General features: G+C 60.4%; 48 protein-coding genes (1 of these 48 running past the window's edge). 24 read left to right on the forward strand and 24 right to left on the reverse strand.

Annotated features, from left to right (window positions below; genetic code table 11):
* Both arcA and arcD (BFP92_RS17625) read right to left on the reverse strand, forming a co-directional pair.
* Positions 1-1160, reverse strand: partial view of an arginine deiminase gene (arcA, locus tag BFP92_RS17620; RefSeq protein WP_058422253.1) — the 5' portion only. The gene continues 97 nt to the left of window position 1, outside the view; 1160 of the gene's 1257 nt are visible here — the first part of the coding sequence; the start codon lies at positions 1158-1160; its stop codon lies off the left edge, out of view.
* Between the two features lie 20 nt (positions 1161-1180).
* Entirely contained in the window at positions 1181-2608 is a 1428-nt protein-coding gene (gene arcD / locus BFP92_RS17625) for an arginine-ornithine antiporter (RefSeq protein ID WP_065930454.1), read from the reverse strand.
* A gap of 446 nt (positions 2609-3054) precedes the next feature.
* Between arcD (BFP92_RS17625) and arcD (BFP92_RS17630) the strand changes: the two genes are divergently transcribed.
* Both arcD (BFP92_RS17630) and BFP92_RS17635 read left to right on the forward strand, forming a co-directional pair.
* Positions 3055-4482, forward strand: coding sequence for an arginine-ornithine antiporter (gene arcD, locus BFP92_RS17630; protein WP_065930455.1), 1428 nt, complete (start codon positions 3055-3057; stop codon positions 4480-4482).
* Positions 4479-5342, forward strand: a complete 864-nt coding sequence (locus BFP92_RS17635) for a DNA-3-methyladenine glycosylase family protein (RefSeq protein WP_065930456.1) — start codon at positions 4479-4481, stop codon at positions 5340-5342. Before arcD (BFP92_RS17630) ends, BFP92_RS17635 begins: the two co-directional genes overlap by 4 nt.
* 117 nt (positions 5343-5459) lie before the next feature.
* Here BFP92_RS17635 and BFP92_RS17640 read toward each other — a convergent pair whose 3' ends face one another.
* The 7 genes from BFP92_RS17640 to BFP92_RS17670 all read right to left on the reverse strand — a co-directional run bounded on the left by BFP92_RS17640 (position 5460) and on the right by BFP92_RS17670 (position 11060).
* The gene (locus tag BFP92_RS17640) at positions 5460-6809 is read right to left on the reverse strand and encodes a CoA transferase (RefSeq protein WP_065930457.1); all 1350 of its coding nucleotides are present in this window, start codon (positions 6807-6809) and stop codon (positions 5460-5462) included.
* Positions 6810-6849: 40 nt separating this feature from the next.
* The gene (locus BFP92_RS17645) at positions 6850-8193 is read right to left on the reverse strand and encodes a sensor histidine kinase (protein WP_065930458.1); all 1344 of its coding nucleotides are present in this window, start codon (positions 8191-8193) and stop codon (positions 6850-6852) included.
* A gap of 67 nt (positions 8194-8260) precedes the next feature.
* Complete coding sequence (locus BFP92_RS17650; RefSeq protein ID WP_056858600.1) at positions 8261-8725, reverse strand: LTXXQ domain protein; 465 nt, start codon at positions 8723-8725, stop codon at positions 8261-8263.
* A gap of 237 nt (positions 8726-8962) precedes the next feature.
* A complete protein-coding gene (locus BFP92_RS17655) occupies positions 8963-9640 on the reverse strand; it encodes a response regulator transcription factor (RefSeq protein ID WP_056858601.1) in 678 nt (225 codons plus the stop codon).
* 7 nt (positions 9641-9647) lie between these two features.
* Positions 9648-10055, reverse strand: coding sequence for an SH3 domain-containing protein (locus BFP92_RS17660; RefSeq protein ID WP_065930459.1), 408 nt, complete (start codon positions 10053-10055; stop codon positions 9648-9650).
* A gap of 107 nt (positions 10056-10162) precedes the next feature.
* Positions 10163-10462, reverse strand: a complete 300-nt coding sequence (locus BFP92_RS17665) for a YciI family protein (protein WP_065930460.1) — start codon at positions 10460-10462, stop codon at positions 10163-10165.
* Position 10463: 1 nt separating this feature from the next.
* Positions 10464-11060, reverse strand: a complete 597-nt coding sequence (locus BFP92_RS17670) for a septation protein A (protein WP_065930461.1) — start codon at positions 11058-11060, stop codon at positions 10464-10466.
* Positions 11061-11147: 87 nt separating this feature from the next.
* Here BFP92_RS17670 and BFP92_RS17675 point away from each other — a divergent pair, with 87 nt between their 5' ends.
* From BFP92_RS17675 to rluB, 6 genes are all read left to right on the forward strand, one after another.
* Entirely contained in the window at positions 11148-12011 is an 864-nt protein-coding gene (locus tag BFP92_RS17675; protein WP_065930462.1) for a PHP domain-containing protein, read from the forward strand.
* 13 nt (positions 12012-12024) lie between these two features.
* Complete coding sequence (locus BFP92_RS17680) at positions 12025-12654, forward strand: L-threonylcarbamoyladenylate synthase (protein WP_065930463.1); 630 nt, start codon at positions 12025-12027, stop codon at positions 12652-12654.
* A gap of 120 nt (positions 12655-12774) precedes the next feature.
* Positions 12775-13473: a segregation and condensation protein A gene (locus BFP92_RS17685; protein ID WP_170875849.1), complete on the forward strand. Its 699-nt coding sequence runs from the start codon at positions 12775-12777 to the stop codon at positions 13471-13473.
* Positions 13474-13485: 12 nt separating this feature from the next.
* Entirely contained in the window at positions 13486-14424 is a 939-nt protein-coding gene (scpB, locus tag BFP92_RS17690) for an SMC-Scp complex subunit ScpB (protein ID WP_065930464.1), read from the forward strand.
* A 134-nt stretch (positions 14425-14558) separates the two neighbouring features.
* On the forward strand, positions 14559-14750 hold the full coding sequence (locus BFP92_RS17695) for a DUF1289 domain-containing protein (protein ID WP_016973229.1): 192 nt from the start codon (positions 14559-14561) through the stop codon (positions 14748-14750).
* A gap of 144 nt (positions 14751-14894) precedes the next feature.
* On the forward strand, positions 14895-16118 hold the full coding sequence (gene rluB, locus BFP92_RS17700; protein ID WP_065930465.1) for a 23S rRNA pseudouridine(2605) synthase RluB: 1224 nt from the start codon (positions 14895-14897) through the stop codon (positions 16116-16118).
* A 190-nt stretch (positions 16119-16308) separates the two neighbouring features.
* On the opposite strand, the gene BFP92_RS17705 is transcribed toward rluB, so the two are convergent.
* Positions 16309-17268 carry a CgnE/CgnB domain-containing protein gene (locus BFP92_RS17705; RefSeq protein WP_065930466.1) on the reverse strand — a complete coding sequence of 320 codons (960 nt, stop codon included), beginning with the start codon at positions 17266-17268 and terminating at the stop codon, positions 16309-16311.
* Positions 17269-17341: 73 nt separating this feature from the next.
* Entirely contained in the window at positions 17342-17479 is a 138-nt protein-coding gene (locus BFP92_RS31760; RefSeq protein WP_003175756.1) for a hypothetical protein, read from the reverse strand.
* 649 nt (positions 17480-18128) lie between these two features.
* On the opposite strand from BFP92_RS31760, the gene BFP92_RS17710 reads away from it, so the two are divergent.
* Positions 18129-19550 carry an amino acid permease gene (locus tag BFP92_RS17710; protein ID WP_065930467.1) on the forward strand — a complete coding sequence of 474 codons (1422 nt, stop codon included), beginning with the start codon at positions 18129-18131 and terminating at the stop codon, positions 19548-19550.
* A gap of 59 nt (positions 19551-19609) precedes the next feature.
* On the opposite strand, the gene BFP92_RS17715 is transcribed toward BFP92_RS17710, so the two are convergent.
* Positions 19610-19987 carry a cytochrome c gene (locus BFP92_RS17715; protein ID WP_058422262.1) on the reverse strand — a complete coding sequence of 126 codons (378 nt, stop codon included), beginning with the start codon at positions 19985-19987 and terminating at the stop codon, positions 19610-19612.
* Positions 19988-20044: 57 nt separating this feature from the next.
* Between BFP92_RS17715 and arfB the strand changes: the two genes are divergently transcribed.
* Positions 20045-20458: an alternative ribosome rescue aminoacyl-tRNA hydrolase ArfB gene (gene arfB, locus BFP92_RS17720; RefSeq protein ID WP_016975416.1), complete on the forward strand. Its 414-nt coding sequence runs from the start codon at positions 20045-20047 to the stop codon at positions 20456-20458.
* On the opposite strand, the gene BFP92_RS17725 is transcribed toward arfB, so the two are convergent.
* The 3 genes from BFP92_RS17725 to BFP92_RS17735 form a co-directional block, all read right to left on the reverse strand.
* The gene (locus BFP92_RS17725; RefSeq protein ID WP_065930468.1) at positions 20455-21651 is read right to left on the reverse strand and encodes an MFS transporter; all 1197 of its coding nucleotides are present in this window, start codon (positions 21649-21651) and stop codon (positions 20455-20457) included. The two genes, arfB and BFP92_RS17725, sit on opposite strands and share 4 nt — an antisense overlap.
* Before the next feature lie 104 nt (positions 21652-21755).
* Positions 21756-21938 carry a hypothetical protein gene (locus BFP92_RS17730; protein ID WP_065930469.1) on the reverse strand — a complete coding sequence of 61 codons (183 nt, stop codon included), beginning with the start codon at positions 21936-21938 and terminating at the stop codon, positions 21756-21758.
* 487 nt (positions 21939-22425) lie between these two features.
* Positions 22426-22737: an Mpo1-like protein gene (locus BFP92_RS17735; protein WP_058421416.1), complete on the reverse strand. Its 312-nt coding sequence runs from the start codon at positions 22735-22737 to the stop codon at positions 22426-22428.
* A gap of 161 nt (positions 22738-22898) precedes the next feature.
* Between BFP92_RS17735 and BFP92_RS17740 the strand changes: the two genes are divergently transcribed.
* Positions 22899-23957: an AraC family transcriptional regulator gene (locus BFP92_RS17740; RefSeq protein WP_065930470.1), complete on the forward strand. Its 1059-nt coding sequence runs from the start codon at positions 22899-22901 to the stop codon at positions 23955-23957.
* On the opposite strand, the gene BFP92_RS17745 is transcribed toward BFP92_RS17740, so the two are convergent.
* The 7 genes from BFP92_RS17745 to BFP92_RS17775 all read right to left on the reverse strand — a co-directional run bounded on the left by BFP92_RS17745 (position 23914) and on the right by BFP92_RS17775 (position 31588).
* Entirely contained in the window at positions 23914-25368 is a 1455-nt protein-coding gene (locus tag BFP92_RS17745) for a TrkH family potassium uptake protein (RefSeq protein ID WP_065930471.1), read from the reverse strand. The genes BFP92_RS17740 and BFP92_RS17745 overlap by 44 nt on opposite strands.
* Before the next feature lie 249 nt (positions 25369-25617).
* Positions 25618-26961 carry an imelysin family protein gene (locus BFP92_RS17750; protein WP_058421418.1) on the reverse strand — a complete coding sequence of 448 codons (1344 nt, stop codon included), beginning with the start codon at positions 26959-26961 and terminating at the stop codon, positions 25618-25620.
* A gap of 127 nt (positions 26962-27088) precedes the next feature.
* Positions 27089-29140, reverse strand: a complete 2052-nt coding sequence (locus tag BFP92_RS17755; protein ID WP_065930472.1) for a putative bifunctional diguanylate cyclase/phosphodiesterase — start codon at positions 29138-29140, stop codon at positions 27089-27091.
* 218 nt (positions 29141-29358) lie between these two features.
* A complete protein-coding gene (locus tag BFP92_RS17760) occupies positions 29359-29619 on the reverse strand; it encodes a hypothetical protein (RefSeq protein ID WP_139114082.1) in 261 nt (86 codons plus the stop codon).
* Positions 29620-29806: 187 nt separating this feature from the next.
* Complete coding sequence (locus BFP92_RS17765; RefSeq protein WP_043049045.1) at positions 29807-30403, reverse strand: superoxide dismutase; 597 nt, start codon at positions 30401-30403, stop codon at positions 29807-29809.
* Between the two features lie 175 nt (positions 30404-30578).
* On the reverse strand, positions 30579-31181 hold the full coding sequence (locus tag BFP92_RS17770) for a LysE/ArgO family amino acid transporter (protein WP_056858652.1): 603 nt from the start codon (positions 31179-31181) through the stop codon (positions 30579-30581).
* A 5-nt stretch (positions 31182-31186) separates the two neighbouring features.
* Positions 31187-31588, reverse strand: coding sequence for an ACT domain-containing protein (locus BFP92_RS17775; RefSeq protein ID WP_065930474.1), 402 nt, complete (start codon positions 31586-31588; stop codon positions 31187-31189).
* Positions 31589-31687: 99 nt separating this feature from the next.
* On the opposite strand from BFP92_RS17775, the gene BFP92_RS17780 reads away from it, so the two are divergent.
* The 10 genes from BFP92_RS17780 to BFP92_RS17825 all read left to right on the forward strand — a co-directional run bounded on the left by BFP92_RS17780 (position 31688) and on the right by BFP92_RS17825 (position 42939).
* Positions 31688-32581: a LysR family transcriptional regulator ArgP gene (locus BFP92_RS17780; protein ID WP_065930475.1), complete on the forward strand. Its 894-nt coding sequence runs from the start codon at positions 31688-31690 to the stop codon at positions 32579-32581.
* Between the two features lie 52 nt (positions 32582-32633).
* Positions 32634-33632 carry an NAD-dependent epimerase/dehydratase family protein gene (locus BFP92_RS17785; RefSeq protein ID WP_065930476.1) on the forward strand — a complete coding sequence of 333 codons (999 nt, stop codon included), beginning with the start codon at positions 32634-32636 and terminating at the stop codon, positions 33630-33632.
* A gap of 127 nt (positions 33633-33759) precedes the next feature.
* Entirely contained in the window at positions 33760-34584 is an 825-nt protein-coding gene (locus tag BFP92_RS17790; RefSeq protein ID WP_065930477.1) for an ATPase, read from the forward strand.
* Between the two features lie 205 nt (positions 34585-34789).
* The gene (locus tag BFP92_RS17795; protein WP_065930478.1) at positions 34790-36049 is read left to right on the forward strand and encodes a D-mannose isomerase; all 1260 of its coding nucleotides are present in this window, start codon (positions 34790-34792) and stop codon (positions 36047-36049) included.
* A 104-nt stretch (positions 36050-36153) separates the two neighbouring features.
* Positions 36154-37440 (forward strand): ABC transporter substrate-binding protein, encoded by a 1287-nt coding sequence (locus BFP92_RS17800; protein WP_056858626.1) that lies wholly within the window; start codon positions 36154-36156, stop codon positions 37438-37440.
* Positions 37441-37532: 92 nt separating this feature from the next.
* Positions 37533-38441 (forward strand): carbohydrate ABC transporter permease, encoded by a 909-nt coding sequence (locus BFP92_RS17805; RefSeq protein WP_017139183.1) that lies wholly within the window; start codon positions 37533-37535, stop codon positions 38439-38441.
* Positions 38434-39279, forward strand: a complete 846-nt coding sequence (locus BFP92_RS17810) for a carbohydrate ABC transporter permease (RefSeq protein WP_058421424.1) — start codon at positions 38434-38436, stop codon at positions 39277-39279. The genes BFP92_RS17805 and BFP92_RS17810 overlap by 8 nt, the downstream gene beginning before the upstream one ends.
* A 2-nt stretch (positions 39280-39281) precedes the next feature.
* Complete coding sequence (gene ugpC / locus BFP92_RS17815; RefSeq protein ID WP_065930479.1) at positions 39282-40442, forward strand: ABC transporter ATP-binding protein; 1161 nt, start codon at positions 39282-39284, stop codon at positions 40440-40442.
* An 84-nt stretch (positions 40443-40526) separates the two neighbouring features.
* The gene (locus BFP92_RS17820; RefSeq protein ID WP_065930480.1) at positions 40527-41873 is read left to right on the forward strand and encodes a carbohydrate porin; all 1347 of its coding nucleotides are present in this window, start codon (positions 40527-40529) and stop codon (positions 41871-41873) included.
* Between the two features lie 220 nt (positions 41874-42093).
* Positions 42094-42939, forward strand: a complete 846-nt coding sequence (locus BFP92_RS17825; RefSeq protein WP_065930481.1) for a D-hexose-6-phosphate mutarotase — start codon at positions 42094-42096, stop codon at positions 42937-42939.
* Between the two features lie 130 nt (positions 42940-43069).
* Here the strand turns inward: BFP92_RS17825 and BFP92_RS17830 are convergent, their stop codons facing one another.
* The gene (locus tag BFP92_RS17830; protein ID WP_169985276.1) at positions 43070-43930 is read right to left on the reverse strand and encodes a MurR/RpiR family transcriptional regulator; all 861 of its coding nucleotides are present in this window, start codon (positions 43928-43930) and stop codon (positions 43070-43072) included.
* A 219-nt stretch (positions 43931-44149) separates the two neighbouring features.
* Between BFP92_RS17830 and zwf the strand changes: the two genes are divergently transcribed.
* Genes zwf through BFP92_RS17845 form a run of 3 tightly spaced genes read left to right on the forward strand, consistent with a single transcriptional unit; the run spans position 44150 to position 46999 of the window.
* On the forward strand, positions 44150-45616 hold the full coding sequence (zwf, locus tag BFP92_RS17835) for a glucose-6-phosphate dehydrogenase (protein ID WP_065930482.1): 1467 nt from the start codon (positions 44150-44152) through the stop codon (positions 45614-45616).
* Positions 45603-46316: a 6-phosphogluconolactonase gene (gene pgl / locus BFP92_RS17840; protein ID WP_065930483.1), complete on the forward strand. Its 714-nt coding sequence runs from the start codon at positions 45603-45605 to the stop codon at positions 46314-46316. Before zwf ends, pgl begins: the two co-directional genes overlap by 14 nt.
* A gap of 17 nt (positions 46317-46333) precedes the next feature.
* Positions 46334-46999, forward strand: a complete 666-nt coding sequence (locus BFP92_RS17845; protein WP_065930484.1) for a bifunctional 4-hydroxy-2-oxoglutarate aldolase/2-dehydro-3-deoxy-phosphogluconate aldolase — start codon at positions 46334-46336, stop codon at positions 46997-46999.
* 174 nt (positions 47000-47173) lie between these two features.
* On the opposite strand, the gene BFP92_RS17850 is transcribed toward BFP92_RS17845, so the two are convergent.
* Positions 47174-48505 (reverse strand): IS110 family RNA-guided transposase, encoded by a 1332-nt coding sequence (locus BFP92_RS17850; protein WP_065911656.1) that lies wholly within the window; start codon positions 48503-48505, stop codon positions 47174-47176.
* Positions 48506-48757 lie beyond the last annotated feature (252 nt).

Genomic DNA, 48757 nt, shown 5'->3' on the forward strand with positions numbered 1-48757 from the left:
ACACCGGCCTTGCGCAGCAGGGTGTTGGTGTAGGTGTTGCGGTCGTAACCGATCACCACGCCAGGCTCCACGGCCACCACGTTGTTGCCGTCATCCCATTGCTCGCGCTCGGCGGCGAAGCTGTTGCCGCCGGTCTCGACCACACGCAGTGCCTTGAGGTTGAGCGCTGCGGCCACGGTTTCGAGGAAATTGGTTTTCTCCCGCTGGATGTCGATGCCGTGCGGCTTGCTTTCATCCGGGCGCAGGGTGAAGGGCACGATCTGGTTGACCACTTCGGGGAAGATGGTCACCAGGTCGCGGTCGCAGAAGCTGAACACGGTGTCCAGGTGCATCGCCGCGCGGGACTTCGGCAGACCGGCAACGATCACGCGTTCCACGGCTTTGTTTTTGAACAGGTTGCGCGCCAGTTGGCCAATCGCCTGGTGCGAAGAACGCTCGCCCATGCCGATCAACACCACGCCATTGCCAATCGGCATCACGTCGCCGCCTTCCAGCGTGGCGGCACCGTGTTCCTGGTCGGGGTCGCCGTACCAGATCTGGAAGTCGGCGTTGGTGAACTCGGGGTGGAATTTATAGATGGCGCTGGCCAACAGGGTTTCCTGACGTCGCGCCGGCCAGTACATCGGGTTGAGCGTCACACCGCCGTAGATCCAGCAGGTGGTATCGCGGGTGAACTGAGTGTTGGGCAGCGGCGGCAGGATGAAGCTTGAGTGGCCGAGGAAGTCGCGGAACATCTCGATGGTTCGGCCACCAAAGCTGCTCGGCAGGTCATCGGCCGACACGCCGCCAATCAGGAACTCGCTGATCTTGCGCGGCTCCAGGCTGCGCAGCCACGAGCCGACTTCATCGACCAGGCCCAGGCCAACGGTATTGGCGGTGATCTTGCGCTCCAGAATCCAGTCCAGCGCTTCGGGGATGGCGACGATATCGGTCAGCAGGTTGTGCATTTCCAGCACATCAATGTCCCGCTCGCGCATCTTGGTTACGAAGTCGAAGTGGTCGCGCTTGGCCTGGGCCACCCACAGCACGTCATCGAACAGCAGTTCGTCGCAGTTGTTGGGGGTCAGCCGCTGATGGGCCAAACCTGGGGAGCACACCATGACTTTGCGCAGTTTGCCGGCTTCGGAATGTACGCCGTACTTCACTTTTTCCGTGGTCATTACAGATCCTCCAGTCAGAATTACAGAGTCAGGAAGCCGTCGTAGAGGCCATAGGCAGCCACCAGGGCGCCAATGACGACTGCGGCAAAAATCAGCTTCTCGACGTTGGTGAAAATCGGTTTGCCCAGTTCATGCTTGGCCTTGGCGAACAGGATCGCGCCGGGGGCGTAGAGCAGGGCGGACAGCAGCAGGTATTTGGTGCCACCGGCGTAGAGCAGCCAGACCGCGTAGATCAGGGCGATGGCGCCGATGAACAGGTCTTTCCTGCGCTCGCGCAGGGCGTTTTCGTAGGTCTCGCCACGCACCGCCAGCAGCAGCGCATAGGCCGCCGACCACAGGTAAGGCACCAGGATCATCGAGGTGGCGAGGTAGATCAGCGACAGGTAAGTGCTGGCCGAGAACAACGTGATCACCAGGAAAACCTGAACCATCGCATTGGTCAGCCACAGGGCGTTGACCGGCACGTGGTTGGCGTTTTCGCGGCGCAAAAACTCCGGCATGGTGTGGTCCTTGGCGGCGGCGAACATGATCTCCGCACACAGCAGCACCCATGACAGCAGTGCACCCAACAGCGAGACGATCAAGCCGACGCTGATCAACACCGCGCCCCAGTGGCCCACCACATGCTCCAGCACGGCAGCCATCGATGGGTTCTGCAGTTTGGCCAGTTCCGGTTGGGTCATGATGCCCAGGGACAGCACGTTCACCAGCATCAGAAACAGCAGCACGGTGATAAAGCCGATCACGGTGGCCTTGCCGACGTCGCTGCGTTTTTCTGCACGGGACGAGAAGATGCTCGCGCCTTCGATGCCGATAAACACCCACACGGTGACCAGCATCATGTTGCGCACCTGGTTCATCACGCTGCCCAGGTCTGGGTTTTTCACGCCCCAGATGTCAGCGGTAAAGATATCCAGCTTGAACGCGAACAGCGCGATCAATACAAACAGCACCAGCGGCACCACCTTGGCGACGGTGGTCACCAGGTTGATGAAGGCTGCTTCCTTGATGCCGCGCAGTACCAGGAAATGCACGGCCCACAGCAGCACTGACGCGCCAATCACGGCAGCAGGCGTGTTGCCTTCGCCGAAGATGGGGAAAAAATAACCGAGGGTGCTGAACAGCAACACGAAGTAACCGACGTTGCCCAGCCAGGCGCTGATCCAGTAGCCCCAGGCCGATGAGAAGCCCATGTAGTCGCCAAACCCGGCCTTGGCATAGGCGTACACGCCGCCGTCGAGGTCAGGCTTGCGGTTGGCCAGGGTCTGGAATACGAAAGCGAGGGTGAGCATGCCGATGGCGGTAATGACCCAGCCGATCAACACCGCGCCGACATCGGCGCTGGCGGCCATGTTTTGCGGGAGTGAGAAGATCCCGCCGCCAATCATTGAGCCCACGACCAGCGCAACCAGGGCGCCGAGTCGAAGTTTTCCGGGAGTTTCAGACATTGCATGACTCCAATGCAGGAGAAGAGAGACCACAGAATAATTCCGTGCGCTAATCAAACAGCTGACTCAGATCACTTCATTGGCACATTCCATTGTGAATTAATGACTTAAGGGTAAAATCCGGAGGCAATAGTTTCCCCCGTAGAGGCGCTTTCCAGAGCGGCTCCTGCGTTTTTATTAATCATTTAGTTCGAGGTGTGGACGTTTGACCCTAGCCCGTTTTGTCGAATGTGCAAACTTTTCTCAATTAAGTGCCTAAGCCAGCACGAACTGGCAAAGTGCCTGCTCTATTTAAATTATAAATAAGCCTAAACTTTATAAACTGTCATGCCATTGCGTTATGAGCGTGACGGTTTTATCGCGGTCTTTAATAAACGCTACACTCGCTGAGTTAATTAGTTGAGTGCGCGCGTGTTCTCTCAAACTATTTTATTTCAGGAGTTTTCATGTCCCAACCGGCCGAGAAACTACGCCTCAGCGCGTTGATTGCTCTGGTGGTGGGTTCGATGATCGGCGGCGGTATTTTCTCTTTGCCGCAGAACATGGCCGCACGCGCCGAAGTGGGCGCCGTGCTGATCGGCTGGGCGATCACCGCCGTCGGCATGCTCACCCTGGCGTTTGTGTTCCAGACCCTGGCCAATCGCAAACCTGAACTCGACTCCGGCGTGTATGCCTACGCCAAGGCCGGGTTCGGTGACTACATGGGGTTTTCGTCGGCCTGGGGCTACTGGATCAGTGCGTGGATGGGCAACGTCGGTTACTTCGTGTTGCTGTTCAGCACCCTCGGCTACTTTTTCCCGGTGTTCGGCCAGGGCAATACGCCGGTCGCGATCGGCTGTGCCTCGCTGCTGCTGTGGGCGGTGCATTTTCTGGTGCTGCGTGGCATCAAGGAGGCGGCGTTCATCAACCAGATCACTACGGTGGCGAAGATCGTGCCGTTGCTGATGTTTATCGTGATCGCCGCCGTGGCGTTCAAGGCGGATATCTTTACCCGCGATATCTGGGGCCTGGGCAACCCGCAATTTGGCAGCGTGGTCGATCAGGTACGCAACATGATGCTGGTCACCGTGTTCGTGTTTATCGGTATCGAGGGCGCCAGCGTGTATTCGGCGCGCGCCGAGAAGCGCTCGGACGTGGGCCGCGCCACCGTGATCGGCTTTCTGGGTGTGCTGGCACTGCTGGTGCTGGTGAATGTGCTGTCCCTGGGCATCATGAGCCAGCCGGAGCTGGCGCAATTGCAAAACCCTTCACTGGCAGGTGTGCTGGAACATATCGTCGGGCCGTGGGGCGCGATGGCGATCAGCATCGGGTTGGCCGTGTCGCTGCTCGGCGCCTTGCTGTCATGGGCGCTGCTGTGTGCGGAAATCCTCTACGCCACTGCTCATGACAAGACCATGCCGGCCTTCCTGAAAAAGGAAAACCCCAACCGGGTGCCGGTCAATGCGCTGTGGCTGACCAACGTGATGATCCAGGTGTTCCTGGTGATCACGCTGTTTTCCCACAGCACCTACACCACCCTGATTTACCTGGCCTCGTCGATGATCCTGGTGCCGTACCTGTGGTCGGCGGCCTACGCGGTGCTGCTGAGCGGGCGCGGCGAAACCTATGCCGGTGCCCAGCGCCAGCGTTATAAGGATTTGCTGGTCGGCCTGATCGCCCTCGGCTATGCCGTCTGGCTGCTGTATGCCGGTGGCTTGAAGTACCTGCTGCTCTCGGCGTTGCTGTATGCGCCCGGCGTGATCCTGTTTGCCCTGGCCAAGCGCGAACAGGGCCAGCCCTTGTTTACGCACATGGAAAAAGGCATTTTCAGTTGCGTGATCGCGGGCGCGGGGCTGGCGGCTTATGGGCTGTATAGCGGGGTGTTGTCGTTGTGAGATTGGCGTATGAGCCGCCCTATGACTGGGCGGCAATGCTGGGTTTTCTATCGGCGCGGGCCATCACCGGGTTGGAGACCGTGGAGGCCGGCGTGTATCGGCGCAGCATCAGCATTGGCGGGCAACACGGCTGCATCAGCGTGGCGCCGGGCGCGGGCGATTGGCTGGAAGTGGGCGTTGAGTTTCCCGACATGGCGGCGTTGCCCGAGATCGAGCGGCGCCTGCGGGCGATGTTCGATCTGGATGCGCGGCCTGGTTTGATCAATGCGCAACTGGCCGCCGACCCGTTGATGGCGCAGTTGGTGGCTGCCCGCCCTGGCCTGCGGGTGCCGGGGACGTGGGATGGTTTGGAGCTGGCGATTCGTGCAGTGCTGGGCCAGCAGATCACGGTGGTCGCGGCCATTCGCCTGGCGGGTAAATTGGTGGCGCAGCATGGCCAGCCGCTGCAAACGCCCCATACCGGTATTACCCATGTATTTCCTGCTCCTGAAGTCTTGGCGGCGGCGGACCTGGCGACCTTGGGCATGCCCAGGGCGCGGGGCCGTACCTTGTCGGGTGTGGCTCGGGCGTTGCTGGATGATCCGCAATTATTTGCAGCCAAGGCCAATCTCAAGGACGGCGTGGCGCGCCTGGTAGCCTTGCCGGGAATTGGCGACTGGACCGCGCAGTACATCGCCATGCGTCAGTTGCGTGAGCCGGATGCGTTTGCGTCGGGGGATATTGGCTTGATCAATGCGCTGGCGGCGCTGGAAGGCGGGCCGGTATCGGCGCGGCAGTTGTTGGCCCGTGCGGAGGCGTGGCGGCCGTTGCGGGCGTATGCGGCGCAGCATTTGTGGACGTCGTTGAGTCGGGTGGATTGAGGGCGGCTGTCAGGGCCTCATCGCAGCGGTGCGACGATTCGACAAGCCAGCTCCCACATTCGATGTGTGAACACAGTCAAATGTGGGAGCTGGCTTGCCTGCGATAGCGATCTCAATTCACCACTGAGCTCGATGTGAGCCCAATTCCCCAGCGGGCAAATCCCACTGCAACGGCGTGCCACTGATGGTCACCGGCGCCAGCAAACGATGGGCCTGGCCCCAGGCCGTCTGCTCCACCACCAAGCCCTGATCGCCCGGTTCTTCGGCCCGCAACGCCGGCTGCTCCGGCACTTGCCCGGCCTCCACCAGCAACTTTGCGGTGCGCGCCAATGACAAGCGCGCCGAACCACCGCGGCCGGTTTTCAGCCGCTCGCTCAAGGCTTGAATGGCACTGGCCGCCATCAAATACCCGGTCGCGTGATCCAGCGCCTGCAACGGCAGCGGCACCGGTTTATCCGCCTGTTTCCACGTCATGCCAGCATCGGCAATGCCGCTGCTCATCTGCACCAGGCTGTCGAAGCCACGACGGTTGCTCCACGGGCCGCTCCAGCCGTAGGCGTTGAGGCTTACGTCGATCAGGCCGGGGGCGAGGCGTTGTAATTCTGTGGCGGTGTAGCCCAACTGTTCGAGCGCGTCGGCGCGGTAGCCGTGGAACAGGATGTCGGCGTCCTTGAGCAGGTTTTCGAACACCTGGCGGTCTTCGGCACTTTTAAGGTTCAGGCGTGCGCAGCGTTTGCCCAGGGTCATTTCCGGCACTACGCCCGGTTCGTTCCAGGTCGGCGAGTCGATGCGCAGTACATCGGCGCCCAGGCCTGCGAGAAAACGACTGGCCACAGGACCGGCCAACACACGGGTCAAGTCCAGCACCTTGATGCCGGCCAGCGGGCGTGCCACCGAGCCGAGCCACGGTTTGTCGCCAGTGGTGTCGAAGGTCTGGCGCTGCACCAATGCCTCGGCGTTCACTGCCAACCCTTGCGGATGGGTTTGCCAGGCCTGCCAGGTACGCATCTGCGCCGCGCAACCGCCGGCATCGACGATCGCCTGTTCCAGTTCGGCGGCGTTCCAGGCGGCGACTTTACTGGCCATCTCGGCGCGGTCATTGACCTTGCCCAGGACGCGCTCGGCGGCAGCCCGGTGGTGGGGCGCATTGGTGTGCAAACGGATCCAGCCGTCGGCGCTGGCGTAGTCGCCGGCCACCGGGTCCCACAGCGGCGGTACTTGCCAGCCCACCGGGCGAATCGAGGAGGAGAACCAGAAGCAAGCGAGGCGTCGGTCCACGCTCACGCTGGGCAAGCGCCCGGTTTGTTGCTGGATAAGTTGAGCAACCGCCTGGCCGGCAGCGCCGAGGCTGGCGCTGGCCAGTTCGGTCACGGCAAAGGTCGAGGGCAGGGCGCCGGCCTCGGTGAACGTCAGTGGGGTTTGCGGTAAATCGAGTGCGGCTTGGATGGGTGTCAGCAGGTCAGTCATCAAAGGCCCTCCGTTAGAGAAGAGCCACTATAGAAGATCCTCACACGGCTGTGACCACTCCCGGCACCAACGGCAAGTCGATGCTGGCGATAAAACCACCGTCCGGGTGATTGGCCAGAATCAGGCTGCCGCCATGGCGTTCGGCGGCGCGGCGGGCAATCGCCAGGCCCAGCCCGTGGCCTTGGGCGGCTTGGCCGGGCGCGCGATAAAACGGCTCGCCCAGTTGGCTCAAGTGTTCGGCTTCAACGCCGGGGCCGTGGTCGCGCACGCTGATCAGGATGCGCTCGCCCTGGTGCTGGGCGCCTAGCTCGATCGGCTGGCCAACGGGGTTAAAGCGCTGGGCGTTACGCAGCAGGTTGTCCACCGCGCGCTCGATCATGGTCGGCCAGCCCTTGAGGTGCAGCTCGGGTTCGGCGCTCAGTTGCACCACCTGTTCCGGCGCACTGAGTTGGGCATCCTTTTGTAAGGTTCTGAGCAGTGGGGTGAGGTCGACCTCTTCGGCGCTGGCGTTGTCGGCGTCCACGCGGGCCAGCACCAGAATCTCGCTGATGAGTGCTTCCAGACGGTCGCACTCACGGGTCAGGCGCGGCCACAGGCGTTCGCGTTCTTCGGGGCCGGCGCGTTCTGCCAGGGCCAGGGCGATGCGCAAGCGGGCCAGCGGCGAGCGCAGTTCGTGGGACACATCGCGCAGCAACTGGCGCTGGCTGCCGATCAGGCTTTGCAGGCGTGCGCCCATGCGGTTGAAGTCCGTGGCCAGCACGCCGAATTCATCGCGGCGGTTGGCCAGTTGCGCCAGGCTGTTTTGCTGATAGGTGGTCTGGCCCAGGTCATGAACTGCGCCGCGCAGGCGGCTGAGTGGGCGGGTAATGGACAAGGTCACCAGCAGGCTGAACAGCGTCAGCACCACCAGGGCAATGGCCAGTGCGCTCAACGGCCACATCAGGCTGCTGCGGTGCCAGGCGTCCAGTTCCGGGTTGGGGATGCGATAGATCAGCAGGTACGTGTCACCGGTTTTTTCACTGGTGTACTCGGCGGTCAGGCGGCGCCAGGGCAGATGGCTGTCCTGGTTGTCATTCTGGCGGGCTTCGAAGGCGGCGGCACGGCGCGGGAAAGTGCCGCGTACCACCGGGTCGCCGCTTTCGTTGAGGACCTGCACGTCGATGTGGTACTGGCGTTTGCGTTGTTGCAGCAACTCCTGGGCGGCGTCCTCACCCTGGGCTTCGTAGAGTTGCGTCCACTCTTGCGCCAGGTTGTTGAGGCCGGGATGGCGGCTCAGAATCCAGGTGTCCTGGTTGAGCATATGCCCAAGCAGGATCGACAGCCCGGCAACCAAGGCGATGGCCAGCCAGAAACTGGCCAGGATGCGCCAGAACAATGAACGCACAGGAAACCCTCAAACAGGAAAAGCCCAGCGGCGCGAGCCACTGGGCTGGGGAGGTAACGCTAGCGCATTATTGCGCTTTTTGCGGCTGTTGCGCTTTCCAGGCCTGGAATTCCTTCCACTCGGCGCGGCGCTCGGCTTGCTTCTTGACGATCTCGTCGAACTTCTTCTGTTGATCGGGTTTGAGCACGGCACGGATATCAGCCTGGGTTTTCTGCTTGGCGGCGGCCATGTCGTTTTTCATGGCTTGCTGGTCAGCGGCCGGCAGCTTGTCGAGGTACTTGCGCACGATTTCTTTGCGGCCGTGCCATTGTTCGCCCATCAGCTTGCCGATTTGCTCGCGCTGTTCGCGGCTCAGGTCGAGCTGGCTGAAGGGGCCGCCTTTGCCACGCGGACCGTGTTCGCCGCCGTGGCCTGGGCCGCCCATCATATGGCCTTCAGGGCCGCCCATCGGGCCTGGGCCTTCTGGCGCTGCGGCCATGGCGATGGTTGGCAGGGCAGCGGCGAACATCAGAGCGATAAGGGTCTTGCGCATGGTGTTTCTCCTGTCTCTATTCCGGTGAGTCCGGATGTGAGTAGGTTACCCAGCGCAAGGTCAGCGGCGGTCAGGGGAGGGTAAAGCTTGGGTAAAGAGGGTTTGTTGCGAGGTTTACATTGATCGTTCCCACGCTCTGCGTGGGAATGCATACCGTGACGCTCTGCGTCACCGGCGTACACAGCGGAACGCAGAGCGTCCCCGGCGGCATTACCACGCGGAGCGTGGGAACGATCTTTAGAGGCTGTAGTAATAGCCACGGCTGCGCAGCGCCACGATCCGCGGCCGGCCATCCGGGTGTGGGCCGATCTTTTTGCGCAGGTTGCTCACGTGCATGTCCAGGCTGCGATCGTACAGAGTGAGCTTGCGGCCCAGGGCGATCTGCGCCAGTTCCTGCTTGTCCAGCGGTTCGCCGGGCTGGCGCAGCAAGGCTTCGAGCAGGCGGCTTTCGGACACCGTGAGGGTGAATTCCTGCTCGTCGATGCTGACCACGCCGCGCACCGGGCTGAAGCACAAATCGCCCAGCTCCATCTGCGTCGACACCGCCGCCGGGTGGCTGCGGCGCAGCACGGCGCGCAGGCGCGCAGTCAGCTCGCGTGGGTCGCAGGGCTTGGCCAGGTAATCGTCGGCACCCAGTTCCAGGCCGAGGATACGGTCCAGCGGTTCGCCACGGGCCGAGAGCATCACCACCGGCAACTCCGGGTGGTCATTGCGCAGTTGCTTGAGCAACTCCAGGCCGCTGCCATCCGGCAGCATCACGTCAAGCACCACGGCGGCGGGTGCGGCTTCGGCCAGGGCTTTGCGCGCGCTCAAGCCGTCGTGGCAGGCGCGCACCTGGAAACCTTCCTGGCTCAGCCAACTGGTCAGCAGCTCACAGAGCTCCTGGTCATCATCTATCAGTAACAGCTCGCTCATGACTCACTCAATTTAGCCATTGTCGACGGCGACGGTGCCCACCGCTGGCGAAGATCCCGCACAGCAAGGCGATCAGTGCGACGGCCCCGCCGGTAACAAACCACTGTTGTTGTTCGGTCAGCCAGCGGTTCAAGGCGCCGCCTTGTGTCTCTTTGAGTTGCTGGACCAGGCGTTGGTTCTCCTGGCGCAAGCGATTCAGTTGAGCGCTTTCACGGGCATTCTCTGTGCTTTGCAGTTGTTTGCTCAATTCTTCACGCAGTCGTTCGCTTTCTTTCAAACGTTGCTGCAACTCGGTGATCTGGCTGCCGACACTCAGGGACAAGGGCGTGGAGCTGCCGGTGTTTGAGGTTTCTTCCGCGTGGGCGGTCGCCCCGATCATTAACACTGCCAACAGACACAACGGACGTAAGCGCATCGGAACTCCTGATTCCACACGAATATTCAGAACGTTGTCGGCAGGTTACCGAGAATAATGAGCAATTAGGAGCGCGCCGAACCTATCAGGTTCAGCGCAGCCGGGCTTTAAGGCAGGACTTGCTTGAACGGCTTGACCACCACATCAACGTAGACGCCCGCAGCAATGTAGGGATCGGCTTTGGCCCAGGCCTGGGCATCGGCCAGCGAGGCGAACTCGGCAATGATCAGGCTGCCGGTGAAGCCGGCGGCGCCTGGGTCATTGCTGTCGACGGCCGGGTGCGGGCCTGCGATCACCAGACGGCCTTCGGCTTGCAGGGTTTTGAGGCGCTCAACGTGCGCCGGGCGTACGCTCAGGCGTTTTTCCAGCGAATCGGCAACGTCGGTGGCAATGATGGCGTAGAGCATGTCAGTCCTCGGTTTTCGGCGTGGTGGGGGCGGTGTCATGCAGATGGCGCGACAGGTAGATACCTTGGCCGATCAGGAACAATACGGTCATGCCCAGGCTGCCGAAGACTTTGAAGTCCACCCAGTAATCCTGGAAGGTAAAGGCCACGAACAGGTTGGCGGCGCCGCAGAACAGGAAAAACACGATCCAGGCCACGTTCAACCGCACCCATACGGGCTCCGGCAGGGTCAACGCGTGGCCCATGATGCGCTTGATCAACAGGCGGTCACCGATAAAGTGGCTGCCGATAAACACCAGCGCGAACAGCCAGTTCACCACCGGGGCTTTCCATTTAAGGAAGGTTTCGCTGTGAAAGGCCAGGGTCAGGCCGCCGAACACCAGGCAGGCGATCAGGGTGAGCCATTGGCTTTTTTCCAGTTTGCGCTGGGAAATGAAAATGGCGCCGTAGACTACGATAGAACTGACGATCAGCACGGCAGTGGCGCTGTAGATGCCCCCGAACGAGAGCTGATGACCGGCGATATCGATGACCCTGGGGTCGAGTTTGGTAACGATGAAAAACAGCAACAGCGGGATGAAGTCGATGAATTGTTTCACAGTAAGAGCCAGAAGCTGGATGTGGCGGCATAATAACAAACATCCTTGGTAGCGAAAGCGCCAGCTGACTTGAGGTTACACACGCCCGTGAATGTTGATTTGCACTGCCACAGCACAGCCTCCGACGGCGCCCTGGCGCCCGCGGTACTGGTTGCGCGTGCGTTTGAAAAAGGCGTGCGAGTCCTGTCGTTGACCGACCACGACACCCTCGAAGGCCTCGACGAGGCGCGCACGGCGGCCCATGCGCTGGGCATGCAACTGGTCAACGGCGTGGAATTGTCCTGCACCTGGGGCGGCGCCACCATTCATGTGCTCGGTTACGGTTTTGATCAAAACGCTGCGCCTTTGGTGGCGGCCATTGCCCAATTGCACGATGGCCGTTGGCTGCGGTCCGAAGAAATAAGCCGCAAGCTCAGCCTTAAAGGCATGCCCAATGCGCTCGACGGCGCCCGCGCCATCCAGCAGGAGCTGGGCGACAGCGGCAACGCACCGGCCCGGCCGCACTTTGCCGACTGGATGGTGCGTGAAGGGTTCGTCAGGGACCGCGCCGAAGCGTTTCGCAAATGGCTGGGCGCCGGCAAGTTGGGTGATGTGAAGCAACACTGGCCGACCCTGGAAGATACGGTCGGCACATTGCGCGCTTCCGGAGCCTGGGTGAGCCTGGCGCATCCCTGGCATTACGATTTCACCCGCAGCAAACGCCGCAAGCTGATTGCCGACTATATTGGAGCGGGCGGCCACGCAATCGAGGTGGTCAACGGGCATCAACCCGCTGACCAAGTGGGCAGCCTGGCGATTCTTGCCCGCGAATTTGGTCTGCTGGTCAGCGCCGGCAGTGATTTTCATGGCCCAGGCGGCTGGTCCGAGATCGGCGAGTACCGCCAGGTCCCGGAAGACTTGCCGCTGCTGTGGGGGCGATTCAAGCATGACCCCATTATTGCCACCGTCTGAACAGGTAGAACACGTGAGTCAATTCTTCCAGATTCATCCGGAAAACCCTCAAGCGCGCCTGATAAAACAGGCCGTGGAGATCATTCGCGCCGGTGGCGTGGTGATCTACCCGACTGATTCGTCCTACGCCATTGGTTGCCAGATCGGCGACAAAAGCGCGGTCGAACGGGTCAGACGCCTGCGTGACCTGGACAAAAACCACAACTTTGCGCTGATCTGCAGCGATTTGTCGCAACTGGGGTTGTTCGCCAAGGTCGACACCGGCACCTTCCGCCTGCTCAAGGCCCACACGCCGGGGCCATACACCTTTATTCTCAATGCTACCCGTGAAGTGCCGCGCCTGTTGCTGCACCCCAAAAAACGCACCATCGGCCTGCGTGTGCCCGAGCACCCGATTGCCCTGGCGTTGCTGGCCGAACTGGGTGAGCCGTTGATGAGCGTGTCGCTGATTTTGCCCGGTGAAGAAGAGCCGCTGTACGACCCTTACGAAATGCGCCGACTGCTGGAAAAACACGTCGACCTGATCATCGACGGCGGCTACGGCGGCAACAAGGCGTCCACCGTGATCAACCTAGCCGACGGCGAGCCGCAAGTGGTGCGCGTGGGCTGCGGCGACCCGACACCGTTTATGGTTGAGGCCTGAATGTCGGCCGTGGAAACCGCTGATCCCCAGGCCGGCGCCCAGCAGGAACTGCCGTTTGCCATGGTCTATGGCCAGGCGGTCATGGAAATGCCGCTGGACCTGTATATTCCGCCGGATGCGCTGGAAGTTTTCCTTGAAGCCTTCGAAGGCCCGCTGGACCTGCTGCTGTACCTGATCCGTAAACAGAACATCAATATCCTCGACATCCCGGTGGCGGAAATCACTCGCCAGTACATGGGGTATGTCGAGTTGATGCAGTCGGTGCGCCTGGAACTGGCCGCCGAGTACCTGGTGATGGCCGCCATGCTCGCCGAGATCAAGTCGCGCATGCTGTTGCCGCGCGCCGAGACCATTGAGGCCGAAGAAGACGACCCGCGTGCCGAACTGATCCGTCGCCTGCAGGAATACGAACGCTTCAAGGCCGCCGCCGAAGGCATCGACGGCTTGAGCCGCGTGGGTCGTGATGTGCTGGTGCCCAAGCTCGACGCCCCGGAAGCTCGGGCGCGCAAGCTGTTGCCGGATGTGAGCCTGGAAGAATTGCTGATGTCCATGGCCGAGGTATTGCGCCGTGGTGACATGTTCGAAAGCCACCAGGTCAGCCGCGAAGCGCTGTCGACCCGCGAGCGCATGAGCGATGTGCTGGAGCGCCTCAAGGGCGGCGGCTTTGTGCCGTTTGTCGAGCTGTTTACCAAAGAGGAAGGGCGCCTGGGGGTGGTGGTGACCTTTATGGCCATCCTCGAACTGGTCAAGGAATCCTTGGTCGAGCTGGTCCAGAATGAGCCTTTTGCGGCTATCCACGTGCGGGCGCGAGCCGAATAAAGAGCTGAATCGATGAATCTGACTGAACCCCGCGAACTGGCACCCTTGCTGGAAGCCTTTCTCCTGGCCTCGGGTAAACCGCAATCGCTGGAACGCCTGTTCGAGTTGTTCGAAGAGGCCGAGCGCCCTGAACCGCCGGTGTTCAAGAAGGCGCTGGAGATTCTGCGCAAGTCCTGCGACGGTCGCGCCTTTGAATTGCGCGAGGTGGCGTCAGGTTATCGCTTGCAGATCCGTGAGAAATTTTCCCCGTGGGTCGGCCGGTTGTGGGAAGAACGCCCGCAGCGTTATTCCCGGGCGATGCTGGAGACCATGGCGCTGATTGCCTATCGCCAGCCGATCACCCGGGGCGAAATTGAGGATGTGCGGGGAGTTGCGGTCAACAGCCATATCGTCAAGACGCTGCTGGAGCGCGAGTGGATCCGCATCGTCGGCTACCGCGACGTGCCCGGCAAACCGGCGATGTTCGCCACCACCAAGGTGTTCCTCGATCACTTCAACCTGAAAAACCTCGACGACCTGCCACCGCTTGCCGAATTGCGCGAGATGGAAGCCGAGCCGGTGCTCGACTTCGACGACGCGCCGGTGCCGGCCAGCCTGCAGGAACTGGCCGACGCCACCGCCGAGCCGGAAGAGCCGAAGGACGAAACCAGTTTCCATACCTTGCTGCTTGAGCTGGATGATATGGAGCAGGGCATCAAAACTGACTTTGATGACTTGCTGCGTGATGGCGCGGCTGAGCCGCTAACCCAGGTGAACGTTGAGGGTGAGGCGCAAGTCGAACCGGAACCGGAGCCTGAACCCGAAGAAGACATCCTCGGCGTGGCCGAAGCCCGTGAAAAGCTCCTGGCCGCTGTTGCCGCCCTTGAACAGCCGCCTTTGAGCGACGAAGAAGACGAAGCCCGGGCGCTGGCTGAAGCCATCGAGGCCGAACGCCGCCAGTTCGAGGACTGACCCGCTTTGCCAGACCCATAGATCGTTCCCACGCTCTGCGTGGGAATGCCGCCTCGGACGCTCCGCGTCCGCTTGTGACGCGGAGCGTCACGGGATGCATTACCACGCGGAGCGTGGGAACGAGAGCCGTAATGATGAGTTCCACCAAAGACCCTTGCATCAGCATCTGTAAATTCACCGATGACATCTGTGTCGGCTGTGGCCGCAGCAAACGCGAAATCCGCGCCTGGAAGAAACTCGACAAAGCCGACAAACGTACCGTTCTGGCCGAAGCCGAGCTGCGCCTGCTGGCCCTGGGCGCCACCGGTCGGCGGAAAAGCAAATGACTGGGGCCTTATCGACTAGTCTGTGATGCGAAACCTGCGCCATGCGCGTATGATTCGCGACCCTTTGCCGAGCTATTCGGCCAAAGCCCCGCTTTCAATACTCTTCAGGCCACGCCTGAATCGACCCACCGGGAGGTGCTTAAGATGAACGACCAAGACCAGAACGACAGCCAGGAAATCGGCCCAGCAGGCGAAAAACTGCAAAAGGTGCTGGCGCGTATCGGCGTGGGCTCACGCCGCGACGTCGAAGCCTGGATCACCCAGAAGCGCATCAAGGTCAATGGCGTCGAGGCTACCCTCGGCCAGCGCGTCGACCTGCACGATGCAATCACCATTGATGGCAAGGTCATCAAGCGTGAAGAGGCCGCCGAATCGGTGCGCCGCGTGATCATGTACAACAAGCCGGACGGCGAGATCTGCACCCGTGACGACCCGGAAGGCCGTCCGACCGTGTTCGACAAGATGCCCAAGCCCAAAGAAGGCCGTTGGATCAACATCGGCCGCCTGGACATCAACACCACCGGCTTGCTGATGTTCACCACCGACGGCGAACTGGCCAACCGCTTGATGCACCCGTCTTACGAGATGGACCGTGAGTACGCTGTGCGTGTACGCGGCGAAGTCGATGACGAGATGATCGAACGCCTCAAGGCTGGCGTGGTGCTGGAAGACGGCCCGGCCAAGTTCACCGACATCAAGCAGGCGCCCGGTGGCGAAGGTTTCAACCACTGGTACCACTGCGTGGTGATGGAAGGCCGTAACCGTGAAGTCCGTCGCCTGTGGGAATCCCAGGGCCTGGTGGTCAGCCGCCTGAAGCGCGTGCGTTTCGGCCCGGTGTTCCTTAACTCCGACCTGCCGATGGGCCGCTGGCGTGAAATGAGCCAGTACGAAGTCGACATCCTCAGTGCCGAAGTCGGCCTGACGCCGGTGGCCATGCCGCAGATGAACGCCAAGAGCAAAGACAAGCTTGAGCGTATGCAGCGTAAATCCTCGCGTCCTGTGGCGCGTACCGAACGTGTTGCCCGCACCTTGCGCCCGGCGCTGAATGCTCCGGCAACTGGTGGGCGTATCTCCCGTGAGCCGCACATTGAAGGCGAGCGCCGCCCAACCGCGCCATCGCGTCAGGAAGGCGAGCGTGGACCGCGCACGCCGCGTCCAGCCCGTGGTGAAGCGCCAAGCGGTGGCCGTAGCAACCGTGGTGAAGCGGACCGCCCGGCGGACAACGCCAGCACCAAGCGCCCGGCCAAGCCAGCGGCGAACAAGCGCCCTGGCCCGAAACTGGTCGCCGACGAGCCGTCGGGCAAGCGCCGTGGCGCGCCAGCCGGTTCCGGTCAGCGTCCGGGGTTTGGTCGCAAGAAGCCGCAGTGATTTAACCGCGGCATAAAAAAACGCCAACCCTAGGGTTGGCGTTTTTTTTTGCCCGTGATTTGAAATGCTTTCAAGTGTGGGCGCTGGCTTGCCTGCGATGCAGACACCTCGGTTTACCAGGCAAACCGCAGTGATGCTATCGCAGGCAAGCCAGCTCCCACAGGGATCGGTTTCGTTTCAACGAGGTGTGTTAGAACGCAAATCTGCCATCAAACACCGGCTTGTCATCCAATGCCAACACGCCACTCTCAAAGATCAGGTCAAGGTGATGGCTGCCTTTCTGCCCGCCACCCAAGCCCAGGTGCAGGCCGCAATGGCGCTCCTCGAAGCCGGCATTGCGCGCATACAAGTCTTTCACGCCTTCATTGGTGCCAATCCCCAATTCCTCCACGCGCCGGTTGGACGGGTTGGCATTCAGGTACTTGTTGAAATCATCCGCCAGCCCCGGCACGTCGCTGGCCACGCTGCAAACCGTCGAGTTCTCGATCCACAGTTCCAACGGTGATTGCAGCACGCCGTATTTGCGCGCAAACGGAATGGTGCTGAGGAAGGTGCCGACAAACCGCACCTGGCCATTGATGGCCTCGCTGTGGGTGGCGATTTCGCCCGGTGCCAGGTCGTGGTTGCCGACCCCGTTGATATTGGTCCACTTCTTGATGCTGCTCAGCGGCGCCTCAAGGCGCGAGCCATGTTTGTCGGTAAAACTCAGCACGTTGGCCTGGGACATGCGCCGGATCAGCGTAGCGTTGAGGTCGGCGATGCGCTGCGGCTCGACGCTGAAGGTGTCGTAGAAATAGTCGCCATAATCCTTGAACAGCAGGGATTTCTTCCAGTGTTCGGCCATTACGCCTTGCAGGGCGCGAATAAAGTCCGGACCTTCGGCCCGTGGGTTGGGCAGGGTCGAAGAGTCATACAGAAACAGGTACAGGTCACAGGCTTCGATGGCGTGGGCCAGGGTGTCGCTGGGCGTCAGGTCCAGGCGCTGGCATTGGAAGTTGAAGCGTGCGGCGCTGCTGTGGGTGATTGCTTCGGCGATGGCGTCGTAGCGCTCGGTATGGCCCAGCAACACCGTAGGGCGGCTCAGGCCGCTGAGTGCCGGGTGGTGTGCGAGGTAGTAGAGGAAGTGTTCGACGGCGCGGGCCTTGTCCATGACGGGTGTCCTTCTATGCCTTGGGTAAGGGGGCAGGTGCCGTGCACAGCACCTGCCGGATGCCTGCCGGGTGTTAGAAAGGCCACATCGCAGTGCCAAAGGGCACAACGGCATCGGCTTGCATCATTTCAACGGCGGCCTCATGGGTCGGCGCTTCAAACCAATCGTCAAGTTGCAGTTCGGTTTCCAGGTCGTTTTCCAGTGCTTGCATGGTGTATCTCCTAGAGGACGTTGTTTGAGAACGACTTGCCAGCGGGCTTCGCTGGCAAGTGAAAGAACCTAGGAGAGAGTGTTTGAAAATGCAAAATATTTATTGACACGGTTTCATTTGCATTTTTTCTTCTGTTTTTTCGGTGTAATTCTTTATCGAGAAAAAACAGCCAATTGGCTGAACCGATTCTTCAGACGCGTCCCACTGACAGTTTTCCGTTAACCGACGAAAAAGTCTGGCTGTAACGCTGGCTTTCCGGGGTGTAACGATAGTTTTACGAGTTTGCCCAGGCATTGCGCAGTGCCGTCCCGCTGTAAGGATTAGCTGACAGTTTGTCCCGTGCACCCCGTTGGGGCGTGCTGAAGCTGTCGAGCGGTGTACAATGCGCCGCGTTTTACTGTGACCCCCCCTTGCGTATCCACGCATAAGGCCAAGACCTCAGGGTTTCCTAACCCTGATCACTCCGTCCGGCCACGAGTCGGACGGGTTCGATTTCGTCACAGATAAAAACAAACAGGTGACGCATGACCGTTAGAAACACGCTGTACTCCTGGTGCCTGCGCTGGGGTTTGAGCGGCGCTGCTTGAGTCGGTAATTCAAGGCAGCAACCTGCATTCGACATTCTCAAACCTTGCGTGAGACCCTTTTCATGAGTGGACCCCAATCTTCTTCAGGCGAGCTGAAACGCGGCCTGAAAAATCGGCATATCCAGTTGATCGCCCTCGGTGGCGCCATCGGCACCGGCCTGTTCCTGGGCTCGGCCGGTGTGCTCAAATCCGCCGGCCCGTCGATGATCCTGGGTTATGCCATCTGCGGCTTCATCGCCTTCATGATCATGCGCCAGCTCGGCGAAATGATCGTCGAGGAGCCGGTCGCCGGTTCCTTCAGCCACTTTGCCCACAAGTACTGGGGCGGTTTCGCCGGCTTCCTGTCGGGCTGGAACTGCTGGATCCTGTACATTCTGGTGGGCATGTCGGAGCTGACTGCGGTCGGCAAGTACGTGCACTACTGGTGGCCGGAGATCCCGACCTGGGTTTCGGCGGCGGCGTTCTTCGTATTGATCAACCTGATCAACCTGGCCAACGTCAAAGTCTTCGGTGAGGCCGAATTCTGGTTCGCGATCATCAAGGTCGTCGCCATCGTCGGCATGATCGCCCTGGGCAGCTATTTGCTGGTCAGCGGCAGCGGCGGCCCGCAAGCGTCGGTGAGCAACCTGTGGGACCACGGTGGGTTCTTCCCCCATGGCGTCGGCGGTTTGGTGATGGCCATGGCGATCATCATGTTCTCGTTCGGCGGCCTGGAAATGCTTGGCTTTACTGCCGCCGAGGCCGACCAGCCCCGTACGGTGATCCCCAAGGCGATCAATCAGGTGATCTACCGCATCCTGATTTTCTACATCGGCGCCCTGGTGGTGCTGTTGTCGCTGACGCCGTGGGACAGCCTGCTGGCGACCCTTAACGCGTCCGGCGATGCCTACAGCGGCAGCCCGTTCGTGCAGGTGTTCTCGATGCTGGGCAGCAACACCGCCGCGCATATCCTCAACTTTGTGGTGCTGACGGCGGCCTTGTCGGTGTACAACAGCGGCACCTACTGCAACAGCCGCATGCTGCTGGGGATGGCCGAGCAGGGCGACGCGCCCAAGGCACTCGCCAAAATCGACAAACGCGGCGTGCCGGTGCGCTCGATCCTCGCATCGGCGGCGGTCACCCTGGTGGCAGTGTTGATGAACTACTTCATCCCGCAACACGCGCTGGAGTTGCTGATGTCGCTGGTGGTGGCCACCCTGGTCATCAACTGGGCGATGATCAGCTTTTCGCACTTCAAGTTTCGCCAGCACATGAATCGCACCGGTCAGGTGCCGTTGTTCAAGGCGCTGTGGTATCCGTATGGCAATTACATCTGCCTGGCGTTCGTGGTGTTTATCCTGGTGATCATGCTGATGATTCCGGGGATTCAGGTGTCGGTGTTCGCCATCCCGGTGTGGGTAGCGTTCATGGCGGTGTGTTACTGGATCAAGAACAAGCGCAGTGCCGACGCTGCGTTGACCACGGCGAGTGCAGCGCTGAAGTAAGCGGCGCTCCATCCGTGATTAATACCCCTCCATTGAGGGGTATTTTTTTGCGCTGAGATTTATCGGCTGTTTGCAATAACGCCACTCATGTAGTCGTTCAAGTCGCGAAAATCCTTGACGCTCCAGGCATGCGGCGCAACCTTCACACCATTGTCTTGCAGGGTTTTGGGGATCAGGTTGCCATTGGGGCGAAGGATCACCGAAGACACAATCACGCCCGGATAATCCGCCAGCCGTTTTTTGAAAGCCGGTGTGGTGAGGTCCGGCGTGGGCGGGCTGCTTTTCCTGGCCAATGGCCCGCTGGCCTTGAGGTCTGGGCCGTGGCACATGGCGCATCGCTGTGAATACAGGTTTTTGCCGTTGGCAGTGTCCGCAAAGGACAGTGACGTTTGAATGAGTGATAAAGTGCCGAGCACAGTGATGAATAGCCTTTTCATGTTCCTGCGTCCTTGTTGTTTCTGTGGTTGTCGCCCGTTGCCTAAGGTTTTTGATTGATGCTGGTAATTTCCAACAACGTGCACCTGCCCGATGCCGAGATCGAGTTGACCGCCATTCGCGCCCAGGGCGCCGGTGGGCAGAACGTCAACAAGGTGTCGAGCGCGGTGCACCTGCGGTTTGATATCCCGGCTTCATCGCTGCCGGAGTTCTACAAGGAGCGTTTGCTGGCACTGCGTGACAGTCGTATCACCAGTGAAGGCGTGCTGGTGCTCAAGGCTCAGCAGTACCGCACTCAGGAACAGAACCGTGCCGATGCGCTGGAGCGCCTGGTGGAGTTGATCCTCAGCGCCACCAAGGTCGAAAAAAAGCGCCGCCCGACCAAACCCACCCTGGGTTCGAAAAAGCGTCGCCTGGAATCCAAGACCAAGCGCGGCAGCATCAAGGCCGGGCGCGGCAAGGTCGACTTCTAGGCGTCTCTGGCCTCGCGGGCCTTGGGTGCTTGCCGGTACAAATACACACTCAACAGTAAGCCGCCGACGGCAGCCAGGGCAGCAAACAGGAAGATCGACGCAAAGCCGAAGCCTGCCGCCACCGCCCCGGCCAGTGGGCCGGTGATACCCAACGACAAGTCGATAAACAGCGAATAAGCCCCCACCGCCGCGCCCCGGCTGGAGGCCGGCACCAGGTTGACGGCTTCTACGCCGAGAGCTGGAAACACCAGCGAAAAGCCAAACCCGCTCAACGCCGCACCGGCCAGCGCCCATTGCGCGTCGGGTGCCAGCCACAGCAGCAGCAGGCCGAGGGCTTCTACCGACAGGCAGGCAATTGCTACACGAAAGCCGCCAATCCGGTTGATCAAATTGCCGAATAGCAGGCGTGCGCCGATAAAACTTGCGCCGAACAGGCTCAAGGCCCACACCGCGTTGTCCCAACCCTGGGTGGTGTAATACAGCGTGATAAACGTCGCGATAGTGCCAAAGCCGATCGAACCCAATGCCAGGGCGCAGCCGTGTGGCAGCACGCGGCCCAGCACATTCATGAAGGGCAGGCGCACGCCGGCCACAATGGGCGCGGCTTCCTTGTTCCAGGCCAGCAGCACGCCGAGCACCGCCAGCAGGATGATGCTGACGCCCATGCTCCACAGCCCCAAGTGGCTGACCAGCAGCACACCCAGCGGCGCACCGATGGCCAGCGCACCATAGCTGGCGATGCCATTCCACGAGATAACCTTGGCCGTGTTGGCGGCGCCGACCCGGCCGATGCCCCAGCCGATGGCGCCGGAGCCCACCAGGCTTTCCGCGCTGCCCAGCACCAGCCGGCCAATCAGCAGGCTGATCAGGCTGACGCCCGGCAGGCTGGAAAACCACGCCGCCAGCAACATGAATACGCCGCTCAGGCCGCAACCGACCAGGCCGATCAGCACCGCGCGCTTGCTGCCCAGGTTATCGATGATTTTGCCGGCATACGGACGGCTCAGCAGGGTGGCCAGGTATTGCACGCTGATCACCAAGCCCGCGATGACCGCGCCATAGCCCAGTTGGCTGTGCACGTAACCTGGCAATACGGCCAGGGGAATGCCGATGTTGAGGTAGCCGATGAAGGTAAACAGCACGATGGAAACGACTTGCAGCGTGACCGCCATGGGGCGCTGGGTATCTGGCATGGGAGAGGTCCACTGTCGCAGCAGGTAAAGATAGGCTGCTAATGATACCGGCGCTGGGGCCGGGCGGGGCGGCAAAACTGCAAAAACTTCAGATCAAAAACACCTCAGGCTTGAGGCGTTGCCAGCATTTGCGTGGTCACCAGGGCGGCCAGGGCGTTTTCCTGGGTACCGAAACGCTTGAGCAACAGGGCTTGTTTGTCGGCGCTGAGGCGGTTCCAGACTTCGATCATCTGCAAGGCAGCGTCCAGTACTGCGGCGTCCGGGGTGTCGGGGAGGGTGTCGGTCATGGCGGGGTCTCGGTGATTCAGGCAGTGTGGAAAGCGCTTGAAGTGCGCTTTCCACACGGTCTGGTACGGCGTCAGTCCTGGCGCTTGCTGTCGACTGGTTTTGCTTCTTTGGCCTCAGGCTGTTTATCACTGGCCTGCTGCGGTGTTGGCTGCTCAGTTGGGTGCAGGCTTGGGAAGGGGAGATTAGGTATCTCGTGCATCGTCGTCGCTCCTCGCAAGATCTGTTTTATCAATCGCAGGTGATTCCGCGCTCTCAAAAAGCCTTGGCAGGATACAGCACTGAAAATGACAAAAAGAATTTTATGTGGGTGGATGCACGAATTTTAATTATCGTACGCAAGTGGCATGGGGTCGCAGGCTGGGTAAGGGCCGGCGCAACAGCGAAGCCAGCTCCCACAGAAAAGCACATCTTCAGTGGATACAAATCCGCTTTTCGCTTTAGATCCAACCACTCAGGTCGGCTACCAGGCCGCGGTAAAGAGACACCTCAAAAAGGCACCTTCCCCAAAATCATGTCGCGATACATCACAAAATCCCCCAGCAAACTGTAAAACGGATGTTGAAACGTCGCCGGCCGGTTCTTTTCGAAGAAGAAGTGCCCGATCCAGGCAAAGGTGTACCCGGCGACCGGCAGGGCCAGCAACAAACCCAATGAGCCACGGCCAATGGCATAAGCCAGAATCCCAATCACCAGGGTGGTGCCGATAAAGTGCAGTCGCCGGCAGGTGCTGTCGGCGTGCTCACTCAGGTAATAAGGGTAAAACTCAGCGAAGCTGTTGAATTTCTTGACGTTTTCCACAGTGATCGGCCCTGGGCTGGTGATGCCGCCCAACAGGTGTTCGGCGGGGAGCTTATTTGAGTCTAGAGTGATCAGTGGTAACAGCCAGTGACAATAGATGCCACTTTAGTATCCTTGGCTTCCTGGCTGCCGTTTAAGCCTGCCTTTTTCAAGAAGACGCCATGAGCGAACGAACAACTTCTGCAAGCTGGGCAATGGGTATCGTCAAAGCGTTGGAAATGGACGGCCTGGATTGCCGTGTCCTGTTCAAGCAGTTGGGCCTGGACTACGCCGCCCTCAGTGACCCTGACGCACGTTTTGCGCAAGACTCCATGACCCGGCTGTGGCAGCGCGCCGTCGAGTTGTCAGGCAACCCCGCGATCGGCTTGAACATGGGCAAGGTGGTGCGCCCGGCGTCGTTTCATGTGGCTGGTTACGCCTTGATGTCCAGCAACACCCTGGCCGAAGGTTTTATGCGCCTGGTGCGTTACCAGCGCATCATCGCCGAAAGCGCCGACTTGAGTTTTCGCCTGTTACCTGAAGGCTATGCGCTGATTCTGACGGTGCATGGCGATCACCTGCCGCCTACCCGGCAAAGCGCCGAAGCCTCGTTGGCCAGTGCCCTGGCCTTGTGCGGCTGGCTGACCGGCCGCACCCTGCAGCCGCGCAAGGTGGTGCTGCAAGGCGATCAACCGGCTGACCTTGCGCCCTATAAGCAGGCCTTCCACGCGCCGATGGAGTTCAATGCGCCTTACGATGCGCTGATTTTCGAGCAGGCCGACATGGATGCGCCGCTGCCCACCGCCAATGAAGCCATGGCGTTGCTGCATGATCGATTTGCCGGCGAATACCTGGCACGGTTTTCCGAGAGCCGCGTGACCCACAAGGCGCGCCAGGTGCTGTGCCGCCTGCTGCCCCAGGGCGAGCCCAAGCGTGAAGTGGTGGCGCAAACCCTGCACCTGTCCCAGCGCACGTTGCAGCGGCGTTTGCAGGAGGAGGGCACCAGTTTCCAGACGTTGCTCGACGATACGCGCCGCGAGCTTGCCGAGCAGTACCTGGCGCAGCCGAGCATGACCTTGCTGGAAATCGCCTACCTGTTGGGCTTTGCCGACCCGAGCAATTTCTTCCGCGCGTTCCGCCGCTGGTTCGACGTCACGCCCGGCGAATACCGGGCGCGGTTGCTGCAGGCATCGACGGTCAGTGGCGCCAAAACGCCGGAATGCACAGAACAAACACGGTAATAATCTCCAACCTGCCCAGCAACATGCCCAATGACAAGATCCACTTGGCCGCATCCGGCAGGCTGGCGAAGTTACCGGCCGGGCCGATGGTTTCGCCAAGGCCGGGGCCGACGCCGGACACGGTGCTGGCGGCACCGGTCAGTGCGGTCATCCAGTCCAGCCCCAGCAGCGACAGGGCCAGGGCGATGGCGCAGATGGTGATAGCGAAGAAAAACGAAAAGGTCAGGATCGAGCGCACGATCTCTTCGTCGAGACGGTGGCCGTTGTACTTCTGCTTGATCACCGCGCGTGGATGGATCAACTGATTCAAGTTGGCCTTGAGCAGGATATAGGCGACCTGGAAGCGGAAGATCTTGATCCCGCCCGCCGTCGAGCCCGAACAGCCGCCGATAAAACCCAGGTAGAAGAACAACATCAGCGAGAAGTTGCCCCACAGGCTGTAGTCCCCCAGCGCAAAGCCGGTCGTGGTCACCACCGAGGTCACGTTCAGGGCGACATGGCGCAGGGCATCCAGCCAGTGCAGGTTGGTCGTCCACCAGTACCAGGTGCCGAGTACCAGCCAAGTCACGATCAGCAAACCGAGCAAGCCTTGCACTTGCTGATCCTTGATCAGCGCCCGGCGGTTGCCGCGCAATGTGGCTACATACAGGGTGAACGGCAAGCTGCCGAGGATCATCACCACCACCGCCACCCAGTGCACCGCGGGTTGTTTCCAGTGGGCCAGGGATTCATCGGAGGTGGAAAACCCGCCGGTGGAAATTGCTGACATCGCGTGGTTGATCGCATCAAACAAGCCCATCCCGGCCCACCAGAACGCCAGGCTGCCCAGGATGGTGATGCCGACATACGCCGCCACGATCAGGCGCGCCACCATGTGCGAGCGCGGCATGACCTTTTCCGAGCGGTCCGAGGATTCGGTCTGGAACAGGCGCATGCCACCAATGCGCAGCAGCGGCAGGATCGCTACCGCCATGCCGATAAAGCCGATGCCGCCCAGCCAGTGCAACAGCGAGCGCCACATCAGGATGCCGGGGGACATGCTGTCCAGCCCGCTCAGTACCGTGGAGCCGGTGGCGGTGATGCCCGACATGCTTTCAAAGAACGAGTCGGTGTAGCTGATGTGCTGGGTCAGCAAAAACGGCAGCGCGGCGAAGATGCACACCACCAGCCAGCTGGTGACGGTCAGCAGGTACATGTCCCGGGGGCGCAGGTGCACGTGTTCAGGGCGGCCAGGAATGACCAGCGCCAGGCCGGCCAGGAAGGTGATCATGCTGGCCCACAGGAACGAGGGCAGGTCGCTGGTGCGTTCGAAGATCACCAGGGTGGCCATCGGGACGACCATGGCGATCGCGAGGGTGATCAGGAAGATGCCGATGATGAAACCGATGATGCGTAGGGTCGGCAACGCCATGAAGAAAGCTCGGGTTTGAGAGAGTGGCGCCATTCTACCTGCGGTGCAGGTCTTGTAAACCGGGGTGTCCGACGCGATGCAGTTCCACTGTGGGAGCTGGCTTGCCTGCGATGGCGATCTGTCATCCAGCCACTTTGTTGCTGACCCACCGCTATCGCAGGCAAGCCAGCTCCCACCTTGGAGCATGGGCGGTCGGCAGAACGCACAAAAAAGGCGACCCGAAGGTCGCCTTGTTCAGCGCAGGATCAATCAGAACTCGTGATCAGCGTTGTCCGGGTTCAAGTCGCTGATGCCCAGCTTGCCCGCGGCGGTTTCGATCGCGCCGGTCTGCTTGACCAGTGCGGCAATCGCGTCACGCACGATCTGGTTGCCTTTGTCGTTACCGGCAGCGATCAGTTGGTCGTAGTGCTCACCGGCGTTGGCCTGGTCAACCATGACCTGGATCTTCGCTTCGGTCGACGCCAGGTCGGCCTTGAGCGCCGAGTCGGCGGCTGGATCGGCCTTGGCCACCAGCGACGACAGGCTTGCGCCGGTCATCTTGGTGCCGTCGGTGCGGGTGTACTCGCCCAGGTAGACGTTGCGGATGCCCTTGGCGTCGTAGAAGTGCGAGTTGTGGGTGTTGTCGCTGAAGCAATCCTGTTCATCTTCCGGCGAGTTGGCTTCCAGGGAAACCTTCATGCGTTCACCGGCCAGCTCGCCCAGGGACAGGCTGCCCATGCCGAACAACATTTTACGCAGGCCGTCGGTGGCAGGTTCTGCCTCCAGGGTGGCGCGGTAGTTGTCGTCGACCTTGGGTTTCCAGTTGCCGACCATTTCTTCCAGGTCGCTGACCAGCAGTTGAGTCACGGCGCGCAGGTAAGTGCGACGGCGCTCGTTGTTGCCACCGGTGGCACCGTCGCCGGTCATGTAGTCGGACGCCGGGCGGTTGCCCGCGCCTGGGCCGGTGCCGTTGAGGTCCTGGCCCCAGAGCAGGAACTCGATGGCGTGGTAGCCGGTGGCGACGTTGGCTTCGGAGCCGCCCAGCTCATTGAGGCTGGCGAGTTTTTCCGGGGTGATTTCCTTGACGTCGACCTTGTCTTCGCCCACCTGGATCTCGGTGTTGGCGATGATGTTGGCATTGGCGCCCGGGTTACCCAGCGCGTGCTCGTAGGATTTGTCTACGTAGTCGATCAGGCCTTCGTCCAGGGGCCAGGCGTTCACCTGGCCTTCCCAGTCGTCAATGATGGTGTTGCCGAAACGGAACACTTCGCTCTGCAGGTACGGCACACGGGCGGCGACCCAGGCGGTACGGGCCGCTTTGAGGGTGTCGTCGTTCGGGTTGGCGAGGAAGGTGTCGATCGCGGTTTGCAGGGTCTTCGCGGTGGATTCGGCGTCGCTGTACACCGCGAACACCATGTCGGCGTAATGCGCGACAACGGCCTTGGCAGCGGCTTCGTCGACCTGGCCGGCAGGCGTGGCAGCCGCTGGAGCGGTAGTGCTGGCGGCCGGGGTCGGCGCTTGAGGCGCGGCGGCCTTGTCTTTACCTTCGCCGCAACCGGCGAGAGAAATGGCAATGGCCAGCAGACTGGCGGTGGCCAGGGGCATACGAATCATGGCGAACATCCTGCTTCGGTTGTTGATAGGGCGCGCGGGGAAGCGCAAAAACTGCGACATAATGCGAAAGATTTGCATTTTGTGTAAAGGTTTATGCGAGGGAAATATTTGGTATCGATTTATCGGTTCAGAGAATCGCCGCGTTGTTGCGCTCGGACTGTTTCAAAAACGCCGCCAGCTCACGGGCCTGCAGCGGTTTGCTGTAATGGTAGCCCTGGCCTTCATGGCAACCTTCGGAAATGATATAGGCCTCCTGCTCGGCGGTTTCCACGCCTTCGGCAATCACCTGCATGCCGAGGCTTTTGCCCAGTTGGATGATGGCGCGCACGATGGTGGCGTCGTCATCATCATCCAGCAGGTCCTGGACGAAGCTCTTGTCGATCTTGATCTTGTCCAGCGGCAGGCTTTTCAGGTAACTGAGGGATGAATAGCCGGTGCCGAAGTCATCAATCGCGATCAAGGCCCCGGAGCGGCGCAGGCTCAGCAGGTGCTGGGCGGCGGTGCTGATGTCTTCCATCAGGCCGGTCTCGGTCACTTCCAGTTCCAGGCTGCGTGGCGGCAGGCGGTAGATCTGCATCAGGTTGTTGACCACCCGTGGCAACTCGGTGTGGTGCAACTGCACGGTGGACAGGTTGACCGCCATGCGCAGCTCGGTGAAGCCCAGGTCATGCCATTCACGCAACTGCCGGCAAGCCTGGTCCAGCACCCATTCGCCAATCGGAATAATGGTGCCGTTCTGCTCCGCCAGCGGGATGAACAAGTCCGGCGGCACCAGGCCGTGTTCCGGGTGCTGCCAGCGAAGCAATGCCTCTACGCCCACCACGCGGTGGTCGAGGTAGCTGATCTGCGGTTGGTAGACCAAGTGGAACTGCTCGCGACTCAGGGCATCGCGCAGGTCTTTTTCCAGTTCCCGACGCCGGCGCATCTCGCTGTCGACACTGGCGATATAGAACTGATAGCGGTTGCGCGAGCGGGTCTTGGCCAGGGTCATGGTCTGTTCGGCTTTTTGCAGCAGCTTTTCGGTGCTGTCGCCGTCTTCCGGGAACAGGGTGATGCCGATGGTGGCGCGCAGGCGAATCTGGTCCTGGTCGAGGGCGAATTCGGCTTCCAGGTCATCAAGGATACTTTGCGCCAGCTCGGCGGCTTCGTAAGGCTGGTCGATATCGGCCTGCACCAGCGCAAACTGGTCGCCGCCCAAGCGGGCGAGGGCGCCGAGGCGGCCGCTGTGGGCGCGCAGGCGGTCGGCCAGGGCCAGCAACAATTTGTCGCCGGCCTGGTAGGTGAACTGTTCGTTGACGCTTTTGAAGTCGTCCAGCCCCACGCACAACACCGCCACCCGGCGCTGCCGGCGGCCGGCGTCGGTGAGGATCTTGTCCAATTGCTCCTGCAGCTTCTGACGGTTCGGCAGGCCGGTAAGAAAGTCGTACTGGGCCATGCGCAACAGGCTCGACTCCGCCTCGTGCCGCAAGTGCGTATTGCGTTCGATGGACTCGAGCAACTGGTTGGCGGTGTTGATCCACAGCCCCAGTTCGTTGCGCTCATGGCCCTTGAGCTGGGGGATCTTGTGTTCGCTGGGGCGGTCGGGGTTGATCGAGGTCAAGTGCTCGATAATCCGCGACAACGGCTTGGTCAGCAGCCAGTGATACACCAGGTACAGCACCAGGCCCATGGCCAGGGCGCGCAGCACGCCGGAAATAAAGATGATCACCGAGCTGACAATAAACCCTTTGCCGTAGGTGGCAGTGTCGAGGGTGATGCTCAGGTCGCCGTAATATTCGCTGTAGGGGCCTTTGCCGACCAGTGCGGTGGTGAAGGTGCGTTCCTGGCCAAGTATCGCGTCGGTCAACCAGCGGGTGGGGGACTGCTGCAAGGCGCGGCTTTTTTCCGCCAGCATGGTTTCGTTGGGGTGGCCGATGGAAGCCATGCGCACGGCGTCGTCCTGAAACAGGCCTTCGATGACCTGCATGCCCATCTCGCGGTCCAGGCTGTAGACGGCCTGGGTCGAGGGGTCGCGAAACATGTCGAGGATCCGCTGCGCGTCACCGGCCACGGCCTGGCGCGTCTTGTAGGCATCAAACACGATCTGCGCAACGCTCAGCGCCACGCCCACGATCAATGCCGAGAGCAGCACAACCCGGAGCAACTTCACCGACAAGCTGTTTTTGAGTTCCAGCTTCAAAGGGTTATTCCTTGTTCCATGCGGGTAGCCTCAATATGCCATGAGTATTGGCAATCTGGTGAGGGCAGTCAAAGGAACATTAGGGTATCGGCTGGCGGGAGAACGAACTTGGGGCGGGACGATGGATCCGGGGCGAGTGGCAAGGCGGATTTGCATCCGCCTGCCTGATACAGCGCTGCGGGTGCACAGGCGGCGCCTGTGGCCGACGCTATCAATCTTTAAGCCGCTTTGGAACTGATGTTGGCGCTGATATTGATGTGGTTTGTCGAACTGCTACTGCTGTTGCTGCTACTACTGGACTCCGAGAAGTCCACACGATTTTTGTTGTGCATATGCTGGTGGGCGATTTTGTTTTGTTCGCAGCCGTCTTCTTTTTTATTATCGCCACCTTCTTTATTTCCCGATTGCGATTTGGCCATTTGAGTACCCATTTTAGCGAGTTCAGTACCCATTTTTAATGCTTCGCCAACAAGGCTCATGGCTGGACCAGCGAGACCGGCGAGTGCTCCAATGCTCAAATGTAAAATCCCCGACAAGTAAGAGAGGCGAATTCCTCACTGACTACGTGGCAAGATTTGCGCACCGAGTTCCAAGGACCTGAGCACAATTTACAACCCACAAAAAAGCCCGGCACATAGCCAGGCTTTCTCTTGCAGCAAGCAGTACTTATGCAGTAAAGGCCTTGCCTTCAAACTGCTCAGCCACGAACTTCCAGTTGACCAGGTTCCAGAACGCTTCCACATACTTTGGACGCACGTTGCGGTAGTCGATGTAGTAGGCGTGTTCCCAGACATCGCAGGTCAGCAGCGGGGTGTCGCCGCTGGTCAGTGGGTTGCCGGCGCCGATGGTGCTGGCCAGGGCCAGGGAACCGTCAGCTTTTTTCACCAGCCAGCCCCAACCGGAACCGAAGGTGCCGACGGACGTCTTGGTGAACTCTTCCTTGAACTTGTCGAACGAACCGAAGGCTGCATTGATGGCTTCAGCCAGCGCGCCGGTCGGTTGGCCACCGGCGTTTGGCGCCAGGCAGTTCCAGTAGAACGTGTGGTTCCAGACCTGAGCGGCGTTGTTGAAGATGCCGCCCGAAGAAGACTTGACGATTTCTTCCAGGGTCTTGCCTTCGAACTCGGTGCCAGGCACCAGGTTGTTCAGGTTCACGACATAGGTGTTGTGGTGCTTGTCGTGGTGGTATTCCAAGGTTTCCTTGGAAATGTGCGGCTGCAGGGCATCGTGTGCGTAGGGCAGCGGCGGCAATTCGAAAGCCATGATGATTCTCCTAATCAGGTCAGTTGCGGTGAGCGCAAGGCCGATCACGGGCGGCCAAACAAGCGCCGGGGAGTTTGTACTCTTTGCGGCGCAGGGTCCGGATCATAGCACCGGGGGTGCGGCAAAACCACGCAACAACTGTGTGGGATAGAGGTTCCAGAGCGTTTTGGAATATTCATCCGGCACTGATCAATTGGTAGGCCACGCTGAACATCATCACCGCCACCAGAAGGTCGAGCAGGCGCCAGGTCGCCGGGCGCGCCAGCCAGGGCGCCAACCATGCCGCGCCGAGTGCCAGGGTGGCGAACCACAGGAACGAAGCGCTGGCAGCACCGGCGACATACGCGCCGGGCTCGGTCTGTTGCGCGCCCAGTGAGCCGATCAGCAGCACGGTATCCAGGTACACATGGGGGTTGAGCAGCGTTACCGCCAAGGCACTGAGCAACACGGCGCGCAATGAGCGCACCTTGAGGTTGGCGCCTTGTTCCAGGCTTTGCCGGGAACACGCCCGACGCAACGCCAAAGTGCCGTACCACAATAGGAACGCCGCGCCGCCCCAGCGGGCAATCGCCAGCAGCAGCGGGTTTTGCGCCAGCACGGTAGCCAGGCCAAATACCCCGAGCGCCACCAGAATTGCATCACACACGATGCACAGCGCCGCCACCGGCAAGTGATGTTCACGGCGCAGGCTTTGCGCCAATACGAACGCGTTCTGGGTGCCGATCGCCATGATCAGGCCGAGCGCTACCAGCAGCCCGTTTACGTAGCTTTGCCACATGGTCATTACTCCGCGTTTGCTGCCAGTTGGCGTAATACTTCCATGGCCCGCTCGGCATCGGCGCGGCCGACGAACAGGTGGTCGTGATAAAACCCGGCAATCACGTTGCAACTGATGCCTGCGCTGCCCAGCGCACTGGCGAACGCCGCCGTCAGGCCTACGGCTTCAAGGGCCGAATGCACATTCAGGGTGATCCAGGCGGCCACATAGTCGAAGGCCAGCCCGGCGTGTTCCGCTTGCTTGCGCTCCAGAATCAGCGTCAAACCTTCCTGCTCGCGAAAGCTGCCGAGGATCTCGCAACCTGCCGGGATACGTGAGTCGGGCAGGGTGCAGAACACGTAGTCGCCTTCGTTCAGATGAGGGCTCATGCTGCGCAGCAGGGTTGTCAGCGCGGTTTCGCCAGCCATGTGTGGGTTCCTTTAATAAAGAGAAGCAATGCTGGTCATTCTCCCGGCTCAGGCTGTATAAGAAAAACCAATATTGCTGATCGCTCATTAGAGAAACTGATGTTCGACTATAAATTGCTTTCCGCCCTGGCGGCGGTGGTGGAGCAGGCCGGCTTCGAGCGTGGCGCCCAGGTGCTGGGGCTTTCGCAGTCGGCGATTTCCCAGCGCATCAAGTTACTGGAGGCGCGTATTGGCCAACCGGTGCTGGTGCGGGCCACGCCACCGACACCCACCGACATCGGGCGGCGTTTGCTTAACCATGTGCAACAGGTGCGTTTGCTTGAGCGTGACCTGCAAAGCCAGGTGCCGGCGCTGGACGAGGAGGGCATGCCCGAGCGCCTGCGCATCGCCTTGAACGCCGACAGCCTCGCCACCTGGTGGGCCGAGGCCGTCAGCGACTTTTGCGCCGAGCAGCATTTGTTGCTGGACCTGGTGGTAGAAGACCAGACCGTGGGCCTCAAACGCATGCGCGCCGGTGAAGTGGCGGCCTGTATCTGCGCCAGCGAACGCCCGGTGGCCGGGGCGCGCAGCCTGTTGCTCGGTGCCATGCGCTACCGTGCGTTGGCCAGCCCTGCATTTATAACGCGGCATTTTCCTGAAGGCGTGCGTGCCGATCAGTTGGCACGCACGCCGGCGTTGGTGTTCGGCCCGGATGATTTCCTGCAGCACCGCTACCTGGCATCGCTGGGCGTGGACGGCGGTTTCGAGCACCATTTGTGCCCGTCCTCCGAAGGTTTTATTCGCCTGACCGAAGCCGGGCTGGGCTGGGGCCTGGTGCCGGAATTACAGGTGCGCGACCAGTTGCAAACCGGCGTGTTGGTCGAGTTGTTGCCAGATAAGCCCATCGACGTGCCCTTGTACTGGCATCATTGGCGCAGTGGCGGGCAATTGTTGGGGTTGCTGACCGATCACTTGGCCCAGGCGTGTGGCCAATGGTTGGTGCCGTTGGACTGATGGCGTGCGTCAAGGCAACAGCGATGAAAAACGAAAGAACATGGGGTAACAAATGAAAATTCTGGTCACCGGCGCAAGCGGCTTCATCGGCGGGCGTTTTGCGCGTTTCGCCCTGGAGCAGGGCCTGGACGTGCGGGTCAACGGGCGGCGCGCCGAAGGTGTGGAGCACCTGGTAAGGCGCGGCGCCGAGTTTATCCAGGGTGATCTCAATGATGCCGACCTGGTGCGCGAGTTGTGCCGCGATGTCGAAGCCGTGGTGCATTGCGCCGGGGCCGTCGGGTTGTGGGGCAAGTACCAGGACTTCCATCAGGGCAATGTGCTGGTCACCGAAAACGTCGTCGAGGCCTGCCTTAAAGAGCGTGTCGGGCGCCTGGTGCACTTGTCGTCGCCGTCGATCTACTTTGATGGCCGCGATCACCTGGGGCTGACCGAGGAACAAGTGCCCAAGCGCTTCAAGCATCCGTATGCCGCCACCAAGTACCTGGCGGAACAGAAGGTGTTCGGCGCCCAGGAGTTCGGCCTTGAAGTACTCGCGCTGCGCCCGCGTTTTGTCACCGGGGCCGGCGACATGAGCATCTTCCCGCGCTTGCTTAAAATGCAGCGCAAAAATCGCCTGGCCATTGTCGGCGATGGTTTGAACAAGGTCGATTTCACCAGCGTGCACAACCTCAATGAGGCGCTGCTCAGCAGCTTGCTCGCCACCGGCTCGGCCTTGGGCAAGGCCTACAACATCAGCAATGGCGCGCCGGTGCCCGTGTGGGATGTGGTCAATTACGTGATGCGCCAGATGGACATGCCCCAGGTCACTCGGCACCGGTCTTACGGTTTGTCCTACAGCGTGGCGGCGTTGAACGAGGCATTCTGTGCGATGTGGCCGGGGCGTCCGGAGCCGTCGTTGTCGCGTTTGGGCACGCAGGTGATGAACAAAGATTTCACCCTGGACATCAGCCGCGCCAGGCATTATCTCGACTACGAGCCCAAGGTCAGCCTGTGGACGGCGCTCGATGAGTTCTGCAGTTGGTGGAAAGCTCAGGATCCGGGGCTGAAATAAGCTCACAACCAGCAACACATCGGGAACCGAATTCAGGCTTCCGGGTCGACCAATGCGGCGCGAACGGGGTTTATACTCCGCTCGCTCGGCTATTGCGGTCGCCATCTCACCGATTCAGGGTTGATTCATGCGTAACGATGCCAAAGACGATTTCGACAACGTTCCCAGCCTGCGGGCCGACATCGGGGACGATGATGATTTCGAGCCCACTCCCGCCACCTCCGTGCGCTCGCGCACAACCAAGGTGGTCAAGGTCAAGAGCGCCAGCACCGGCCCACTGTGGGCCCTGGTCGGCGCGCTGCTGATCGCCTTCGCCGGGCTTGCCTGGTGGAGTTTCCAGCAGATTTCCCTGATGGGCCAGCAGTTGGTCGCCACCCAGGAAAGCTTTGCGCGCATCAGCGAAGAAGCGGCGGGGCGCCTGCAGGACATTTCCGGCAAGGTAGTGGCCAGCGAAGCCAATGTGAACAACGGCAGCGAAGCCCTCAAGGCGCAGATCAAGCAGTTGGAAACCCAATTGCTGGAGCAAGGCAAGCAGCAAGTCGGCGTGGCCGGGCAGGCGACTGAACTCGACCAACGCCTTGCACAGATGAGCGCCAGCACCACCGAGCTGTCGATCGCGAACGCCAAACTCCAGGGCCAGGTGCAGGCGCTGACCGAGGCCGTGGCCACGCTCAAGGCGGCGCAGGGTGACATCAAGGACCTGTCCGCTGACGTGGCTGCCCTGAAGAAACAAGGCAACCCGAGCGCAGCCATCGCTCGCCTGGAACAAGACCTGCTAGTGCTTAAAAGCGCGCAGGAAAACCAGCCCGCCAACAGTGATGCGCCAACCAATAAAGAGTTTGACGTGTTCCGCATCCAGACCACGCGCAATATCACCACCTTGCAGAGCCAGGTGCAGAACCTGAACCAAAAGCTCAACGCGCCCGCGCGGGTCACCCCGCTGGGCCAATGATCGTTCCCACGCTCTGCGTGGGAATGCCGCCATGGACGCTCCGCGTCCCGCTGTGGCGCAGAGCGCCACAGGCTGCATTACCACGCAGAGCGTGGGAACGATCAATGTCACAGCCTTGTGACATTTCCCCTCCCCTTCGTTACTTGCCCCCATCGCGCCCTTGTTTAGACTTCGGTCATCCCACAAAAACTAAAAAGGGCTACCCATGACCATGCAACCACTGCCTGCCAGCAGTTGGCTGAACGCACCTGCCCATCACGCCTGGCTCGCCAGTGAAGGCCAACGCCTGCTGGCGTTCGCCAAAGCTTCACGTCTGCCGGACGGCTTCGGCAACCTTGACGACCAAGGCCAACTGCCGGCCGACGCCCACGCCGAAACCATGAACACTGCGCGCATGACCCACAGCTTTGCCATGGCCCACGCCATGGGTTTGCCGGGTTATGCCGACCTGATTGCCCATGGTGTTGCCGCCCTCAGTGGCCCCTTGCGCGACAGTGAGCACGGCGGCTGGTTCGCCGCGCCCAACGCCCTGGATGGCAACCGTGGCAAAGCCGCTTACCTGCATGCTTTTGTTGCCCTGGCTGCCAGCTCTGCCGTAGTGGCCGGCGCGCCCGGAGCGCAAAACCTGCTTAACGACGCCGTGCATATCATCGACCAGTTCTTCTGGAGCGAGGAGGAGGGCGTGATGCTCGAGTCCTTCGCCCAGGACTGGAGCGGCGTCGAAGCGTATCGCGGCGCCAACAGCAATATGCACGCCACCGAAGCCTTCCTGGCACTGGCCGATGTCACCGGTGAAACACGCTGGCTGGACCGCGCGCTGCGCATTGTCGAGCGCGTTATCCACACTCACGCTGCCGGCAACCAGTTCATGGTGATCGAGCATTTCGACACCCACTGGCAACCCTTGCTCGGCTACAACGAAGACAACCCCGCCGATGGTTTCCGCCCGTATGGCATCACCCCCGGCCACGGTTTCGAATGGGCACGGTTGGTACTGCACCTGGAAGCCGCACGCCTGCAAGCCGGGCTGGCCACACCGGACTGGCTGGTGACCGACGCCCGTGGCCTGTTCGCCAGCGCCTGCGAGTACGCCTGGGCCGTGGACGGCGCGCCCGGCATTGTCTACACCCTGGACTGGAAGCATCAGCCAGTGGTGCGCGAGCGCTTGCACTGGACCCACGCCGAAGCCAGCGCGGCGGCCCAGACCTTGCTCAAACGCACCGGCGAGCTGCATTACGAAACCTGGTACCGGCGCTTCTGGGAGTTTTGTGAAAGCCACTTTATCGACCGTATCAACGGCAGCTGGCACCACGAACTCAGCCCGCACAACCAGCCCAGCAGCAAGATCTGGGGTGGCAAGCCGGACCTGTACCATGCCTGGCAAGCGGTCGTACTGCCTGTACTGCCCTTGGCACCGAGTATGACCAGTGCGTTGGGCCAAGGGCGTTATGTCACCAAGTGGTGACATTTGTACGTCCCTTTGTTACCTGCGCGCTAAAAATCCATGTTTAAACTCCGTGCAGCGCAAGCTCTAGACTTGCATGCATAACAACAAGAAAAGGTATTCAGATGAACGCGATTAATCGCCTCGCCGTTGCTATTTCCATTGCCTCGTTGTTTCCCCTCAGTGCATTTGCCGCCGACTCGAAAGGGACGGTTGAAGTTGTGCATTGGTGGACCTCCGGCGGTGAAAAAGCAGCAGTGGACGTACTGAAGGCTCAAGTTGAGAAAGATGGCTTCGTCTGGAAAGACGGTGCCGTCGCCGGTGGCGGTGGCGCCACTGCAATGACTGTGCTGAAAAGCCGCGCAGTCGCGGGTAACCCGCCCGGCGTTGCCCAGATCAAAGGCCCGGACATCCAGGAATGGGCGTCTACTGGCTTGCTCGACACCGACGTGCTCAAAGACGTCGCCAAAGAAGAAAAGTGGGACTCGCTGCTCGACAAAAAAGTCTCCGATACCGTGAAGTACGAAGGTAACTACGTTGCCGTACCGGTCAACATTCACCGCGTTAACTGGCTGTGGATCAACCCGGAAGTCTTCAAGAAAGCCGGTATCACCAAAAACCCGACCACCCTCGAAGAATTCTACGCAGCCGGCGACAAGCTAAAAGCCGCAGGCTTCATCCCGCTCGCCCACGGTGGCCAGCCTTGGCAGGACAGCACCGTATTCGAAGCGGTCGTACTGTCGGTGATGGGGGCTGATGGCTACAAGAAAGCCCTGGTTGACCTGGATAACGACGCGCTGACCGGCCCGCAAATGGTCAAGGCCCTGACTGAGCTGAAAAAGGTCGCGACCTATATGGACGTCGACGGCAAAGGCCAGGACTGGAATCTGGAAGCCGGCAAAGTCATCAACGGCAAGGCCGGCATGCAGATCATGGGTGACTGGGCCAAGTCCGAGTGGACTGCCGCCAAGAAAGTCGCCGGCAAAGACTACGAGTGCGTAGCTTTCCCGGGCACCGACAAAGCCTTTACCTACAACATCGACTCCCTGGCGGTGTTCAAGGTTAAAGACAAAGGCACCCAGGAAGGTCAGAAGGACATCGCCAAAGTCGTGTTGGGTGAAAACTTCCAGAAAGTCTTCAGCATCAACAAAGGCTCGATCCCGGTTCGTACCGACATGCTCAATGAAATGGACAAGCTCGGTTTCGACTCCTGCGCTCAGACCGCTGCCAAAGACTTCCTGGCGGACGCCAAATCCGGTGGCCTGCAGCCAAGTATGGCCCACAACATGGCCACTACCCTGGCGGTACAAGGCGCGTTCTTTGATGTCGTGACCAACTACATCAACGACCCGAAAGCCGACCCGGCCGACACCGCCAAGAAACTCGGCGCTGCGATCAAGTCTGCCAAGTAACGGTTAGCACGGCTGGTCCTTGTGAGGGGAAACCCCCTGACCCCTCACAAGGCTTGCTTCTGTAGTCTTTTTTCCCTGTACTGGATTTTCCCATGAGTTCTGTTGCTGTGTTCAGCAAGGCCTCGCCGTTCGATGCGCTGCAGCGCTGGCTACCTAAACTGGTGCTGGCACCGAGCATGTTCATCGTACTGGTGGGCTTCTACGGCTACATCCTGTGGACATTCGTGCTGTCGTTCACCACGTCCACGTTCCTGCCCAGCTACAAATGGGCCGGTCTTGCGCAATACGCGCGGTTGTTCGACAACGACCGTTGGTGGGTGGCGAGCAAGAACCTGGCGCTGTTCGGCGGGATGTTTATCGGCATCACTTTGGTGATCGGCGTGACGCTGGCGATTTTCCTCGACCAGAAGATCCGCCGCGAAGGTTTTATCCGCACCATTTACCTGTACCCGATGGCGCTCTCAATGATCGTGACCGGTACGGCGTGGAAATGGCTGCTCAACCCGGGCATGGGCCTGGACAAACTTCTGCGTGACTGGGGCTGGGAAGGCTTCCGTCTCGACTGGCTGATCGACCCCGACCGCGTGGTGTACTGCCTGGTGATTGCCGCTGTGTGGCAAGCCTCGGGCTTCATCATGGCGATGTTCCTGGCCGGCCTGCGTGGCGTTGATCAGTCGATCGTGCGCGCCGCCCAGATCGACGGTGCCAGCCTGCCGCGTATCTACTGGAGCGTGGTGCTGCCTAGCCTGCGCCCGGTGTTCTTCAGTGCGGTGATGATCCTCGCGCACATCGCGATCAAGAGCTTCGACCTGGTAGCGGCCATGACTGCCGGCGGCCCGGGCTACTCGTCCGATTTGCCGGCAATGTTCATGTACTCGTTCACCTTCAGCCGTGGCCAGATGGGCATGGGCTCGGCCAGTGCAATCCTGATGCTCGGCGCGATCCTCGCGATCATCGTGCCTTACCTGTATTCCGAGCTGAGGACCAAGCGCAATGACTAGTCTCGCCTCCAAACCTGCCATCAGCCTGAGTCGCATCGCGATCTACGCGGTGCTGATCCTCGCCGTGCTGCTGTACCTGGTGCCGCTGGTGGTGATGCTGCTGACCAGCTTCAAAACCCCGGAAGACATCAGCACCGGCAACCTGCTGAGCTGGCCGACCGTCGTCACCGGCATCGGCTGGGTCAAGGCCTGGGCCACGGTTGACGGTTACTTCTGGAACTCGATCAAGATCACCGTTCCGGCGGTACTGATCTCCACCGCCATCGGCGCGTTGAACGGCTATGTGCTGTCGTTCTGGCGCTTCAAAGGCTCGCAGCTGTTCTTCGGCCTGCTGTTGTTCGGCTGCTTCCTGCCGTTCCAGACCGTGCTGCTGCCGGCATCGTTCACCCTCGGCAAGATGGGCCTGGCCAGTACCACCACGGGCCTGGTGTTTGTGCACGTGGTCTACGGGTTGGCGTTTACTACACTGTTTTTCCGTAATTACTACGTGAGCATTCCTGACGCGCTGATCAAGGCGGCACGGCTGGACGGTGCAGGTTTCTTCACCATCTTCCGTCAGATCATTCTGCCGATGTCGACGCCGATCATCATGGTCTGCCTGATCTGGCAGTTCACCCAGATCTGGAACGACTTCCTGTTTGGTGTGGTGTTCTCCAGCGGCGACTCGCAGCCCATTACGGTGGCGCTGAACAACCTGGTCAACACCAGCACCGGGGCCAAGGAATATAACGTGGATATGGCGGCGGCGATGATCGCCGGGCTGCCGACCCTGCTGGTCTATGTGATCGCAGGCAAGTATTTCGTGCGCGGCCTCACGGCCGGCGCGGTCAAGGGGTAATCATGGCTACGCTTGAACTTCGCAATGTAAACAAGACCTATGGCGCCGGCCTGCCCGACACCTTGAAGAACATCGAACTGTCGATCAAAGAGGGCGAGTTCCTGATTCTGGTCGGCCCTTCGGGTTGCGGTAAATCGACCTTGATGAACTGCATCGCCGGCCTTGAGACCATCACCGGCGGCGCCATCATGATCGGCGACCAGGACGTGAGCGGCATGAGCCCCAAGGACCGTGACATCGCCATGGTGTTCCAGTCCTACGCGCTGTACCCGACCATGAGCGTGCGCGAGAACATCGAGTTCGGCCTCAAGATCCGCAAGATGCCCCAGGCCGATATCGACGCTGAAGTAGCGCGGGTGGCCAAGCTGCTGCAGATCGAGCACCTGCTTAATCGCAAGCCGGGCCAGCTTTCCGGTGGCCAGCAACAGCGTGTGGCCATGGGCCGCGCCCTGGCACGGCGGCCGAAGATCTACCTGTTCGACGAACCGCTGTCCAACCTCGACGCCAAACTGCGCGTCGAGATGCGCACCGAAATGAAACTGATGCACCAGCGTCTGAAAACCACCACGGTGTACGTCACCCACGACCAGATCGAAGCGATGACCCTGGGCGACAAAGTGGCGGTCATGAAGGATGGCATCATTCAGCAGTTCGGCACGCCCAAAGACATCTACACCAACCCGGCCAACCAGTTCGTGGCGAGCTTTATCGGCTCGCCGCCGATGAACTTCGTCCCACTGCGCCTGCAGCGCAAGGACGGTCGTCTGGTGGCGCTGCTCGACAGTGGCCAGGCGCGTTGCGAGTTGGCACTTAACGTCAGCGATGCCGGCCTGGAAGACCGCGATGTGATCCTGGGCCTGCGCCCGGAGCAGATCATGTTGGCGACCAGCGACAGCGACAGTGCTTCGAGCATTCGTGCCGAAGTCCAGGTTACCGAGCCAACCGGCCCGGACACCCTGGTGTTCGTGCAGCTTAACGACACCAAAGTCTGCTGCCGCCTGGCGCCCGATGTGGCACCGCAGGTGGGCGAGACGCTGACCCTGCAATTCGACCCGTCCAAGGTCTTGCTGTTCGACGCCAAAACCGGCGAACGCCTGGGCACTGCTGCCTCATTGCCTGCACACGGGCATGCCGACAATGTGGCCCAATTCAAAGGCCGCTGAAGCAGATAAGTTATTGTTTTAGATAAAAATGTAACCCGCGTTAGATAAAAACAGTTTAATAACAATAAAGACGAGGATGTAGGGATGAAAAAGCAACACAACAACACTCGGCTGATCTGCCAACTGTCAGCAGCAGCAGCCCTGGTATTGTCCGCCAATGCGATGGCGGCCGATGCATTCAGCGCCGATTCCAAGTGGATGACCGGCGATTGGGGTGGCGAGCGTACCAAGCTGATCGAGCAAGGTATCGACATCAAGGCTGACTACGTAGGGGAAGTCGGTGGCAACCTGCACGGTGGCTACAACAACGACAAAACTGCTCGTTACGCTGACCAGTTTGGTCTGGGCGTAGCGCTGGATCTGCAAAAGCTGTGGGGCTGGGATAACACCCAGGCCAAGATCCAGTTGACCAATCGTAACGGTGCGAACATCTCCAATGACCGTATTGGTGACCCGCGTGCCGGCACCTTGAGTTCGTCTCAAGAAGTCGATGGCCGTGGCCACATGGTGCGTCTGACCCAGTTCTGGATCCAGCACCAGATGTTCGACAACAAGTTGGACGTGAAACTCGGTTACTTCGGCGAAGGCGAAGACTTCAACACCTTCCCGTGCGACTTCCAGAACCTGTCGTTCTGCGGCTCGCAAGTCGGTAACTACGTCAACACCTGGTACAACTGGCCGGTCAGCCAGGCGGCGATCCGCGTGAAGTACAACATCACGCCTGAGCTGTATGCGCAAATCGGTGCATACAACCAGAACCCGTCGCAGCTGGAACACGGCAACGGCTTCAAACTCAGCGGCAGCGGCACCAAGGGCACCGTATTGCCGGTGGAATTGGTTTGGTCGCCGAAGGTCAATGGCCTGCCAGGCGAATACCGTGTGGGTTACTACAAGAGCACCGCCGACGCTACCGACGTACGTGAAGACGTCAACGGTAACGATGCTGGCACCACCGGCGCAGCCTTCCGGGTTCGCAGCAGCAAAAGCGGTTACTGGGGCGTTCTGCAACAGCAACTCACCACTCACAATGGCGATGCTTCGCGCGGCTTGAACATCGCGGCCAACGTGACCTTCCACGACAAAGACACCAACCTGGTCGACAACTACCAGTCGCTGATGCTTGTGTATAAAGGGCCATTTGACGCACGTGCCAAAGATGACGTGGGTATCGGTGTTTCGCGTATCCATGCCAACAGCGACGTGAAGAAAACCGCTGAACTGCTCAATGCTTCAGGCGGTTTTACCGATTACGACCAGGCGGGTTTCGCCCCGCTGCGTAACACCGAGTACAACGTCGAACTCAACTACGGTTTCCACGTCACCAACTGGCTGACCGTACGCCCGAACCTGCAATACGTCAAAAACCCGGGCGGTGTAAAAGAAGTCGACAACGCGCTGGTAGCGGGCCTGAAAATTCAGTCTACGTTCTAACGCTGTTGCGATAAGCTCCTTCTCTCTGTGCGCATTTTGCGGGTAGCCATGGCTACCCGCTTTTTTTGGGCAGCACTGCACAACCTTTGTGGGAGCTGGCTTGCCTGCGATCGCAGCGCCTCGGTCGTTCAGACAAACCGAGTCGCCCGCATCGCAGGCAAGCCAGCTCCCACAAGGGGAACCAAGGTTTGAGCGACATTGAATTCCAGGACCGTGGCACATGCATGAGCATCCGCTGCAACGCTTTTTCAAATCCCTGCGTGAACAACCGGTGTTCGCCTGGGAGCGCTTTCAGATGCGCGACGTGTTGGTGATCGACCATCCGCTGTGCCAGGCGGTGTTCAGTCGCCAGGGCGCGCAGTTGCTGCACTTTCAGCCCACCGGCCAGAAACCCTGGCTGTGGTGCGCGGCCAAGTGGCCGCAGGTCGGCGCCATCCGGGGTGGCGTGCCGGTGTGCTGGCCGTGGTATGGGCGCCATCCGAGCGAGAACGCGTGGCCGTCCCATGGCTGGGCGCGGCTGATCGACTGGAAACTGCTCGACAGCAGCACTGACGACGACGGCGTGCGTCTGCACTGGCAATTGCAGCTGTGCGACTGGCAGGTCGACCTGCACGCGCACCTGGGCGAAACCCTTGAGTTGCGCCTGAGCACCGAGCACCAGGACGAGTTGCCATGCCAGTTGAGCCATGCGTTGCACGCTTACTGGCGTATTGGTCACGTCGACGAGATAGCGCTGTCTGGGCTCGATGGCGCGCAAGGTTATGACCAGCTCAGCCGTCAGGTTTGCCAGCAGGAAGGCGAGCTGCGGGTAGACGGCGGCTGCCAGCGGGTGTTCCAGCATGAGGGCGAATTACAGCTCAAGGACCACGCCTGGCAACGCGAGCTGTGCATCGACACCGGCGACAGTGCTGACACGGTGGTGTGGCATCCAGGCAGCCGGCCGTTGTTGGGCGTGAGCTTTAACGAGGCGTCGGGGTTTGTGTGTGTGGAGTCGGCGATGGCGGCAGCCATTCTGGCACCGGGGGAGCGGGCGCATTTGAGTTTACAGGCCAGGGCTGGGGTTTAGTGGTGGAGCTTATGGCGCTATCGCAGGCAAGCCAACTCCCACAGGGGAGTGCATTCCAAATGGGCAGCTCGGCTCACTGTGGGCGCTGGCGTGCCTGCGATAGGGTCGGTACTGCTGGTGGAGACTGCTGCTAGTTAAACTCATCCCCCACCGGATACCGGCTGTCATTCAAGCTCTCTTTGATCTTGCGCAGATGCGGCTGGAAGTCCACGCCACGGCGCAGGGTCATGCCGGTGGCCAGCACGTCCAGCACCGTTAGCTGAATGATCCGCGACGTCATCGGCATGTAGATGTCGGTGTCTTCCGGCAGCGGGATGTTCAAGCTCACGGTACTGGCCTTGGCCAACGGCGAATTCTCGGCAGTTACGCCCAGCACTGACGCGCCGTTTTCCCGGGCGATACGCGCCACTTCCACCAGCTCGCGGGTGCGCCCGGTGTAGGAAATGATCACAAACAGCTCGCCCGTATGCGCCACAGACGCGATCATGCGTTGCATCAGCACGTCGGCATGGGCAGTCACGGCCAGGTTGAAGCGGAAGAACTTGTGCAGCGCATCCATGGCCACCGGTGCCGAAGCGCCGAGGCCGAAGAAGTGGATCTGGCGCGCCTGGATCAACAAATCCACGGCCTTGCTGATCAGCGCCGGGTCGAGGGCCTGGCACGCACTGTCCAGGGAGGCAATGGCGCTGCCAAAGATCTTTTGGGTGTAGGCCTCAGGGTTATCATCGGCTTCCACGGCGCGGCTGACATACGCCGCACCACTGGCCAAACTTTGCGCCAGCTGCAATTTAAGTTCAGGGTAACCGCTGACGCCGAACGAACGGCAGAAACGGTTGACCGTCGGTTCACTGACCGAGGCGGCTTGGGCGAGGGCGGCGATCGAGAAGCGGGTTGCCTGCTGTGGGTTTTGCAGGATGACCTCGGCGACTTTTTTCTCGGCCTTGTTCAATTCTTCGAGGCGGTTCCGGATCTGTTCCAGAAGATTTCGCACGCGGTCCATTCAGTCTTTCCTTCGGGCGACGATGCAAAAAAAGGGCGGTAACCAATCGACGAGTGGCCCTTTGCGGTGGCCTATCCTACTGAGGGTAGCTGAACACCACCACTCGGAATGCGTATTTCGGGAAAATGTTGTGGTTATTACTACATTTTTCCTTGAGTGATGCCTTGAAAAAAGGTATTTGTAGCTTAACTTGATAAAAGAACAAACATCATGCCTTCGATAACCGTAGAACCCTGCACCTTTGCCCTGTTTGGCGCCTTGGGTGATCTGGCGCTGCGCAAGTTATTTCCTGCCCTCTACCAACTCGATGGCGCCGGGCTGCTGCACGACGATACGCGCATCCTGGGCCTGGCCCGTGAAGCCGGTTCCGAGCAGGAGCACCTGGCCCATATCGAAAAAGAACTGCGTAAATACGTCGGCAAGGAACTCGATGAGGCGGTGGCCGCGCGCTTCCTGGCGCGTCTGGCCTATGTGCACGTCGACTTCATGAACGCCGCCGATTATGTCGCCCTGGCCGAAAAGGTCGGGGCCGAACAACGCCTGATCGCCTACTTCGCCACCCCGGCGGCGGTGTATGGCGCGATCTGCGAGAACCTCGCCAGGGTCGGCCTGGCAGACAACACCCGCGTGGTGCTGGAAAAACCCATCGGCTCGGACCTGGAGTCCTCGCGCAAGGTCAACGACGCCGTGGCGCAGTTTTTCCCGGAAAACCGCACCTATCGCATCGACCACTACCTGGGCAAAGAGACCGTCCAGAACCTGATCGCGCTGCGTTTCGCCAACAGCCTGTTCGAAACCCAGTGGAACCAGCATTACATTTCCCACGTGGAAATCACCGTGGCCGAGCAGGTCGGTATCGAAGGCCGTTGGGGTTACTTCGACAAGGCCGGCCAACTGCGCGACATGATCCAGAACCACCTGCTCCAACTGCTGTGCCTGATCGCCATGGACCCACCGGCCGACCTGTCCGCCGACAGCATCCGTGACGAGAAGGTCAAGGTGCTCAAGGCGCTGGCGCCGATCAGCCCGGAAGGCCTGACGACCCAGGTAGTACGCGGCCAGTACATCGCCGGCTACAGCGCCGGCAAGCCGGTGCCGGGCTACCTGGAAGAAGAAAATTCCAACACCCAGAGCGACACCGAGACGTTTGTCGCCCTGCGTGCCGATATCCGCAACTGGCGTTGGGCCGGCGTGCCGTTTTACCTGCGCACCGGTAAACGCATGCCGCAAAAGCTGTCGCAGATCGTCATCCACTTCAAGGAACCGTCCCACTACATCTTCGCCCCCGAGCAGCGCCTGCAGATCAGCAACAAACTGATCATCCGCCTGCAGCCGGACGAAGGTATTTCCTTGCGTGTGATGACCAAAGAGCAAGGCCTGGACAAGGGCATGCAACTGCGCAGCGGCCCGCTGCAACTGAATTTTTCCGACACCTATCGCAGCGCGCGGATTCCCGATGCCTACGAGCGGTTGTTGCTGGAAGTAATGCGCGGCAATCAGAACCTGTTTGTTCGCAAAGATGAAATCGAAGCCGCGTGGAAGTGGTGTGACCAGTTGATCGCCGGGTGGAAAAAATCCGGTGATGCGCCCAAGCCGTATGCGGCGGGGTCCTGGGGGCCGATGAGCTCGATTGCACTGATCACGCGGGATGGGAGGTCGTGGTATGGCGATATCTGAATTGAAACTGCCTCAGGGCGTGACAGCCCATGAGTACCGCACGCCGGTGTTGCTGGCCGATGGCCTGGCCAATGACGTGGCCGAGCAACTGCGCGCGGCCATCAGTGCCCGTGGCGAAGCGACCCTGGTAGTGTCCGGTGGCCGCAGCCCCGTGGCGTTTTTCCAGAACCTGGCCAAACAAGGCCTGGACTGGTCCAAGGTCACCATCACCCTGGCCGACGAGCGCTGGGTACCGGTGGAACACGCCGACAGCAATGCCGGCCTGTTGAAGAAGTATTTGCTCCAGGGCCCGGCGGCCAAGGCCAGGTTCCTCAGCCTGTACAACGTTGCCGCAAACCTTGAAGACGCCGCCGAACTGGCCGATCGCCAGTTGGCAGAGCTGCCTGCTATTGATGTGCTGGTGCTCGGCATGGGCGATGACGGCCACACCGCATCGCTGTTCCCCAACAGCCCCAACCTGGGCGAGGCGCTCAAGCCCGACGGCACGCGCCGTTGCTGGCCGATGCTGGCGCCGACCGTGCCGCACCAGCGCCTGACCATGAGTCGCGCGCTGCTGGCCACGGCCCATTACACGGTACTGTCGATTTCCGGCAGTTCGAAATTGACCACCTTGAGCGCCGCGCTGGCCAGTGATGACGTTGCTGCCATGCCGATTCGCGCGTTTTTGCAACCTACTTTAGAGATTTACTGGTGCCCATGAGCCAAGGATCAGCCGCTATGAAAAGCCCTCAACCGACCGTGTCCATGGCGGACAAAGTTGCCCTGATCGACAGCCTCTGCGCCAGGGCGCGGATCCTGCCGGTGATCACCATCGCCCGCGAACAGGACATCCTGCCGCTGGCCGATGCCCTGGCAGCCGGCGGTTTGACCGCATTGGAAGTGACCCTGCGCTCCGAGTTCGGCCTCAAGGCCATTCAGGTACTGCGCGAGCAACGCCCTGAACTGTGCACCGGTGCCGGCACCGTACTCGACCGCCACATGCTCGAAGCGGCCGAGGTGGCCGGTTCGCAATTTATCGTCACCCCCGGCATTACCCGCGACCTGCTGGAAGCCTCGGTGCACAGCCCGATCCCGCTGCTGCCGGGCATCAGCAATGCCTCGGGCATCATGGAAGGCTATGGCCTGGGTTATCGCCGCTTCAAGCTGTTCCCGGCTGAAGTCAGCGGCGGCGTGGCTGCAATCAAGGCCCTGGGCGGCCCGTTCGGCGAAGTCAAATTCTGCCCAACCGGCGGCGTTGGCCCGGCCAACATCAAAAACTACATGGCGTTGAAAAACGTGATGTGCGTGGGCGGTAGCTGGATGCTGGACCCTGAATGGGTCAAGAACGGCGACTGGGCCCGTATCCAGGAAGTCACCGCACAGGCGCTGGCGCTGCTGGACTGAACTGATTTACCGAATCGTTGTTGCTGTGCTTAACGGCATTTTTGCGGTGCACTTGGTCGGTGTACCGCTTTTTTTTGCCTGCAAAAAACTCACATTCAACGCCGATCAACTGTGGGAGCAGGCAAGCCAGCTCTTATCAAACAAAAAATAACTCATTGTTTTTGCTCTTAAAAATCAAGCCGCTTTAACCAGCTGCAACCCCAACTTTCGCGCCTTGCGCTCCAAGGCGCGCAGTTGCCGGTCCCGGCTACGCTCTTCAAATTCCTCTATTCCTTTCTCAACATAAGGCTGACCTTTGGTCAGCATCGCGTAGATCAGTCGTGCCAGTTGATGCGCTGTCGCCTTAATCGCGCAACAGGTGTCCATCCGGGTCAGGCGCGCTCGGTGGCTGGCACCGATAAAACTTTTGTCGTTACGTGCAATAGAGGCGGCTTGCTTCAGCGCTTGAGCAGCTCGATTAATCACTTTCACCGTCTTTCCAGGAAGGGGTTTTCCTCCCGAAATTCTCGTCGGCGGTGCGAGGCCTAACCACGAACAGAAGTGCTGCGAAGTCGGAAAACGTGATAAATCCGCCCCCAATTCACTGGCCAAAACCAAAGCCGTGTCGATTCCTATGGTTGGGATTGCGGTCAAATCCACGCCCATGACCTTGTTCAGTGCGCGATGCAAAATCAGTTGCTGCTCATTTGAGCGGTGTGGGTTGCGCAGTGTTTTACTGGGCGGGACAACATCCGCCTGAAGCACTGGAAGTCGTTCCAGTGCGTGAGCAATGGCTTGGTCGCACTCACCAATTTGCTTTTCCAGAAAATCATAAGCCGCCAATTCCTGGCTCAGCGCATGCAAATGCTCGGCTCGCCAATTACCCCGCAAGCTACGGGCGACGGTGGCCTGGTCGGCTTTGACACGCTTGTCTCTGAGCATGGCGAGCACTTCTGGATCTCGTTCGCCCTCAACGATTGCTCGCAAAATGCTCATACCCGTCACCCCGGCAATGTTGCTGATGACCTGAGCCAGCTGGATGTTCATTTGGACCAGCGCCTTTTGCATCCGATTAAGCGCTTTGGCTTGGTCACGAACTTTATTACTACGCTGACGGACCAGTGAACGCAGTGAGCACACTTCGTCCGAGGGCCGAAAAGCGCCTCTCAGCAGGCCGTGCGTCATGAGCTGAAGGATCCACTGGCAATCAAGTACATCGGACTTTCGGCCGGTTATCTGCCGCGTTGCCCGCGAATTAACCAGATAGACCTTAAAACCTCTTCTATCCAATATTTCAAAAAGCGGGATCCAATAAACCCCGGTTGCTTCCATCGCCACCATCTTGACGCCCATGGATTCAAACCAGTCGGCCATGGCGTGCAAATCGTCGGTGAAGGTTGAAAACCTTTTAACCGGGTCAGCGCATTTGGTCGGATCAACGGCGGCCAAATGTTCACCGCCTCCAACATCAACGGCAGCGCAGTCAGGGTGGATGACCTCAAAACGTTTTTGGTTCTTGCGCGTCATGACAATTCCTCGCAGGATTGAATGACGCGGGCGGGGTACACGGTGGCGAGCGGATTCACTCTCTTATACGTGGTCACAGCTTGCTGTGCCGACAATGACTCCACGCCGATACCGTGCAGGCCACTCTCCCACTCGGGTGCTGACACACCAGTGCTGGTTACGGCCTTTGCCCCGCCCGCGTTCTTCAACCTTACGATGAACCAGTTTGATGCGCGACAGCGCTACATCGAAGAGGTGGCGGGTCCTCCCACA

It is taken from the genome of Pseudomonas sp. 58 R 3 (assembly GCF_900006605.1).
GTDB classification, from domain to species: domain Bacteria; phylum Pseudomonadota; class Gammaproteobacteria; order Pseudomonadales; family Pseudomonadaceae; genus Aquipseudomonas; species Aquipseudomonas salomonii.

What these genes read in the sequence shown, in the direction of transcription:
- arcD (WP_065930454.1), bottom strand. Translation starts at nt 2,608, where the DNA reads ATGTCTGAAACTCCCGGAAAACTTCGACTCGGCGCCCTGGTTGCGCTG.
- arcD (WP_065930455.1), top strand. Translation starts at nt 3,055, where the DNA reads ATGTCCCAACCGGCCGAGAAACTACGCCTCAGCGCGTTGATTGCTCTG.
- BFP92_RS17640 (WP_065930457.1), bottom strand. Translation starts at nt 6,809, where the DNA reads ATGACTGACCTGCTGACACCCATCCAAGCCGCACTCGATTTACCGCAA.
- BFP92_RS17650 (WP_056858600.1), bottom strand. Translation starts at nt 8,725, where the DNA reads ATGCGCAAGACCCTTATCGCTCTGATGTTCGCCGCTGCCCTGCCAACC.
- BFP92_RS17655 (WP_056858601.1), bottom strand. Translation starts at nt 9,640, where the DNA reads ATGAGCGAGCTGTTACTGATAGATGATGACCAGGAGCTCTGTGAGCTG.
- BFP92_RS17660 (WP_065930459.1), bottom strand. Translation starts at nt 10,055, where the DNA reads ATGCGCTTACGTCCGTTGTGTCTGTTGGCAGTGTTAATGATCGGGGCG.
- BFP92_RS17665 (WP_065930460.1), bottom strand. Translation starts at nt 10,462, where the DNA reads ATGCTCTACGCCATCATTGCCACCGACGTTGCCGATTCGCTGGAAAAA.
- scpB (WP_065930464.1), top strand. Translation starts at nt 13,486, where the DNA reads ATGAATCTGACTGAACCCCGCGAACTGGCACCCTTGCTGGAAGCCTTT.
- BFP92_RS17695 (WP_016973229.1), top strand. Translation starts at nt 14,559, where the DNA reads ATGAGTTCCACCAAAGACCCTTGCATCAGCATCTGTAAATTCACCGAT.
- rluB (WP_065930465.1), top strand. Translation starts at nt 14,895, where the DNA reads ATGAACGACCAAGACCAGAACGACAGCCAGGAAATCGGCCCAGCAGGC.
- BFP92_RS17705 (WP_065930466.1), bottom strand. Translation starts at nt 17,268, where the DNA reads ATGGACAAGGCCCGCGCCGTCGAACACTTCCTCTACTACCTCGCACAC.
- BFP92_RS31760 (WP_003175756.1), bottom strand. Translation starts at nt 17,479, where the DNA reads ATGCAAGCACTGGAAAACGACCTGGAAACCGAACTGCAACTTGACGAT.
- BFP92_RS17710 (WP_065930467.1), top strand. Translation starts at nt 18,129, where the DNA reads ATGAGTGGACCCCAATCTTCTTCAGGCGAGCTGAAACGCGGCCTGAAA.
- BFP92_RS17715 (WP_058422262.1), bottom strand. Translation starts at nt 19,987, where the DNA reads ATGAAAAGGCTATTCATCACTGTGCTCGGCACTTTATCACTCATTCAA.
- arfB (WP_016975416.1), top strand. Translation starts at nt 20,045, where the DNA reads ATGCTGGTAATTTCCAACAACGTGCACCTGCCCGATGCCGAGATCGAG.
- BFP92_RS17725 (WP_065930468.1), bottom strand. Translation starts at nt 21,651, where the DNA reads ATGCCAGATACCCAGCGCCCCATGGCGGTCACGCTGCAAGTCGTTTCC.
- BFP92_RS17730 (WP_065930469.1), bottom strand. Translation starts at nt 21,938, where the DNA reads ATGACCGACACCCTCCCCGACACCCCGGACGCCGCAGTACTGGACGCT.
- BFP92_RS17740 (WP_065930470.1), top strand. Translation starts at nt 22,899, where the DNA reads ATGAGCGAACGAACAACTTCTGCAAGCTGGGCAATGGGTATCGTCAAA.
- BFP92_RS17745 (WP_065930471.1), bottom strand. Translation starts at nt 25,368, where the DNA reads ATGGCGTTGCCGACCCTACGCATCATCGGTTTCATCATCGGCATCTTC.
- BFP92_RS17750 (WP_058421418.1), bottom strand. Translation starts at nt 26,961, where the DNA reads ATGATTCGTATGCCCCTGGCCACCGCCAGTCTGCTGGCCATTGCCATT.
- BFP92_RS17760 (WP_139114082.1), bottom strand. Translation starts at nt 29,619, where the DNA reads ATGAGCCTTGTTGGCGAAGCATTAAAAATGGGTACTGAACTCGCTAAA.
- BFP92_RS17765 (WP_043049045.1), bottom strand. Translation starts at nt 30,403, where the DNA reads ATGGCTTTCGAATTGCCGCCGCTGCCCTACGCACACGATGCCCTGCAG.
- BFP92_RS17770 (WP_056858652.1), bottom strand. Translation starts at nt 31,181, where the DNA reads ATGTGGCAAAGCTACGTAAACGGGCTGCTGGTAGCGCTCGGCCTGATC.
- BFP92_RS17775 (WP_065930474.1), bottom strand. Translation starts at nt 31,588, where the DNA reads ATGGCTGGCGAAACCGCGCTGACAACCCTGCTGCGCAGCATGAGCCCT.
- BFP92_RS17780 (WP_065930475.1), top strand. Translation starts at nt 31,688, where the DNA reads ATGTTCGACTATAAATTGCTTTCCGCCCTGGCGGCGGTGGTGGAGCAG.
- BFP92_RS17785 (WP_065930476.1), top strand. Translation starts at nt 32,634, where the DNA reads ATGAAAATTCTGGTCACCGGCGCAAGCGGCTTCATCGGCGGGCGTTTT.
- BFP92_RS17790 (WP_065930477.1), top strand. Translation starts at nt 33,760, where the DNA reads ATGCGTAACGATGCCAAAGACGATTTCGACAACGTTCCCAGCCTGCGG.
- BFP92_RS17795 (WP_065930478.1), top strand. Translation starts at nt 34,790, where the DNA reads ATGACCATGCAACCACTGCCTGCCAGCAGTTGGCTGAACGCACCTGCC.
- BFP92_RS17800 (WP_056858626.1), top strand. Translation starts at nt 36,154, where the DNA reads ATGAACGCGATTAATCGCCTCGCCGTTGCTATTTCCATTGCCTCGTTG.
- BFP92_RS17805 (WP_017139183.1), top strand. Translation starts at nt 37,533, where the DNA reads ATGAGTTCTGTTGCTGTGTTCAGCAAGGCCTCGCCGTTCGATGCGCTG.
- BFP92_RS17810 (WP_058421424.1), top strand. Translation starts at nt 38,434, where the DNA reads ATGACTAGTCTCGCCTCCAAACCTGCCATCAGCCTGAGTCGCATCGCG.
- ugpC (WP_065930479.1), top strand. Translation starts at nt 39,282, where the DNA reads ATGGCTACGCTTGAACTTCGCAATGTAAACAAGACCTATGGCGCCGGC.
- BFP92_RS17820 (WP_065930480.1), top strand. Translation starts at nt 40,527, where the DNA reads ATGAAAAAGCAACACAACAACACTCGGCTGATCTGCCAACTGTCAGCA.
- BFP92_RS17825 (WP_065930481.1), top strand. Translation starts at nt 42,094, where the DNA reads ATGCATGAGCATCCGCTGCAACGCTTTTTCAAATCCCTGCGTGAACAA.
- zwf (WP_065930482.1), top strand. Translation starts at nt 44,150, where the DNA reads ATGCCTTCGATAACCGTAGAACCCTGCACCTTTGCCCTGTTTGGCGCC.
- pgl (WP_065930483.1), top strand. Translation starts at nt 45,603, where the DNA reads ATGGCGATATCTGAATTGAAACTGCCTCAGGGCGTGACAGCCCATGAG.
- BFP92_RS17845 (WP_065930484.1), top strand. Translation starts at nt 46,334, where the DNA reads ATGAAAAGCCCTCAACCGACCGTGTCCATGGCGGACAAAGTTGCCCTG.
- BFP92_RS17850 (WP_065911656.1), bottom strand. Translation starts at nt 48,505, where the DNA reads ATGACGCGCAAGAACCAAAAACGTTTTGAGGTCATCCACCCTGACTGC.